The sequence below is a fragment of the Tabrizicola flagellatus genome (genome assembly GCF_008271465.1).
In the GTDB taxonomy this organism is placed as follows: domain Bacteria; phylum Pseudomonadota; class Alphaproteobacteria; order Rhodobacterales; family Rhodobacteraceae; genus Tabrizicola; species Tabrizicola flagellata.
In genome coordinates this window covers 165249-221055 of record NZ_VMDU01000005.1, presented here as the reverse complement: position 1 = coordinate 221055, position 55807 = coordinate 165249, and the positions used below count along the sequence as shown (strand labels likewise).

The window sequence follows — 55807 nt, the reverse complement described above, 5'->3', positions numbered from 1 at the left end:
GATGCGCTGGACGCCCGGCTGTTGCCGCTGGAGTTGGGGTTGCAGGACCTGCCGGAGTTCCGGGCGACCCCGGAGGGCGCGGTGCGGCTGCGGAACGGCAATCCGGGGCAGGTGATCGGGCACGCCGACTGGGGGACCGAGGGCTGGGCCTCTCTGAACGGCCTGGCGGTCGCTGTGGGGCACTATCGGGGGGGCGAGTTGCACCCGAGCAGGGTGTTTGTCCGGTAGGCCTGCGGCCAGGGCCTGCCGCCCCGGCCACAAGGTTTGGCACGGTCAGTCGAGGGTAAGCACCGCCTCGATCTCGAACAGCATGGGGTCGATGGCGAGTTTCGGGACCGGGACCAGGGTTTGCGCGGGCAGGCGGCCCCCGAACATCCGGATCACGGCTTCGGTCAGAGGGCCAAGCTTGGCCATATTGTGGTCGACGACATAGGCCGTCAGTTTCACCACCTGGTCGGGCCGGCCGCCGAGCGCCTCGATCACCGTGGAAATGTTGGCATAGGCCTGCCGGACCTGGGTAGCGAAATCGGGGGAGAGCGCGCCGGTGGGGTCCTGTCCGCCCTGGCCCGAGATGAAGGCAAGGCGCCCGGAAGCAGGGGTGATGACAGCAGTGCTGTAGCCGTTCGGGCGCGGGTCGGGCAGGTGGGGCGGGTTGACGATCTGGGGCTGGGTCATGGTCGGTGTCCTTCTGTGGGTCAGTCGGAACCGGCTAGGATGAAACGGTGACAGATTCTGGCACCATTCATGCTATACCCCCGGCATGAGCAGCCGCCTGAGACAGGAGTCCCTTCTGCGTCTGTTGCGCCGCAACGGCAGCGTGACGGTGGGTGAATTGGCGGGGCTGGTGAATGTCTCGCGCCGGACGGTGCTGCGCGACATCGGGGCGTTACGCGAGCAGGGCTATGTCATCCAGACCGACTGCGGGCGTGGTGGGGGCGTGCTGCTTGACTCTGGGACGATGCAGGGGACGGCGCGGGTCTCGGTCGCCGAACTGTTCGCGCTGGTGATCAGCGTCGCCACGATGCGGGCGGCGCGGGCGCTGCCCTTTGCCGATCTGGCGGATGCGGGTCTGGCGAAGGTCGAGCGGACGCTGCCCCCGGACAAGCTGCGCGACCTGCGGCGGCTCTTGGCCTGCCTGCATGTGGGCATTCTGTCGCCGCTGCAGGACCTGTCCGACACGGGGCGGATGGAGGAGGCGCTGCTCCCTTGTTTCGAGACGGCATTCCTGCGGCAACTATCCCTGCGCTTTCGCTACCGCGATGCCAAGGGGGCGGAGACGCGGCGCGAGGTCGAGCCACAGGCTATCCTGATCCTGCCGCCCTTGTGGTACCTGGTGGCCTGGGACCCGTCGCGGGCCGATTTCCGGCATTTCCGGATGGACCGGATCAGCGCGCCGGAGGTGGTCGAGGGGAAGCAGTTCCGGCGGCGGAATGTGCCGTTCGAGGCGGATGTCTGCCCCTATGCCGAGCTTGAGCGGCGCCTCGACGGCCAAAACAAAAAAGCCCCGCGTCGCCGCAGGGCCTTTCCTTATCCTTGAACCTGACCGATCAGGCCAGAGCGGCCTTCGCTTGCCCGGCGATGGCGTTGAACGCCTCGGGCTCGTGCACGGCGAGGTCGGCGAGGACCTTGCGGTCAACCTCGATCCCGGCCTTGTTCAGGCCGTTGATAAGGCGCGAATAGGTCATCTCGGAGTCGAACAGGCGGACGGCAGCGTTGATCCGCTGGATCCACAGCGCGCGGAACTGGCGCTTGCGGACCTTGCGGTCGCGGGTCGCATACTGGTTGGCCTTGTCGACGGCCTGTGTCGCGGTGCGGAAATTCGTGGAACGGGCGGCATAGTAGCCTTTCGCCTGCGCGATAACCTTGCGGTGGCGGGCGTGCGTGACCTTGCCGGACTTGACGCGGGACATCTGGGGCTCTCCTTACCGGTCGTAGGGCATGTATTTCTTGACGATCTTCGCATCGCTGTCGCAGAGCAGCATGGTGCCGGTCGCGTCGCGGACGAATTTCGGGGTGCGCTTGATCATGCCGTGGCGCTTGCCGGCGACGCCGGCCTTCACCCGACCGGTGGCCGTGAAGCTGAAGCGCTTCTTCGCCGCCGACTTGGTCTTCATCTTGGGCATTTCCATCTCCGTGGTTTCAGGCACGACTCGGCATGCCACCTTGGCCGGCCGTGCGGGTATCGAAGCCGCCCCTATAGGGGCAGCCGGGAAAAGGTGCAAGCGGATTGCGTCAATCGAACAGGCGCATCACCGTCTTGAGAACGACCCCGGGCACCTGCTCGAAGGCATATCCGCCGGGGCTGTAGATCAACGCCGCCGAGATCATGCCGAGCGCCGTCACCGCCATGATGGCGCCCGTGCGGGGGGCCCTGTTCTCGACCCAGGCCGACAACAGGGATGGCACCGAGAGCACCGTCAGCACGATGCCGACCGTCAGCAGCAGATCCGTGTCCATGGCGCCTCGCCCGTGACCCCGCGCGGGCAGAGCCTACTCGGGGTCCACGCGCGAGATCAAGCGTTCGTCGCAGGGCGCCACGCGCAGGATGTTCGTCGTGCCCTTGACGTTGAACGGCACGCCCGCAGTGACGACGATCTGGTCTTCTTCGGTGGCAAAACCATCCGACCGCGCCGCGCCCACGGCCGCGAGTACCGCGCCCTTGAAGCGTTCCTGCGGCGGGGTGATGACGCAATGCGTGCCCCAGGTCAGCGCCAGCCGCCGCGCGGTGGACATGAGCGGGGTGAGCGCCAGGATCGCCACATGCGGGCGTTCGCGCGCCACCAGCGCGGCCGTGGTGCCCGACTGGCTGAAGCAGCAGATCGCCTTGATGTTCGTGGCCTCGGCGATCTCGCGCGCGGCGGCGACGATGCCGTCGGCGACCGATTCGCGGCGGACGACGCGGCTGGCCTCGATGATGGACAGATAGGTCGGATCCTTCTCGACGCTCATCGCCACGTTGTTCATCGTGGTCACCGCCTCGACCGGATACTTGCCGGCCGCGGATTCGGCCGACAGCATCACCGCATCGGCGCCTTCGTAGATCGCGGTCGCCACGTCCGAGACCTCGGCCCGGGTGGGCACGGGCGATTCGATCATCGATTCGAGCATCTGGGTGGCCACGATCACCGGTTTGGCCGCCGCGCGGGCGCCGCGCACCAGACGCTTCTGGATCGGGGGCACCGAGGTCACGGGCAGTTCGACGCCAAGGTCGCCGCGCGCCACCATGATCCCGTCCGAGACCTGGAGGATGGCGTCATAGGCCTTCACGGCCGCCGGCTTCTCGATCTTGGAGAGTATCGCGGCGCGGCCCTTGGCCAGGGTGCGGGCCTCGATCACGTCCTCGGGGCGCTGCACGAAGGACAGGGCCAGCCAGTCCACGCCCAGTTCGCATACGAATTCGAGGTCGGTGCGGTCCTTCTCCGACAGCGCGGCAAGCGGCAGAACCACGTCGGGCACGTTCACGCCCTTGCGGTTCGAGATCGTGCCGCCGACTTCCACGGTGCAATCGGCGAAGTCCTTGCCGCAGGCGTTGACGCGCAGGCGGATCTTGCCGTCATTGACCAGAAGCGAAGTGCCGGGTTCCAGCGCCGCAAAGATCTCGGGATGCGGCAGGTTCACGCGCCTGGCATCGCCGGGGGCGGTGGAGAGATCCATGCGGAAGGCGGCGCCTTCGACCAGGTCCTCGGCGCCGTTGGCGAAGACGCCGACGCGGAGTTTGGGGCCCTGCAGGTCGGCGAGGATGCCGATCGGGCGACCGAGATCCTTTTCGACCTGGCGGATGATCTCGTGGCGCTTGCGGATGTCGTCGTGGGAGCCGTGGCTCATGTTCAGGCGGAACACGTCGGCCCCGGCCTCGAAGAGCGCGCGGATCATCTCGTAGCTGCTGGACGCCGGGCCAAGCGTGGCCACAATCTTCACGTTGCGGTGGCGGCGCATCGCCATCCTCCTGCTCATAGGTTCCGTTGATGTGGGCCGCGTGCCTTATGGACCAAGTCGGTCCATCCCGCAACGCCCGCTTCCGCCGGGCGGGGCCCAAAATTCTTCGGCGAAGAATTTTGGGGGCGGCGGCGCGAGGCGCGCCGGTCGCTGGCATCGGCGGGCGGTTGCGGGTAGAAGCGGGTCGGGACGGCGGGGGTGAAGCGTGGCGTTCAGGATCGAGGGCGAGGATCGCAAGGGGCGCTGGCTGGTGACCTGCGACCATGCGTCGAACCGGGTGCCGGAGTGGGTGAACGGCGGCGACCTGGGCATCCCGGCCGAGGACATGGCCCGCCACATCGCCTGGGACGTGGGTGCGGCGGGGGTGGCCTGCGAGCTTGGGCGGCTGCTGGACAGCCCGGTGATCCTGTCGGACTTCAGCCGCCTGGTGATCGACCCGAACCGGGGCGAGGACGACCCGACACTGGTGATGCAGCTTTACGACGGGACGATCATCCCGGCCAACCGGCACATCGGGGCGGAGGGGATCGAGGCGCGGCTGGACCGGCTCTATCGCCCCTATCACGCCGCCTATGCCCGGCTGGCGGCGCTGCGGCCGGACCGGGTGATCCTGGCGATCCATTCCTTCACCCCCTGCCTGCGCGGCCGCGCGCCGCGACCCTGGCATGTGGGAGTGCTGTACAGCCACCTGGATGAGCGGTTCTCGAAACCGCTGATCGCGCGGTTGCGGGCGGAGACGGACCTCTGCATAGGCGACAACGAACCCTATTCGGGCCATCTGCCGGGCGATGCGATCGATCGGCATGCCTTGCGGACCGGGAGGCACAACACACTTATAGAGGTGCGGAACGATCTGATCGCCACGCCCGCCGAGCAGGCGCACTGGGCCGGGCGGCTGGCAGGCATCCTGAGCCAAGTGCTGGAGACGATATGATGAACGACGCGACGCGGACCGAGCTGGAGGCGGCGGCCTTCCGGGCGCTGGTGCATCACCTGATGGTCAAGCGGCCGGATGTGCAGAACATCGACCTGATGAATCTTGGCGGCTTCTGCCGGAATTGCCTGAGCCGCTGGTACCAGGAAGCCGCCGCCGAGCGGGGGATACCCCTGAGCAAGGACGAGGCGCGCGAGATCGTCTATGGCATGCCCTATGCCGACTGGGTGGCCCTGCACCAGACCGAGGCGGATGACGCGAAGAAGGCGGCCTTCGACAAGGCTTTCGCCGAGAATGTCGGGCCGAAGCAGGTCTAGGGCGCGCGACCGCGCACCGGCGGATGGTGCGCTGTAGCGCACCCTACGAAATTGCAACAGGTCGCGCCCCAAGCCTCTCAGCGTGAAGGGTTTTTTGTGGACCTCACGCGCGAGGGCCGCTATCGTGCCGGAAAACGGGGCGCATAGACCCCGCGATTGAGGCAGCAATGGCGTTTCCTGAGCGGTTTTCGAACCTGCCGGATTATGCGTTTCCGCGTCTGCGGAAGCTTCTGGACGCGCACGCCCCCGGCGGCGAACCAATTACCATGACCATCGGCGAGCCGCGTCATGCCATGCCCGATTTCGTGGGGCCGATCCTTGCCGCGAACCTTTCGGGCTTTGGCGTCTATCCGCCGAACGACGGGACGCCCGAGCTGCTGGCGGCGATCTCGGGCTGGATTGCGCGGCGCTATGGCGTGACGGTGGCCGAGGACCGGCTGATGGCGCTGAACGGGACGCGCGAGGGGCTGTTCAACGCCTGCATCGCGCTCTGCCCCGAGACCAAGGCCGGGAAGACCCCGGTCGTCCTGATGCCGAACCCGTTCTACCAGGTCTATGCCGTGGCCGCGCTGACCGTGGGGGCGGAACCCGTCTATGTCCCCGCCACCGCCGCGACCGGGTTCCTGCCCGATTACGGCAGCCTGCCCAAGGACGTGCTGGACCGGGTGGCACTGGCCTATATCTGTTCGCCCGCCAACCCGCAGGGCGCGGTGGCCTCTAAGGAATATCTGGCGGACCTCCTGGCGCTGGCCGAGCGGCATGATTTCAAGGTGCTGGCCGACGAGTGCTATTCCGAGATCTGGCGCGAGGCGCCGCCGCCCGGCCTGTTGCAGGTGGCCGAGGCGCAAGGAGCCGATCCCGAGCGCGTCGTGGTGTTCCATTCGCTGTCCAAGCGGTCGAACCTGCCGGGGCTGCGGTCGGGCTTCGTGGCCGCGGGGCCGGAAAGCATGGGGCGCATCCGCAAGCTGCGTGCCTTCGCCGGTGCCCCCCTGCCCCTGCCCTTGCAGCGGGTGGCCGAGGCAGCCTGGGCGGACGAGGCGCATGTAGATGCCTCGCGCGCGCTGTATCAGGCGAAGTTCCGCGATGCGGATGTGATTTTCGCCGGAGTGCAGGGCTATCGAGCGCCGGGGGGCGGGTTCTTCCTGTGGCTGCCCGTCGAGGATGGTGAGGCGGCAGCCCTGAAGCTTTGGCGCGAGACGGGGGTGCGGGTGCTGCCCGGCGGCTACCTGTCGCGCGAGGTCGGGGGCGAGAACCCCGGCCGCGGATATATCCGGGTGGCCCTGGTGGCCCCGCAAGAAGAAACGCAGCGCGGGCTGACCAGGCTTCGCGACTGCATCTATGGGTGAGTGAGGGACGAATGGCATCCTATCAGGCACGGCAGCGCGATCCGCTTCTGGACCAGGGCACGCAGGCAATGCTGGAACGCCGGGGGCGCGAGCTTCTGGGGCTGGTCCTGGTGCTGGTCGGGCTGGCCTTCTCGCTGATGCTGTGGAGCTATTCGCCAGAGGATCCGGGCTGGATGGTCGCGACCGAGGAACCCGCGCGGAACATCTTCGGGCGCTTCGGGGCGGCGCTGTCCTCGACGCTGATCATCCTGATCGGCAAGGGCGCATGGACGATCCCGCTGATCTTCGGCGCCTGGGGCGTGCGCTTCATGATCCATCGCGGGGGCGAAAGGGCCATCGGACGGGTGGCCTTTGCGGTGATCGCGGTGGCCTTCGCGGCCGTCCACTGCGCGACCCTGGTGCCGGGGGATGGCTGGGCGCATACCTTCGGCCTGGGGGGGCTGTTCGGCGACACGGTGACAGGGTCGCTTCTGGGGATCATCCCGGGGACGGCAGGCTTCGGGCTGAAGCTTCTGTCGCTGATCACCTTTGCCGGGCTGGTCGCGATGATGCTGTTCGTGACCGGCTTCGACATGGAAGAGCTGCGCGCGATCCGGCGGTTCCTGCTTCTGGGGTCGATCCTGGGCTATTCGGCGCTGCGGCAGGCGCTGGGGGCGGGGGCGCGCGGCGCCCTGACCGGCGCGGCCGCCCTGCAGGATCGGGCCCGCGCACGGTCGGCGAATGTGACCGCTGCGCGGAACTTTGAACCGCCAGTCGCCATGGGCCGCGACGCCCCGGTGTCACGCCGGGTGGTGCCGCCGGTAACGGGGGGCGCGGCCGCGACGATGAAGCCCGAGCCGCTGCGGGCCAGTCAGGGCCGGGCGATGCCGGCCGCGCTGCGCGGCGAGACCCGGCATCCGGCACCCGAGGCGGAAATGGCACCCGCGAAGGAGAAGCTTGGCCTGCTGGACCGCCTGCGCCGCAAGCACCAGCCGGAGCCCGAGCCGGAACTGGTCGAATACGAGCCTTCCTGGGATCCCTCGATGCCCAGCGAGGACCGGATCAAGGCGCGGATTTCCGACGTGATCCGCAACCGCGTGCTGCGCACGCCCGATTTCCCGGTGGCGCCGCCGCCGCTGCCCACCGCCGCGCGGGTCGAGCCGCCGGTGATGCGGCCGAAGGGGCCGGCCGTGCTGATGGCCGACACGCGGCCCCTGCCCCGGTCGGTCCCGCCGGTGAGCGCCCCGCGGGCCTGGGAGCCAGAGGCCGAAGACGAGGAGCCGCTGACCCTGAACGAGGGCGCAGCCTCGGCGGACCGGGACGAGAGCGCCGGCTATCGGCTGGACGATCCGGAGGATGAGCTGCCGCCTGCCCGCCCGACGGGATTTGCGCCGGATCGCAAGGCCGTGGTGCAGCACTCGGTGAAGAAGCCTGCACCCTCGCGCCAGGCGATGGCGGAAAGTCAGCCGGCCCTGCGTTTCGACGACCATGCACAGACCTATGAACTGCCGCCGCTGAGCCTGTTGGCCGCGCCGGTGACGATCCAGCGCAACCAGCTGTCGGACGAGGCGCTGGAAGAGAACGCGCGGATGCTGGAATCGGTGCTGGACGACTACGGCGTGAAGGGCGAGATCGTCGCCGTCCGTCCCGGCCCGGTGGTCACCATGTACGAGCTGGAACCGGCGCCGGGCCTGAAGGCCAGCCGCGTGATCGGTCTGGCCGACGACATCGCCCGGTCGATGTCGGCGCTTTCGGCCCGTGTCTCGACCGTGCCGGGGCGCAGTGTGATCGGCATCGAACTGCCGAACGCCCACCGCGAGAAGGTGGTGCTGCGCGAGATCCTGTCGGCGCGCGACTTCGGCGACAGCCAGATGCGGCTACCGCTGGCGCTCGGCAAGGACATCGGCGGCGAGCCCGTGGTGGCGAACCTGGCGAAGATGCCCCACCTCCTGATCGCCGGGACCACGGGGTCGGGCAAGTCGGTTGCGATCAACACGATGATCCTGAGCCTCCTCTACAAGCTGACGCCCGAGGAGTGCCGGCTGATCATGATCGACCCGAAGATGCTCGAACTGTCGGTCTATGACGGCATTCCGCATCTTCTGTCCCCCGTCGTGACCGACCCGAAGAAGGCGGTCGTCGCCCTGAAATGGGTCGTGGGCGAGATGGAGGAACGCTATCGCAAGATGTCCAAGATGGGCGTGCGCAACATCGAGGGCTACAACGGGCGCGTCCGCGAGGCGCTGGCCAAGGGCGAGATGTTCAAGCGCACGATCCAGACCGGGTTCGACGAGGAAACCGGCGATCCGGTGTTCGAGACCGAAGAATTCGCGCCGCAGCCCTTCCCCTACATCGTCGTCATCGTGGACGAGATGGCCGACCTGATGATGGTGGCGGGCAAGGAGATCGAGGCCTGCATCCAGCGCCTTGCCCAGATGGCGCGGGCGTCGGGCATTCACCTGATCATGGCGACGCAGCGGCCTTCGGTCGATGTCATCACCGGCACGATCAAGGCCAACTTCCCGACGCGGATTTCCTTCCAGGTCACCTCGAAGATCGACAGCCGCACGATCCTGGGCGAACAGGGGGCCGAGCAGCTGCTGGGCGCGGGCGACATGCTCTACATGGGCAACGGCGCGAAGATCACCCGGATCCACGGGCCGTTCGTTTCGGACGAGGAAGTGGAAGAGATCGTCAACCACCTGAAGAGCTTCGGCCCGCCGGTCTACATGTCGGGCGTGGTCGAGGGGCCGGAGGACGAGGTGGCAAGCGACATCGACATGGTGCTGGGCCTCGGCTCGGGCGAGGCTTCGGACGATGCGCTGTACGATCAGGCCGTGGCGATCGTGGCGCGGGACCGGAAGTGTTCCACCAGCTACATCCAGCGGAAACTGGGCATCGGCTACAACAAGGCCGCGCGTCTGGTCGAGCAGATGGAGGAGCAGGGCATCGTCACCCGTGCGAACCACGTCGGCAAGCGCGAGATCCTGGTGGAGGAACGGTGAGCGAAGGGGGGCTTGCCCTCGCAACCGCCTCTGACGCCGCGAAGGCTCTGCGTCTTGCCTGGCCCTTGATCGTCGACGAATGCCGCGCGGTGCTCGGGGGAGAGTTGCACTATCAGGCAGTCGTCTATCATTGCCTTCGACTTGCGGGCGTTCCGCGCAGGCAGATCGGCATGAACGTGAAGCAGTGGATACCGTCCCCCGTCACCCCGTTGTTCAAGGCGATGGACCTTCGCAAGCACGAATCCTTTCGGGGCGGCTTTGAGCCGATCCCTGATGTCGTGCTGTTTCGTCCGGAGGTTGAGAGAGACTGGCGGCGCAGAAACCACGCCAGAACTCTCGGAACCGTGGCGATGGCGATCGAGATCAAGGCATCGGAACGCGCGAATGGCAGGCTTGGTCACGGGGAGATCGTCCGGGACATCGACAAGCTTGATGCACAGCTGACCGAGACCGGCCGACCGCGCGATGCGCTTTGCGGGGTGATGCTTGTCGTCGATGTGGCACCTCTGCCGCAGGAACGAATGCGGGCAGCCTCTGTGGCGGCGTGCCGCGACCATGCTCTCGCGCGCGGGATCGGCTGGCTTCATGTGTCTTTGGACGAGGAGGCATTCATAATTCCCTCCTAGGTCGCAGACATCGGATCAAGCGGTCGGGGAAACGGTCGGCAATCTGCTTCGGACTGCGGCGCGAAGTGTCGAATCCGGACCGCCCCGGCCGGGATCTTAAGCATTGCGGCGATTTCGCCATAAAGCAGCCTCAATCGCGCCCGAATCGGGACACAACTTCTGGTTGTAACTGAGGCAGACGTCTCGCCAGAGAATCGCTGCACTGGCCTGGCATCGCCTGAAGCGTCTTTTGGGGAAGGGGCTTGGCTTCGCATCATGGCACTCGATACTTCCGACCTCCTTGCACGGACCGATCTGGGCGACGAGCTTCTGCCCGGCACGACCTTGTTCCATGGCGCCTACCGGATCACCCGCTTCATCAACTCGGGCGGGTTCGGCATCACCTACCTGGCCCAGGACAGCCTGGGCCGCGAGGTGGTGATCAAGGAATGCTTTTCCTCGACCTTCTGCCGCCGGGCGCAGACCCGCGTCCGGGCGCGGTCGATGGGCTCGCGCGAGCATCTGTCGAAACTGGTGCGCAGCTTCCTGCATGAGGCGCAGAGCCTGGCCCGGTTGCGGCACCCCAACATCGTCGGCGTGCACCAGGTTTTCGAGGAGAACGACACCGCCTACATGGTGCTGGACTACATCCAGGGTCATGACCTTCTGGAGATCATCGAGGAAAGGCGCGCCGACCTGACGCCGGCGACGATCGTGCGGATGGCGGGAAAGCTGGTCGCGGCCGTGGCCTATATCCACGACAACCAGCTGCTGCATTGCGACATCGCGCCGGACAACATCTTCGTCACCCCGGCGGGAGAGCCGGTGCTGATCGACTTCGGCGCCTCGCGGCGCACGGCGGCGGGTGCGATGCCGAAATACTCGGGCCTGAGCGTGGTCAAGGACGGCTATTCGCCGCATGAGCTGTATACTGCGGGCGGCAACAGCGGGCCGTGGAGCGACATCTACGCGCTGGCGGCATCGCTGTATCACGCCGTTTCCGGCGTGGCCCCGGTGAACTGCCAGGCCAGGCTTTCGGCGCTGGCGGAAAAGCGGGGCGATCCCTGCAAGCCGCTGGCCGGCAACGTCGCGGGTTATCCGGCAGGTTTCCTGGAGGCAATCGACAAGGCGATGGCGGTGATGCCGGCGGCGCGCTTCCAGTCGGCCGCCGACTGGCTGAAGGCCATGCCCCAGCCCGAGACCAGGGCCGACCGCAAGGTGGTGCTGGTGCGCCGGGTGGTGCCTGCGCCCATTCCTGCGCCCGTTCCTGCGCCCGGTGCGGTAGCCGCTCGGGCTCCCGCGATCTCGCCGGTGGCGCCCGCCGCGGCTGTTCCGGTTGCCGCCGAACCCATCCCGCTGCGCGCGCCGATTCCGTTGCGACAGCGGCGCCCGACGACGCGGGTCGCCGCTGTCGATCTGTCCGGTCTGCGTCGGATCAGCGGCTTCCGTGGCGGCTGGCTGATCGACGGGCTGACGGGATCGGTGATGACCAGCGAAGGCGGGACCGCAGAGTCGGACGCCGCAGCGCTTGCCCTGGTGGCGGTTGCCCGGGCCAACCTGCAGGCACTGCAGGCGATTGAGCCGGGCGACGCCGTCGAGGACATCCAGATCACGCGCATGGACAAGCTGCACCTCGTGCGCCCGCTGGACAAGTCGCCGCATGTGCATGTCTGCGTGACCCTTGACCGGGAAGAGGCCAATCCGGCCCTCGCCCGCATGCAGGTGCGCCGCGTCGCCCAGGCCATCCGGCTTTAGACGACCTTCCTCTCCCCACCTTGCCGGCGCTGCCCAGGCGGCGCCGGTTTTCCTTCGGGCAGGGTGCAACATTCTGACCGCGGCCGGGACGCCGGCCCGGCGAGACCCATGGGGTGCTTCGGGCCGCAGGGGCCTGGCAAGATCACCGGTGGCTTGCCCGACAGACGGACAACCTGGCGTCGGAGTTCCGGGATATTGCCTTTTCCGGCACAAGGTGCTGGCCGGGGCCGCACCTATTTGTCCTGCCAAGTGTGATGCTTTGGGCTGCTCACAGGATTCAGATTGACTCTATTTGCCCAAAAGGATGAAATCTGGACCAACAAATGAGTCGTTCCCATGATCCCGGATCGCGAGACCTCCTTCCCCGGTGCCGCCGACGAGATTGCCCGGGCCAGCGGGTCGGCGGTCGATGCGGTGCTGGCGCAGATCCGGCAGATGATCGTCGAGGGCGGCCTGAAGGTCGGCGACAAGCTGCCCACGGAACGCGAGCTTTGCGAACGCTTCGCCTCCAGCCGCAACACGGTGCGCGAGGCGATGCGGATGCTGAAGGCCTTCGGCGTGGTCGAGGTGCGGCCCAAGGTGGGCGCGACCATCGTCGATCAGCGGATGAACCGGGCCTTCGACCTGTTCTCGTTCAACGTGACGGAGATCTCGCGCCAGACCTTCGACGACATCCAGGGCTTCCGCGAGCTGATCGAGACCGGATCGGTCACCCAGATATTCGCGGCTATCCAGCCATCCGACCTGTCGGATCTGCGCGAGATCAACCGCGAGATGGTGCGGGCGAAAAGCGTGATCGAGGCATCCGAGCACGACCTGCGCTTTCACACCAGGCTGGTGTCGATCATCGGCAACAAGTCGATCCTCGACATCTACCGGATCATGACCCCGGTGATCCTGCGGATCATGCAGCGCGGCAAGACCCGGCGCACGATCGAGGGCGAGACCTTCCGCGAACACGAGGCGATCCTTGACGCGGCCGAACGGCGCGACGCGCTGGCCTTCCAATACCTGATGCGCACGCATCTGCGGGCCGGCCTTTGGACCTTCGAGGACGGGTAACCAAACCGGGATGCCCGAAGCCGGGCCAGGCAACACCAGAAGGGCGAAGCCCCAAAGTCACTGACACGCAATGATCTGGGAGGACATCATGAAACACAAGCTTGCAGCCGTCGCCTTGCTGACATCGCTGCTGTCTACTGCCGCCTGGGCAGGACCCGAGATCGTCTCGGGCCCCGGTGCCGAGCCGGAATGCTTCGCGCCCTGGTCGGCGGACACGAAGTACATGCAATGGCCCGCCAAGGAAGGCCCCTACAAGATCGCCATCGTCAACGGTTTTGTCGGCAACACCTGGCGGATCCAGATGATCAAGACCGCCAAGGCCTATGCCGAGGATCCGGCCATCAAGGACAAGATCGCCGAGTTCAAGGTGGTCTCGACCGGCACCGATGCGCCCGCACAGCTGGGGGCCATCGAGGATTTCATCAACCAGGGCTATGACGCCATCGTCACGATCGCCGTGGCGCCCGACGGGTTCGACCGGGTGATCCGGCTGGCCGACAAGAACAACGTGGTGCTGGTGCCCTTCGACAACGTCCTGGACACCGACGCCGTGATGCAGGTGAACGAGGACCAGCTGGCCATGGGCCGGACCTGGGCCGAATTCGTCCTGAAGGAGCTGAAGGCGGCCGGTGTCACCGGCGGCAAGGTGCTGGAGGTTCGCGGCCTGCCCGGCAACTCGGTGGACCGCGACCGTTCGCAGGGGATCAACGAGGTCTTTGCCGCGGACGGCGGCAACTGGGAGATGATCTCGGTCGTCGGCAACTGGGATGACGGGACCACGCAGAAGGTGGTGGCCGACGCCATCGCCGTGCATGGCCAGTTCGTGGCCGTGGTGGCGCAGGGCGGCTCGAACGGGGTGGTGCAGGCGCTGAAGGATGCCGGGCACCCCTGGGTGCCGATCGCGGGCGAATCCGAGAACGGGTTCCGCAAGGCCATCGCCGAATACCGTGACGCGGGGCTCAAGGGCATTTCCATCGGCCAGTCGCCCGGCCTGGTTGCCATCGCCATGAAGGCCGCCATCTCGGCGCTGGAGGGCAACCCGATGCCGCAGCTGATCTCGGTCCCGCTGCCGGTGGCCGACTACACCACCCTGGAGGACGGCAAGAACTTCTGGTCCGACCTGCCGGACAACTTCTTCACGGTCAACGAGTTCCCGCCCTGCGGCGTGAACATCTCGGGCCCGGCCATCATGGCCAAGGACGAAAGCGACGTGAACTGAAGGTGCGGGCGGTCCCCGGTGCTCCCTGCTGAGGGCCGCCCCTTTCTGCCGGGACGAACCATGACCGATGCTCCGATCATCGCCCTGCGCGGTATCACGAAATCCTATGCCGGGATCCGCGCCCTGGAGGGCGTGGACTTCGCCGCGCATCGCGGGTCGGTCCATGGGATCCTGGGCGAGAACGGCGCCGGGAAATCGACGCTGATCAAGATCATCTCGGGCGTCGTCCAGCCCGATGCGGGCGAGATGCGGCTTGACGGGCAGCCGGTGCGCTTTGCCTCACCCTCGGCGGCGACGGCAGAGGGCGTGGTCTGCATGTTCCAGGAACTGTCGCTGATCCCGGACCTGTCGGTGGCCGACAACATCAGCATCGCCGCACCGCCGCGCCGGATGGGGCTGATCGACCGCAAGGCGCAGCTGCGGCGGGCCGAGGAGCTGCTGGCCAGGGTGCGGTGCGAGGATCTGGACCCGCGGATGATGGTCCGCGACCTGTCGCTGTCGCGCCGGCAGATGGTGGAAATCGCCAAGGCGCTGGGGCGCGATCCCCGGGTGCTGATCCTGGACGAGGCGACCTCGGCCCTGACCGCCGAGGATGTGCAGACGGTCTATGACCTTCTGGGCCGGCTGAAGGCCGAGGGGGTGACGGTGCTGTTCATCAGCCACCGCATGAACGAGGTCGAGGCCCTGTGCGACCGGCTGTCGGTCTTCCGCAACGGCCGCCATATCGAGACCTTCGCCAAGGGCGAACGCACGGATGCCGAGATCGTGCGCCTGATGATCGGGCGGGAAGTGACGGCGAAGTATCCGCCCAAACCCGCGCCCACCGCGCGGCCGCCGGTGCTGAAGGTGGAGGGGATGGAGTGGGAAGACGCGCTGAAGGGCGTCTCGCTGACCCTGGGCAAGGGCGAGATCCTCGGCGTCGGCGGTCTTGACGGTCAGGGGCAGAAGGAGCTGCTCTTGGCGCTGTTCGGCGTGTTGAAGGGCGTGCGCGGCCGGGTGGACCTGGGCGGGCGCCGCCTGCCGTCATCTCCCATTGCGGCCAAGTCGGGCGAGCCCCGCGTGGCGCTGATCCCCGAGGACCGCAAGACCGAAGGGCTCATGCTGCCCCTGTCCATCGCCGACAACCTGGTGACGGCCGCCTTCGACCGGATCGGGCGGTCAGGCGTGATCGACCCCGCGCGGCTGGAGGCGGCGGTCAAGGACGGGATCGCCCGGTTGCAGATCAAGTTGGGTCACCCGTCCGACCCGGTGCGCACGCTGTCGGGCGGGAACCAGCAGAAGGTGGTCATCGCCAAGTGGCTGATGACCGACCCCGACATCATCCTGATGAACGATCCGACGCGGGGCATCGACGTGGGCACCAAGCAGGAGATCTTCCGCATGATGCGCGACCTGGCCGACGGGGGGAAATCGATCCTGTTCTATTCCTCGGACTATGCCGAGCTGATCGGCTGCGCGGATCGGGTGCTGGTCCTCTATGACGGCCGGGTGGTGCGGGAGCTGGAAGGCGATGCGATCAGCGAAGAGGCCATCGTCGGCGCCTCGCTGAACATCGGGACGGCGGCATGATGGGCCGGCTGATCGCGCAGAACCGGGCCTTCGCCGGGGCGCTGGCGCTGTTCGCGGCGCTGTTCGTCACCTACAACCTTCTGCATCCGCGCGGCTTTTCCAGCGCGGTCTTCGTGCAGAACGCCAACGAGGCCGTGGCCATCGCCTTCGTCGCCATGGCCCAGACCGTGCCGGTGCTGATGCGCGGCCTCGACCTGTCGGTCGGCGCGGTGATGACGCTGTCGGCCTGCGTGGCGTCCTACCTCCTGACCGGATCGGGGCTGGAGATTTCGATGGGCATCCTTGCCGTGCTGGCCACGGGCACCGCCTTTGGCCTGATGAACGGGCTGATCGTAGTCCATGGCCGCCTGCAACCGATCATCGCAACGCTGGCGACGGGGGCCATCGCCATCGGTCTTGCACTCATTCTGCGGCCGCAGCCGGGGGGGAATGTGGATGGCGACCTCAGCTGGGCGATGACCAACACGGTCTGGGACCTGGCCGATACCTACGGGATCGCGGGCGGCGGCGAGGCCTGGTGGATCCGGCCCTTCGCCGATATCCCGATGCCGCTGGTCCTGCTGTTCGGCGTGGCCCTGCTGGTCTGGCTGCCCTTCAAGCGCACGGTCACCGGCCGCACGGTCTATGCCATCGGGTCGGCCGAGGGGGCGGCCTATGTCTCGGGCCTGCCGATCAACCGGGCGAAACTCGCTGCCTTCACGCTGGCCGGGTTCTTTTCGGCCTGCGCGGGGCTTTACCTCGCCTTGCAGACCTCGACCGGCAATGCCGACACGGTGCAGGCGGGGGCCTATACGCTGAACTCCATCGCCGCCGTGGTGCTGGGCGGGACGGCGCTGGCGGGCGGGATCGGGGGGGCCATTGCCTCCATCATCGGGGCGCTGATCCTGCGGGTGATCTCGTTCTATTTCCGCATCCTGGATATCGAGCCGCTGTTGCAGCCGCTGATCGAGGGGCTGGTGCTGCTGCTTGCCGTCAGCGCCGGGGCCTGGCGGACCTTCGCGGTGAAGAACCGGCTGGAGCTGTTCCGATGAAGACCGAGGACAAGCCGCTGGTCATCGCTGCCGGGTTCACGCTGGTGATCCTTCTGATCGGCACGGGCTACATGCTGAGCACCTCGGGCACGATGCCGTTGTTGCAGCCGACCTACCTCTTGCAACAGCTGCAGATCGGGTCGTTCCTGGGCATCTGCGCGGCGGGGCTGATGCTGGTGATCCTGACCGGCCACATCGACCTGTCGATCCCGGCCACGCTGACCGGGGCGGCGATGATCGCGACGGCGGTCGGCGGGCCCTGGGCCATTCCGGCGGCGCTGGCCTTCGGGCTGGCGGTCGGGCTGGTCAATGGGGCGGGGACGGCGGTGCTGCGCGTGCCCTCGATGATCTTCACCCTGGGGATGGACACCGTGCTGCGCGGCGTCACGGTCGCGCAGACCGGGGGCTTCGCCCCGCAGGATCAGGCGACACCGCTGATGTTGACGCTGGCCAAGGGCCGTTTCCTCGGCATCCCGCTGGCGCTGTATGCCTGGGCCGGCGTGTCGATCCTGATCGCCTTCCTGCTGGCCCGGACCACCTTCGGCCGGGCGCTTTACGCCATCGGCACGCGCGAGCGGGCGGCCTACCTGTCGGGCATCCGCATCCGGCCGGTCATCATCGGAGCCTTCGTCGCCTCGTCGCTGTGTGCGGCGCTGGCGGGGGTGCTGCTGGCGGGCTATTCCGCCAAGGCCTATCAGGGGATGGGCAACGCCTACCTCCTGCCCGCCATCGCCGCCGTGGTACTGGGCGGGACCAATGTGCTGGGCGGGTCCGGGCGCTATGCCGGCACGCTGATCGGGGTGATCCTGATCGTGCTCTTGAACTCCGTCCTGTCGATCATGCAGATGCCCGAGGCGCTGCGGCAGATCATCTATGGCGTGGTCATCATCGCCATGCTGCTGATCTATGGCCGGGGCCAACGCGAAACCGGATGACTGGGAGATACCATGCCGCTGCACCTTTCCGCCGCCGACATCCTGCCTGAGGACCCCGAGGCCCTGCTGGTTGGCCGGGTCTGGTCCGACGCGGCGGGCGGGCCCTGCCCGGTCCTCTGCCGTGAGGGCGAGCTTCACGACCTGACCGCGCTATCGCCCACCCTGTCGGGCCTGCTGGAGCGCGACGACCTGGCCGCGGCGCTGGCGGCGGACCATCCGCACATCGGCCCGCTGGACGCCTTTCTGAACCTGGGCGACGGCACCGGGCGACATGGGCGGCTTCTGGCGCCTTGCGACCTGCAGGCGATCAAGGCGGCGGGGGTGACCTTTGCGGGGTCGATGATCGAGCGGGTGATCGAGGAACGCGCCAAGGGCGACCCGGCCCGGGCCGAGGCGATCCGGAACGAACTCGCGGGCATCCTGGGCGGCAGCTTGCGCGGGGTGCAGCCCGGGTCCGAGGCCGCGGCGGCGGTGAAGGCGAGGCTGCAAGCGGCGGGCATGTGGTCGCAATATCTGGAGGTCGGCATCGGCCCGGATGCCGAGGTCTTCACCAAGGCCCCGCCGATGGCCGCCGTCGGCTGCGGGGCCGAGATCGGCGTCCATCCGAAATCCTCGTGGAACAACCCGGAGCCGGAGGTGGTGCTGGCGGTCAACAGCCGGGGCCGCATCTGCGGTGCCACGCTGGGCAACGACGTGAACCTGCGCGATGTCGAGGGACGGTCGGCCCTTCTCCTCGGCAAGGCCAAGGACAACAACGCATCGGCCGCCATCGGGCCGTTCTTCCGCCTGTTCGACGACCGCTTCACGCTGGAGACGGTCAGGACCCTGCGCGTCGATCTGGAGATCCGGGGCGAGGACGGGTTCCTGCTTCAGGACCATTCCGACATGGGCCAGATCTCGCGCCCGCCCGAGGAGATCGCGGCCCAGACGCTGAACCGCAGCCATCAGTATCCCGACGGTTTCGTCCTTTATCTCGGCACGATGTTCGCGCCGACCAAGGACCGCGATGCGCCGGGTCAGGGCTTTACCCACCATGCCGGTGACCGGGTGACCATCGGCTCTGCCCCCCTGGGCAAGCTGGTCAATACGGTGCGTCCCTGCGACGAAATCGCGCCCTGGACCTTCGGCACCCGTGCGCTGATGGAGAACCTGGCCCGGCGGGGCGTGCTGTGACCCGCCGGTTGCGCAGCCAGGACTGGTTCGACAACCCCGACCACATCGACATGGCCGCGCTCTATCTCGAGCGGTTCATGAACTACGGCCTGACGCCCGAGGAACTGCGGACGGGCCGCCCGATCATCGGCATCGCCCAGTCGGGCAGCGACCTGTCGCCCTGCAACCGGCACCATCTGGATCTGGCGGCGCGGGTGAAGGACGGCATCCGCGATGCGGGCGGCATCCCGATCGAGTTTCCCATGCACCCGATCTTCGAGAACTGCCGCCGTCCGACCGCCGCGCTGGACCGGAACCTGGCCTATCTGGGGCTGGTGGAGATCCTGTACGGCTATCCGCTTGACGGCGTGGTCCTGACCACGGGCTGCGACAAGACCACCCCTGCCGCGCTGATGGCGGCCGCGACGGTGGACCTGCCGGCCATCGTGCTGTCGGGCGGCCCGATGCTCGACAGCCATTCGCGCGGGGAACTGGCGGGGTCGGGGACGGTGATCTGGCAATGCCGGCAGAAATACGCGGCCGGAGAGATCACGCGCGAGGAGTTCCTGCAAGCCGCCCTCGACAGCGCGCCCTCGGTCGGGCACTGCAACACGATGGGCACGGCCTCGACCATGAACGCGATGGCCGAGGCGCTGGGCATGTCGCTGACCGGCTGCGCCGCGATCCCGGCGGCCTACCGCGAGCGTGGGCAGATGGCCTATCGCACCGGCCGCCGCGCGGTGGAGATCGTGCATGAGGACCTGCGGCCCTCGGCGATCCTGACCCGCGCCGCTTTCCTGAACGCGATCCGGGTGAACTCTGCCCTGGGTGGGTCCACCAACGCCCAGCCGCATCTGGCGGCCATCGCCGAGGCGGCCGGAGCGGAGCTGCACCCCGAGGACTGGCAGGTCCATGGTCATGACGTCCCGCTTCTGGCCGATGTGCAGCCGGCCGGGCGCTTCCTGGGCGAAAGGTTCCACCGGGCGGGCGGGGTGCCTGCGGTGATGCACGAACTGCTGGCCGCCGGGCGGCTGGACGGCGACTGCCTCACCGTCACCGGCCAGACGGTCGCCCGGAACCTGGAAGGCTGTGCGGCCACGGACCGCGAGGTGATCCGCTCCTGGGCGCAGCCGCTGAAGGACCGCGCAGGATTCCAGGTGCTGCGCGGCAACCTGTTCGACTTCGCCATCATGAAGACCAGCGTCATTTCGGACGAGTTCCGCGCGCGTTACCTGTCCACCCCCGGGCAGGAGGGCCGGTTCGAGGGCCGCGCCGTGGTCTTCGACGGGGCCGAGGACTACCATGCGCGGATAAACGACCCCGCGCTGGAGATCGACGAGACCTGCATCCTGGTGATCCGCGGCGCGGGGCCGGTCGGCTGGCCCGGCTCGGCCGAGGTGGTGAACATGCAGCCCCCGGACGCGCTGATCCGGCGCGGCATCACCAGCCTGCCCACCATCGGCGACGGGCGGCAGTCGGGCACTTCGGCCAGCCCCTCGATCGTCCATGCCTCGCCCGAAAGCGCGGTCGGGGGCGGGCTTGCATGGCTGCGGACCGGCGACATCCTCCGCATCGACCTGGCCGCCGGGCGCTGCGACGCGCTGGTGGACGAGGCAGAGATCGCCCGCCGCAAGGCCGAAGGCGCGCCCGCCCTGCGCGAGAGCGAGACGCCCTGGCAGCGCATCTACCGGCGCGAGGTCCGCCCGCTGTCCGAGGGGGCCGGACTGGTCTCGGCAAAGGGCTTGCACAGGGTCGCCAGCCGCTTGCCGCGCCACAACCACTGACCGATCGGCCGGCTAAGGACTGGACCTAGAACTCCAGCCGGCCCTTGCGAGACGCCTGGACGAGGGTCTCGATCACCTGGGCGAAGATGACGCTGAAGGCCAGCGAAAAGAGGCCAAGCTCGATGTAGGTGATCCGCAGGGACTGACCGACGATGATGACCAGGGGATGCGAAAGGTAGATCCAGAGCGACAGGCGCGCGCACCAGTCGGACACGGCGGTTGCCGGCAGGTGATGGGACAGCAACAGCAACGCAAGGCCGGTGCCGACCAGAATGACGATGTTGTCCGGCGACGGGGCGCCGAGGAACAGGATCAGCATGCTGAGCCCCAGCGTCGTCACAGCCAGGCGCCAGCCCCAGGAGAAGAAAGCGATGCTCGTCAGAACCGGGATCACCCCGAAGGCCCACAGCCCGAAAGGCCTCGACTCGGGCGAGCCGTTCAGCACGACCAGCGTGGCGAACAGGATCGCCGCCCCCAGCGAGGCCAGCGGGTGGCGAAGCCAAGGCGATAACGTCGTCGCAACGAAGGCGAAGGGCAGGAACCAGAGATGAACCCAGGTGCCCGACAGAACCATGTGCCAGCGCCACCAGTCGAAGGGCGGATCGTTGTTCTTGAGCGAAAGCGCGGTGTTCAGCATGGCAAAGACGAGTGACCAGGTCAGGAACGGGACCAGCAGCCTCTTTGCCTGTGTGCCCAGGCTGGAACTGGACGGCACCGACAACAGGACCAGGAAGAACGGCAGGGCGATGTAGGCGACGCGGTAGCCGGGAGCCTGGGTATGGAACCAGACGATGCCGAGCACGGCCAGAAACAGGCCGTAGTCGGTCAGTCCGTTCCGAGACGCTTCCACCCTCGCCTTCCCCGTCCATTCCCCCCGATCCTGCCACTTTGCAGGGAAACGGGGCGGCAATCCAGCGTGTCGAGCGCGACCGCGGGCATATTCTGCGGCCCGCTGTGGCTGATCGGTGCCAGAAAGGCCTGACGGCCGGAGGGCAGGTCAGGCGGGAAGGGCAGTCTTGCCAAGCCGCTGACGCGCCGCGCGCGGGGCCGGCAGATAGCGGGAATAGCCGAGGCCCGCGGTGTCGATCTCGGCCTGGCGGCCAGAGACGATGTCGGCCAGCACCCGGCCCGAACCGGCCGCCATGGTCCAGCCAAGCGTCCCGTGCCCGGTGTTCAGGAACAGGTTCGCCATCGGCGAGCGGCCGATGATCGGCGTCCCGTCGGGCGTCATCGGGCGCAGGCCGCACCAGAAGCTGGCACGGCTCTGGTCGCCCGCGCCGCCGAACAGGTCCTCGACCGAATGGGTCAGGGTTGCCTGGCGCTTCGACCGCAGACTCAGATCGAAGCCCGCGATCTCGGCCATGCCACCGACACGGATCCGGTCGCCCAGCCGGGTGATCGCGATCTTGTGGGTCTCGTCCATCACGGTGGAAACCGGCGCGCGGGCCTCGTCCACGATCGGCACGGTGATCGAATAGCCCTTGACCGGATAGACCGGCAGCCTGATCCCGAATTCCCGCACCAGCATCGGGGAATAGGAGCCCAGCGCCACCACGAAGGCATCGGCCGTCACCCGGCCTTCCGAGGTGTGGACGGCGACGATGCGGTCGCCCTCGGCCTCGAGCCGGTCGATGCTGACGCCATGGCGGAAGGTCACGCCCTGTGTCTCGGCCATCCGGGCCAGGCTCTGCGTGAACTTGAAGCAGTCGCCGGTCTCGTCCCCCGGCAGGCGCAGGCCGCCCGCAATCTTGCCGCGCGCGGCCGCAAGGCCGGGTTCGGCCTTCACGCAGGCATCGGCGTCAAGCACCTCGAAGGGCACGCCATCGGCCTTCAGTACCGCGATGTCCTTTTCGGCAGCCGCGACCTGCTTTTCGGTGCGGAAGAGCTGCAGCGTGCCCTGCGTGCGTTCGTCATAGGAAATCCCGGTTTCGGAGCGCAACTCGATCAGGCAGTCGCGGCTGTATTCGGCCAGCCGCACCATGCGCGACTTGTTGACCGCATAGGCCGAGGTGGTGCAGTTCATCAGCATCCGCGCCAGCCAGCTGATCTTGGCCCAGTCCGGCCGGGGCTGGACGATCAGCGGCGCATGTTCCTGGAACATCCACTTCAGCGCCTTGAGCGGGATGCCCGGCGCCGCCCAGGGCGAGGCATAGCCGGGGCTGATCTCGCCCGCGTTGGCGAAGGAGGTCTCGAGCGCCGCCGCGGGCTGGCGGTCGATCACGGTCACCTCATGTCCAGCCCGGGCCAGATACCAGGCCGAAGTGACCCCGATGACGCCCGCGCCAAGCACCACGATTTTCATGACCGACTCCGCCGCTTTCCGTTCGGATACAGATACTGCGGAGCCTTCGGCACTTCTTAGCGAATTTTGTCTCCTTTTGCATTTTTTGTGGCAGTTCCTTTTGCAATAGCGCAGTTTGGCAGAAGATTGTTCCGCGCCGCCGCGAAACTTCCGAAGGATTGCCCCTCACGCCGGATCACAGGCTGCCACGTGCCGGCGAGTTGCCGCCGAGGGGGGGGTGCACGCTGCCCCATTCGCGGCTATATCGGCGCCATGAACCGTCGCACCGCCCTTCTGGCCCCGCTTGCCTTCCTGCTGCCCTTCCCGGCCCTGGCCGAGAAGATTCCGCTGCGCACCCTTTCGGAGTATCTGAACGGGCTGACTACGGTCGAGGCCGACTTTACCCAGATCAACTCGGACGGGACGATCTCGACCGGCAAGATCTACATCCGGCGGCCCGGTCGGGTCCGCTTCGAATATGCCCCGCCCGACCGCAGCCTGGTGATCGCGGGCGGCCAGCAGGTCGCGATCTTCGACGCCAAGTCGAACCAGCCGCCGGAACAATACCCGCTGAAGCGCACGCCGCTGAACCTGATCCTCGCCGCGAACATCGACCTCGGTCGCGCGAAGATGGTCGTGGGCCATACCGAGGACGGCACCTCGACCAGGGTCAGGGCGCAGGATCCCGAACACCCGGAATACGGCTCGATCGAACTTGTGTTCACGTCGAACCCGGTGGAACTGCGGCAATGGGTCATCACCGACGACCTGGGCCAGCAGACCACGGTGATCCTGGGCGAGATGAAGAAGGGCGGCGAGATGCGCGCAAGCCTGTTCGACATCACCGCCGAGACGGCGAGGCGGAAGAACTGACCGGCGACCCGCCCCGCACCTAGCGGCAGGTCGCCAGCTGCATGCGGTACATCTCGGACCGTTGTCCGACCTTCTTTGCCACCTCCATCAGCCAGGGCTTGTTGAGGTAGGACTGGTTGGCATAGCCGGTCCGGCCCTCGTGGTAGGCCAGATACTGCGCCTCTGCATCGGCCTTCGAGATCCCCAGCCCGCGTTCGGACTGATCCATGTACCATCCCATGAAATCGGTCGCGTCGCGGATATCGTCGCGCCTTGCGCGCCGGTTGCCGGCGCTGCGCTGGTATTCCTCCCAGGTGGCGTTGAGGGCCTGGCTGTAGCCATATGCCGTGCTCTGCCGCCCCATCGGGATCACGCCGAGCACGAAGGTGTGCGGCGTGCGGGCATTGCCCACGAATTTCGATTCCTGGTGGATCGTCGCCATCTGCACATGGATGGGAACGCCCCAGCGCCGTTCGGTCGCGGCCATCGCACGCAGGTAGTGCGGCCGTTCGCGAATGATCGCGCACGCATCGTCCAACTGCCTCGGCGCCGAGTAGTTGCCGCCGCCCCCGCAGGACGCCAGACACAGAACCACCAGCGACGCACGGAGAAACCTGCTCATCTGCCCCTCGTGCTCTTTTCTTTTGCGCGGAGTCTAGACTATCCGGAACGCGGATGAAATGGGCAACACCCGCAACGGACATCAGAATTCCGCGAGAACGCGGCAGCGGCCGCACTGTACGGGTCAGGCCCACAGACTGTTTCCCGGCAGGCTCCGCGGCAAAGTGGACAGTCCCGGCACGACAGCGTAAACTTTTGCAAGGGGACTGACGGTGATGCAGACCACACATGCCAAGTATCACATCGGGCAGGTGCTTCGACACAGGAAGCACCCGTTCCGGGGCGTAGTGTTCGATGTCGATGCGATATTCTCGAACACCGAGGAATGGTACGACAACATTCCCGAAGACAGCCGTCCTTCGAAGGATCAGCCCTTCTATCACCTGCTCGCCGAAAACGGCCAAAGCTATTATGTGGCCTATGTTTCGGAACAGAACCTCGTCCCGGACGAGACCGGCGAACCCGTCGATCACCCGGATCTCGGCGACCTGTTCGGCGATTTCCAGGATGGTCGTTATCCGGTGACCTTCCAGCTGAACTGACCGGCGGTCGCTTACCACTTGTTCATGCTTTGCCCCTAGCCTGCGGGAAACGCAAGCAAAGGGGTGCGCCATGCAGCTTCAGACTCAGACCCGGCCGAAGGTGATTTCCGTGTCCGTCATCGACGACCGCATCGATGCGGCCACGGCGATCCAGTTCAAGGAAAAGATGCGGGATGCCACCCGCAACGGCCCGGCGCGGGTGGTGCTGGACCTGGCGCGGGTGCAATTCCTCGATTCCTCCGGGCTGGGTGCGATCGTCGCGGTGAAGAAGCTGCTCGGCCCCGACCGCATCCTGGAGCTTGCCAGCCTGACACCGACGGTGGAAAAGGTCTTTCGGCTGACGCGCATGGACAGCATCTTCACGATCCACCCGAACCTCGACGCTGCCGTGGCACATGCCGCGAGTGCCTGACCAGACCTCCGGGACACCGGAACTGCGTCTGGTGTTCGGTGCCGATCCCGTGGCGATCCGTCGCTCCCTGTCCAGGATGCTGGCCAGTCCGCCGCTGTCCGGACTGGGGGCCGAGGCGCGCGGTGCGGCGGAACTGGTCCTTGCCGAGATCCTGAACAATGTGGCCGAACATGCCTATGACGAGGCTGGGGGAACGGTCGAAGTCACCCTCAGGCCGGATGCGGGCGGGATTCTCTGCCAGATTGCCGATTCCGGTCGCTCGATGCCGGACGGGCGGTTGCCCGAAGGGAAGTTGCCCGCAAGCAGCGCGCCGCTTCAGGATCTGCCCGAAGGCGGCTTCGGTTGGCATCTGATCCGATCGCTCTGTGCCGATCTTTCCTACACCCGCAGCGAGGGCAGGAATCTCCTCGTGTTCCTCATCCCTGGCTGATCGGGTTTGCACACGGCAGGTCGGGTCGGATCCGACAATGCAGGATCCGGCCTCTGGGCCAGGTCCTTTCGGAAGGGATGCATCCCGCAATCGCACCCTGCCATGGATGCTCGTCACCGGGTCAGTCATCCGGCAAACCGGGCAAGACCCGGCCGCCGTCCGCTAGCGAAGGTCGGGCATCGGCACGGCCGGAGACCGTGCTTTCCGCGCCCGAATGCTCGAATGCATCGGATCTTCCATCCTATGGTCCTTCCTGCGCGCGGGATGGGCCACGATCTTGCGGCACATCCGAACCGCGGCCGGGAAGGCCGCACCCTGGCGTCCGGCCCCGACGTCCACCTCTCCCCGGACACCAGGCTCCCTGACCTCTTGGCTTCCTGCGACTCTCGTCCTAGCCTGCGAGGGCGCCGCTGCTCCAGCGGGTCAGCGACAGCACGGCAATCGGGACAGACGGAGGTCATCGTGGCGTTCTTCGCGGCAAACGGCCGTTTCCATCTTCATCGCCGCGAGCAGGCTGCATGATGCGCGACCTGCAGCTTCCAGGCCGCTCGGCCGTCTATGCGAGCAACGGCATGTGCGCGACCTCGCACCCGATTGCCTCGCTGGTGGCGATCGAGGTCCTGAAATCCGGCGGCAACGCGGTTGACGCCGCAATCGCGGGCGCACTGGTGCTCGGGATCGCCGAGCCGCAGATGACCGGGATCGGCGGGGACTGCTTCGTCCTGCTGAAACCTGCCGGGTCGGAAGAGATCGTGGCGCTGAACGGCTCGGGCCGGTCCCCTGCGGGACTGAACGCCGCCGAGCTGCGCGCCAGGGGCCTGACCGCCATGCCGATCCAGGCCATCGAGGCGGTGACGCTTCCCGGCGCCATCGACGCCTTCTGCCGGCTGAACGCCGACTACGGGCTGAAACCGATGGCCGAGGTGCTGGCCCCCGCGATCCACTATGCCGAGGAGGGCGTTCCCGTTGCCCCCCGCGTCGCCTTCGACTGGGCGGACGACATCGCCTGCCTCAAGGGGGCCGCGCGCGATTTCTTCACGCTGAATGGCCAAGCGCCCAGGGTCGGCCAGATCTTCCGCGCCCCCGGTCAGGCCGAGGTGCTGCGCCGCATCGCCCGCGAGGGCCGCGCCGGGTTCTACGAAGGCGAGGTGGCCGAGGACATGATCGCCTCGCTTCGGGCGCTGGGCGGAACGCATACGCTCGACGACCTTGCGGCAACGGCCTGCGATTACACCCTGCCCGTGTCGGGCAGCTATCACGGGGTGGACCTGGTCGAGCACCCGCCGAACGGCCAGGGCGCCACGGCGATCCTCATGCTGAATATCCTGAGCCATTTCGATCTGAAGTCGATGGATCCCTTCGGTAGTCAGCGCGCGCACATCGAGGCCGAGGCAACAAAGCTTGCCTACGACGCCCGCAACCGCTTCATCGCCGACCCGGACCATACCACCCGTCTCCGGCACATGCTTTCGCCCGACACGGCTGCCAGGCTTGCCGCGCTGATCGACCCCGGACGCGCCATGCCTGCTGCCGCGCCGCTGACCGAGGCGGTGCATCGCGACACGATCTACATCACCGTGGTCGATCGCGACCGGATGGCCGTCTCTCTGATCTACTCGATCTTCTGGGGTTTCGGATCCGGCCTTGCGTCCACGAAGTTCGGGATCAACTTCCAGAACCGCGGCGCGGGTTTCACCTTGCAGGAAGGCCACCCGAACGAGGCAGCCGGCGGCAAGCGGCCGATGCACACGATCATCCCCGGCATGATCCGCCAGAACGGCCGCGTCCTGATGCCCTTCGGCGTGATGGGCGGGGCTTACCAGCCCTGCGGCCATGCGCGGTTCGTGACGAACCTCGTGGACTATGGCCTCGATCTGCAAGAGGCGATGGACGCGCCCCGCTCCTTCTCCGGCCCCGACGGCATGGAGGTGGAGCGCGGCTACAGCGAAACGGTCCGTGCCGAGCTTGCCGCCATGGGCCACCAGGTGGTGATCCCGACCACGCCGCTCGGCGGGTCGCAGGCGATCCGCATCGACGGCGACATCCTGGTCGGCGCCTCTGACCCCAGGAAGGACGGTTGCGCCCTTGGCTACTGAGTTCGACCGCAGCGCAATCACCGCAAGCATCCGCGCCCTGACCCAGGGCGAGACGGACACGGTCGCCCTGATGGCCACCATCGCCTGCGAGATTCACCACGCGCATCCCTTCTGCGACTGGACCGGGTTCTACCGGGTCGTGGCCCCCGAACTCCTCAAGATCGGCCCCTACCAGGGCGGCCACGGCTGCCTGGTGATCCCGTTCTCCCGCGGGGTCTGCGGGGCCGCCGCCCGCTCCGGCCAGGTGCAGAACGTGCCGGACGTGGACGCCTTCCCCGGCCACATCGCCTGTTCCTCCACCACGCGGTCGGAACTGGTGCTGCCGGTCTGGAATGGCGAGGGACGGCTGCTTGGCGTGCTCGACCTCGACAGCAACACCCCGGCGGCCTTCACGCGGGAAGACGAGGACTGGCTCGTTCCCCTCCTCGCCGAGGTCTTCCGCGACGCGTCCTAGATGCGGCGGCTTGGCACGAAGGCATAGCCCGAGGGCGACAGGATGACGGCTTCCCGCAACCCATGCGCGGTCTTGTCGGTGGCGGGTTGCAGCAGCACGCCGCCTGCCGCCCCGGCCCGCTCAGCGGCCCGGTCGGGGTCGGCCTCATGCAGCCTGATTTCCACGCCCGCCCCCCGTGGCCCCGCCTCGGGAAGCAGTGCCGGCAGGGGATGGTTCGCGTAGGTCCCGTCCGAGTGCAACTGCAAGGGCTGACCGGCGTGCAGAAGGATGGCGAAGTCACGGCTGACCCGATGCGCCGTCATGCCGAAGACCTCCGTCAGGAAGGCCACTTCAACGGCCACATCCCGGCACAGGAGGTTCACCGATATCGCGCGCAAGGCATGACCGAATTCGGGCGGCGGAACGGTTTCATAGTCCATCAGGTCCCCTCCTGCCCGGCCGAGCATCTCGCCGGCCGCAAGCAAAGTCAAACGCGGCGCCTTGATCTTCCCCGGCACGCATCGGATGGTCGGATGGCAGCAGCGAGGCGCAGATGACCGAAATCACCCTTCTCGACGGCGGCATGGGCCAGGAGCTGATCGCCCGCGCGGGTTCCGACCCCGGCCCGCTCTGGGCGACGCGGGTGATGCTTGACAACCCCGGCCTCGTCCGCACCATCCACGAGGACTATTTCGCCGCCGGCGCCAGCCTGGCGACGACCAACACCTACAACATCCTGCACGACCGGCTGATCCCGCACGGTCTCGACGCGCTCTACCATGCGCTGCATCTGCGCGCGCTGGCCGAGGCGCACGAGGCGCGTGCCGCCGCCGGGCGAGGTCTGATCGCAGGCTCCATGGGGCCGCTCGGCGAAAGCTACCGGCCCGATCTGACACCGCCGGTGGAAGTCGCAGCCGCGCTTTACGCCGAGAAGGCCCGGATCCTCGCCGCCCATGTGGACCTGATCCTGATCGAGACGATCTCCTCGCTCGACCTCGCCCGCGGGGCGCTGAAAGGCGCGCGGACGACCGACCGGCCGGTCTGGCTGAGCGTCTCCGTCCAGGACCGCGACGGCACGAAGTTGCGCTCTGGCGAGCCGGTCGCGGCCCTGGCCGAAGTCCTCGCCGAGACACCGGCCGATGCCGTCCTTGCCAACTGCTCGATGCCCGAGGCGATGTCCGCCGCCCTCGACGCGCTGAAGCCGCTTGGCCTGCCCTTCGGGGCCTATGCGAACGGCTTTTCCGAGATAATCCCGCACACGCACGGCACCGAGGCCCCGGCCTATTGCGCCCGCCACGACCTGTCGCCCGAACGCTATGCCGACTTCGCGCTTGGCTGGGTGGCGCAGGGCGCAACGCTGATCGGCGGCTGCTGCGAGGTCGGACCCACCCATATCCGACACCTCCATGCCCGCCTCCTGGCCGAAGGCCATACGATTGCATAGACCCTCGCTCATCCCCGATTTCGACTACGATCCGCCGGACACGCCGCTGTCCATCCTGCACGAGGACGCGGCAATCATCGTGGTGGACAAGCCTGCGGGCCTCCTGACCGTGCCGGGCAAGCTGGCGGACCGGCAGGACTGCCTGGTCACCCGTCTGCAGGCCGCGCGCTGGGACGCGCTGACGGTGCATCGCCTTGACTGCGACACCAGCGGGGTCATCATCTTCGCCCGCACCAAGCAGGCCCAGGGCTTCCTCGGCCAGGAATTCGAACAACGCCGCGCGCAGAAGACCTACATCGCCCGGCTGAAGGGCCGTCTCGAACCGGACGCGGGCACGGTGAACCTGCCCATCGGCAGCGACTGGGACTACCGGCCGCGGCAGAAGGTGGATCCCGTCCACGGCCGCCCAGCGGTTACCGACTGGCAGGTGATCGACCGATCGGACGGCGAAACCCGCGTGCGCCTGACGCCGCACACCGGGCGCAGCCATCAGCTGCGCGTCCACATGCTGGCGCTGGGCCACCCGATCCTCGGCGACCAGATCTATGCCCCCGAAACCCGGGCCGAATATGGCCGTCTGATGCTGCATGCCGAGACTCTGGCGCTCCATCACCCGACCAGCCGGGACTGGGTCAGCTTCACGGCGCCGGTCCCGTTCTGAGGTTTGCAGATCCTTCACACTTCTGGTGTTTCGATGGTGAGAAAGCCTTTCCGGGGGTCCGGTGCTGTCCACCATCTTCAACCTGCGCTATGCGCTGATCACCTGGCCCGCGATCCTGATCGCGGTGGCGATCGGGCTGATGCTGGCCTTCCCGGGCCAGACCTGGTGGCTCCTGCCGCTGGCGCTGGTCTGCCTGGCCTCGGTCCTGACCGGCCTGCACGACCTGCGCCAAACCCGCCATGCCGTGCTGCGCAACTATCCGGTTGCCGCCCACCTCCGGTTCCTGCTGGAATCGATCCGGCCCGAGATGCGGCAGTATTTCTTCGAGGGCGACAAGGACGGCACGCCCTTCCCGCGCGACAAGCGCGCCATCGTCTATCAGCGCGCCAAGCGCGACCTCGACAAGCGGCCCTTCGGCACCCAGTATGACGTGTACGAGGAGCAGTACGAATGGCTGCACCATTCGATCGTCCCCAACACGCCCTTGCCGCACGAGGCGCTGCGCACCCTGGTCGGCGGCGGGACGGCGCAGCCCTATTCCGCCAGCCTGCTGAACATCTCGGCGATGAGCTACGGCTCGCTTTCGGCCAATGCGATCCGAGCACTGAACAAGGGGGCAAAGGCGGGCGACTTCTTCCACGACACGGGCGAGGGCGGGGTGTCGCCCTACCACCGCGAACATGGCGGCGACCTCGTGTGGGAATTGGGCTCGGGCTATTTCTGCGCGCGGTCGCCGGACGGACGCTTCGACCCGGCGCGTTTTGCCGAGGTCGCGGCCGATCCGCAGATCAGGATGGTGGAGCTGAAGCTCAGCCAGGGCGCCAAGCCCGGCCATGGCGGGGTGCTGCCTGCCGCGAAGGTCACACCGGAAATCGCCGCGATCCGGGGCATCCCGATGGGCCAGGACTGCATCTCTCCCGCCCGGCATTCGGCCTTCTCGACGCCCGTCGGCCTGCTGGAATTCATCGCGCAGATGCGAGAGCTGTCGGGCGGCAAGCCGGCCGGCTTCAAGCTCTGCATCGGCCACCCGTGGGAGTTCATGGCCATCTGCAAGGCGATGCTGGCGACCGGGATCACGCCGGATTTCATCGTGGTGGACGGGAAAGAGGGCGGCACCGGCGCGGCGCCGCTGGAATTCATGGACCATGTGGGCCAGCCGCTACGCGACGGACTTTCCTTCGTCCACAACGCGCTGGTCGGAATCGGCCTGCGCGACCGGGTGCGCATCGGCGCCTCGGGCAAGATCACCTCGGCCTTCGACATGGCTCGGGTCATGGCGCTGGGGGCCGACTGGTGCAACGCCGCCCGCGGTTTCATGTTCGCGGTCGGCTGCATCCAGGCGCAAAGCTGCCATACCGGCGCCTGTCCGACCGGCGTCGCCACGCAGGACCCCTTGCGCCAGCGCGCGATCCATGTGCCGGACAAGGCGGAAAGGGTGGCAGGTTTCCACCGCAACACGCTGCATGCGCTGGCCGAACTGGTGGCCGCGGCCGGCCTGGCGCACCCTTCGGAGCTGCGCCCGCACCACTTCCTGCGCCGTGCCTCGTCGGACAGGGTGATCTCGCTGGCCGACCAGTACGAACAGCTTGCTCCCGGTCAGCTTGCGGCCGATCCTGCCTCTTCGCCGCGCTTTGCCGAGGCCTGGGCGCTGTCGCGGGCCGACAGCTTCAGCCGCGCGGGATAGGAGTCGCGCCGCGCTCGTCCCGGATCCAAAGCGTCAGGACCATGGACGCGCCGCAGAAATACAGCCCGAAGATCCCGAAAGCCGACACCAGGTAAAGCTGGAAGAAGAAGAGTGGCCCCGCAAGCAGGGTCGAGGCCAGCGAGATCACTGTCGTACCAACCGCGAGGATGGCGCCGGCGATGGCCGAAAGGGCCACGGCGGCAGCCAGCTCTGCGGCGCTGCGGCAGAACAGCAGGGTAAGCAGGCAATGCGTGAGGATCAGCAGCACGAAGTTCGTGGCAAAAATCGGGACCAGGGTCAGCGGCACTGTCTCGATCCGGCTCGGGTCAAGCAGGGTGACCAGCAGGCAGAAGATGATGAGGAAGAGGTGCACGAGAACGGTCGGAAAGAGCACCGATCGGCGCATTCTGAAGAACAGGAAACCGAGGATCAGGAAATGCCCGACGGGCAGCACGAGGCGCAGAAGGATCGGGTCAACTTCCAGGTTTAGCGCCACAGTGTCCGCCTGCAGCAGCGCCGGGCGCAGCTTTCCAAGTAGGCCGGACGCGCCCAGCGCGACAGCGCCGAGGACGAGGCAGCCTAGGATGATCGCCAAGATCTGCCAGGGCAGCTGCGGCGCGTTGCGCCACTCGGCAACGGTGCGGTTCTGCACCGATACCGGGTCGCCACCCACCGGGCCGGCCTGGGCAATCGGCAACCGGGTATCCACGCCGCGCACAACCCTCCAGCACAGGATGAACAAGAGCGCGGTCACACATTCGTAGACCAGGACGACGATGACGATGTTCAGCACCGATGCGTCCTCAAACCGCGCCCCGGAACCGCTGGGTCTTGTCCCATTGGGTCGTGGCGCCCCGGATCTTGTCCTTCAGAAGCTGGATCACCCCGACATTGCAGGCCAGGAGGCTGGTGAAAGACGACACGAACAGGAACGGGACGGCTGCGAAGGCCTGCCTCTGCTGGTCTGAAACGCAGCCGGCCGCAATCTGGTAGTAGGGTGCGAAATTGCCGATGCCGGTGAACAGCGTCAGCGAGACGGTCAGGATCGACAGGCTGGCCCAGGTCTCGCCGACCTGCGCGGGCATCGACAGGGCGATGATGAGGTTCAGAAGGACGAGGCTGGGAACAGTATAGACCAGCAGCACCAGCGCGGCATCGAGGCGAGCCATCAGAGGCTGTCGCGTTGCCCGCAGGGTCGGAATGAAATAGCGCAGCAGGCAGTCGTTGTGCCCGATGGCCCAACGCTTCACCTGCCGGTAGCGGACTTGCCAGGTTTCGGGGCTTTCCTCGTAGCACTCGGCGCCGGCGACATAGGCGACGCGCATGCCCGCGATGAACAGCCGATAGGTCAGGTCGGTATCCTCGGCCAGCGAGATCGTGTTCCACCCACCCACCGCCTCAAGCGCCGACCGACGCACCGCCCCGGTGGTGCCGCCGAACTGCGGCAGAAGCCCCATGCGATGCCGGACTTCCTGATCGACGACGTAACCGCCGCGCCGCTCGAGGTCGAGCATCTTGGTCAGCATGTTGGCATTGGCGTTGTAGGGCACCACGCGACCCATCGTTGCGCCAACCAGAGGGTCGCGGAAGGGGGCCACCAGGCGCCGGATGATCTGCGGTGGCGGCAGGTAGTCGGCGTCGAAGAATACCAGGATCTCGGACGTCGAGCTGTCGATCGCATCCAGCAGGGCCGCCGGCTTGCCGGGCGGGGCATCGTCGGGGCGGTGGATCACGCGCAGGAAGGGATGCCGCGCCGCGAAGTCATCAGCGATCGCGCCGGTCCCGTCGCGCGAGCGGTCGTTGATCACGATCACCTCGTAGCGGTCGGACGGGTAGTCCATCCGGGTCAGACAGTCGAGACAGCCGTGAAGGACTCTTTCCTCATTATGGGCCGGGACAATCACGGTCACGCGCGGCAACGGGTCATCCGCTGCCGGCTCGCTTGTCGTGCCGCGGGGGCCGAAATGGAACAGCAGCGTCACGACGACCTGCCGGATCAGCACGACCAGAGCCAGCAGTGTTGTCGAGACATTCCAGGCAACGATCAGGGCGATTGCCGCCCCGGTCATAGCCCGATTTTGATGCCGATGGATGCGCCTTGAAGGTCGTAGAGCTCGGTATCGATATACTCACCGCGCAGGATCACCTCCGCGTTCCCGCTGAACCGGTAGGACACGAAGGGCCTGAAGGCAGTGTAGTCGTTGTTCACCGGCGCGAGCGGCGCGAGGTCGTAGGCGATCTTGCCGAAGGCCAGCTCGGCCCCGACGTTCAGGCCGCCTGCCGTCACCAGGGTGGCAACACCCGCGATATCATACCCCAGATCGGCGGCACCCGAGGAATCGGTGACCGACGCGCTGAGCTGAGTGACGAGATAGGACCCGTTGGCGTTGGCAGGGAAATACTTGACCATTTCGCCGCGCAGCGATGTTGCGTCGATGTCGCCTTCGTAATTTGCGCGGCTCACCTCGAAGTCATAGATCAGGCCACGGTCCGCGCCAGCGTTGTAGCGGTAGCCCAGCGCATATTTCCAGTCAGGCGCAGTGCCGAGGTCCGAGTTCGAGGACTCCACCATGAACCGCAGGGCGCCCGCACCGGCCGCAAATTCGGCGCCAACGCCGACCGAGGTGACGTTCTCCTCGCGGTCCTGCTGGCTGAGGTCGAAAAGGATGGACAGGCCGGAACTGACGGCGAACCGGGAGTTGAGGCCGATGTAGTCCCGATCGGAATAGCCGTTGCTGGCGTTCAGCGCGCCGTAGGTCAGCTGGACGAAGCCGCCATCCTGGGCCTGCGCCGCAAAGCCGACTGGCAGAAGAGCTGCCACCAGGAGTGACTTCTTGAATTTCCTGCTCATGATCCACTCCACTCGGGAACTCTCCGGTTTGCCGTGACACTTACTCCATTCGCGTTCCGGATGAAAGGCTTATCAAGACTTGCAACCATTTGCGCGCCGCTCTTATGGCTTTCTTGCACCAAGTCCGGCTCTGGTGCGGCCGGTGCGGGTTCGGGACTTCGTCCCCAGCCGGCAAGGAGGTTTCAGACCAGCATCCCGCCGTCGCTATCGTCGCCGGCCTCTTCCATGAGCCGGTCGATGTCGGCAATCGTGACCCTGCGATTGCCTTCCAGGCTGATCACCCCATCACGCTTCAGCGCGCTGATCTGGCGGCTGACCGTTTCGAGCGTGAGGCCCAGGTAATCGGCCATCTCCTCGCGGGTCAACGGCAGATCCACCGCCAGCGCGCCCGCTGGCCGGCGCAGGTGCAGCGCGGCATCGCGCCGGGCGATGATCGCGATCAGCGAGGCGATCTTCTCGCGCGCGGTCTTGCGGCCGAGCAGCAGCATCCATTCCCGCGCGGCGTCCAGTTCGTCCAGCGTCATCTCCAGCAGCCGCTGGGCGATGTGCGGCGTCGCGGCCATCAGATCCTCGAACGGCTTCTTGCGGAAACAGCACATCACGAGGTCGGTCGTCGCGGTGACATCGAAGGCGGCCGTGGCGCGGCCGGGGCGGCCCACGAAATCCGACGGCAAGAGAAGCCCGACCATCTGCCGCCGTCCGTCCTCCATGGTCTGGGTCAGGGTTGCAATCCCGCTGACCACCGAGCCCACGAACTCCATCCGGTCGCCCGACCAGATGATCGTCTGGCCGGCCTGGAAGCTGCGGTAATACTTGATCTGTTCCAGCCGCGTCAGTTCGTCGGTATCGCATCGGGCACAGACGGCGCGGTGGCGGATCGGACAGTCTCCGCACTGAACGTGGACGGAATGGTCCTGCAACATGAGTGCCTCTTGTTGATCTGGGTCAAGGAGCCATGGCCACCCCACGTCTAACCTAGTCCGATGAGCCACGATCCGCAACTTGCCCGCCTTGGGTTATTCGACGCACGCGTGCCCCGCTACACGTCGTACCCGACCGCACCGCATTTCGGGCCGGAGGTCGGCCCCGGCGACATGGCCCGCTGGATCGAGGCGGTGCCGGAATTCAGCGATGTCTCGCTGTATGTCCATGTGCCGTTCTGCCGCCGGTTGTGCTGGTTCTGCGCCTGCCGCACACAGGGCACCACCTCGGACGAGCCGGTGCGGGCCTATGTGCAGATGCTGAAGGCGGAACTGGCCCTGCTGCGTGCGCACCTGCCGCGCGGGGTGACGCTCAGCCGCCTGCACTGGGGCGGCGGCACGCCGACGCTGCTTGGCCCCGACCTGATCCGGGAGCTGGCCGACGCGATCCAGGCGGTGGCGCCCATGGCAGAGGATGGCGAGTTCTCGGTCGAGATCGACCCGAACGAGATCGACGATGCGCGCCTGGATGCGCTGGCGGCGGCAGGAATGAACCGGGCCTCGATCGGGGTGCAGGACTTCGACCCGATGATCCAGAAGGCGATCGGTCGCGACCAGGCCTACGAGTTGACCCGGAATGTGGCCATGCGGATCCGCGACCGCGGCGTTGCCAGTCTGAACACCGACATCCTTTACGGCCTGCCGTTCCAGACCGGACCGCGAATCGCCGATTCGGTCCAGAAGCTGCTGACCCTCTCGCCGGACCGCGTCGCGCTTTACGGCTATGCCCATGTGCCGTGGATGAGCCGCCGGCAGCAGATGATCCCCTCGGATGCGATGCCCACCCCGGAAGAACGCCTCGCCCTGTTCGAGACGGCGTGTCAGCTGTTCCTGTGGGATGGGTATGTCGAGGTCGGCATCGACCACTTCGCCAAACCCGAGGACGGCCTGGCCCGTGCCTTGCAGACCGGGGCCCTGCGGCGGAACTTTCAGGGCTATACCGACGACCCCGCCAAGGTGCTGATCGGGCTTGGCGCCTCGTCGATCAGCCGGTTCCCGCAGGGCTATGCCCAGAATGCCTCGGGCACGGCCGATCACACGAAGGCAATCCGCGAAGGCCGGTTCTCGACCCACCGCGGCCATGCCTTCCGCGGCGAGGATCTCTTGCGCGCCCGGATCATCGAGGCGCTGATGTGCGAATTCCGGGTGCTGAAGGAAGAGCTGCTGCGGGAGTTCGACACCAGTGCCGCTCGGGTGGATGCCCTGTTCCGCGCGGCTGCCGCCGGCTTCGGCGACATGGTGCAGGTGACCGGCGAAGGCTTCTTCATCCCCGAACGCGCCCGCCCGCTGACCCGGATGATCGCCCGCGCCTTCGACGCCTACGACAGCGAGAAGGCCCGACATTCCGCCGCGATCTGACGCGGATCAGCCACGCGCCAGTCGGGTCAGCAGGTCCACCTGCCGAGGCAGGCAGACCGAGCGCAGGTCGTAACGTTCGCGCACCATGGCGCGGGCGGCTTCGCGCAGGGGTAGGTAGGCCTCGGGCCGGGCCAGTGCGTCGATCAGTGCGTCCGACCACCCCGCCACATCGAAGAAATCGACCAGCCGCCCGGTCACGCCGTCCTCGATGACTTCGGCCACCGGCGCCGTGGCCGAGCCGACGACCATCGCCCCGGCGGCGAGCGCCTCGACCATCGACCATGAGAGGACGAAGGGATAGGTCAGATAGGCGTGCACCCGGCTGACATGGATCAGATCGACCAGCCGGTCGTAGGGCAGCTTGCCGGTGAAATGCACCCGCGACAGATCCAGCCGGTCGCCCAGTTCCTCCAGCAGGACATCCTTCCAGCTCCCGCCCTGTTTCGGCAGCTGGCCATAGCTGGCCTCGTTTCCGCCGACGATGACCACCCGGGCCTCGGGCCGCGCTTTCAGCACAGCCGGCAGGGCGCGCAAGAAGATGTGGAAGCCGCGATAGGGTTCGAGGTTCCGGGCGACATAGGTCAGAACCTCGTCCCCGCGCCGCAGTTCGCGCCCGTCCGGCAGCGCGAACCGCGCCGCCGGATCGGGCGCAAGACGGTCGCAATCGACCCCGTCGAAGATCACCTCCAGCCGTTCCCGCAAGATCGGCGGATGCGTGCTGGCCTGCCATTCGGTCGGCGTGACGGCCGCATCGGCATGGATCAGCGCCTGAGCCAGATAGGCGGCGCGCGACTGGGCGATCATCACCTGGTCGAAGCCGCTGGCCTGGAATTCGGGGTCGAAGCCGACATCGGCGCCAAGGCCACGATAGTAGAACTCGGCAAAGACCAGAAGCTTCGCCTCGGGCCAGACCTCCTTGAGGAACAGCGTCTCGCCCCAACCGGAATGACCATAGATCACGTCGGGCACATAGCCCTCGGCACGCAGCTTCCGCGCCAGGCGCGCCACGACCACGCCGCGATCGCTCATCATGGTGAAGGTCCGACCAAGGCGGGTGGCCGCCGGGTCGAGCGGCGGCGCCCTGTAGGTGTAGCGCAGCGTCGGGACGTCCGACGACTTGGTGTTCGCCGCATCGGTGATCGCCCGCACATCATGGCCGCGCCGCTGCATCTCGGGCGCGAGATGCAGGAACTGGCCGGGAAAGTTCTGGTGGACGAAGAGAAGTTTCACCCGTCAGGCTCCGAAGGCGGCGGCCATCAGAGCTTTGGTATAGGGGGTTTGCGGATCGGTAAACACGGCCTCGCAATCGCCGGCCTCGACGACATCGCCGGCCTGCATCACCATGACCTTGTGCGCCATCGCCCGGATGACCCGCAGGTCGTGGCTGATGAAGATGTAGGCCAGCCCCCATTTCCGCTGCAACTCGCGCAGCAGATCGGCGATCTGCACCTGCACCGTCATGTCCAGCGCCGAGGTCGGTTCGTCCAGCACCACAAGCTTTGGCCGCAGGATCATCGCGCGCGCTATGGCGATGCGCTGGCGCTGGCCGCCGGAAAACTCGTGCGGATAGCGCGCCATGGTGGCGGGGTCGAGGCCGACCTCGCGCATGATGCCGGCCACCATCTCGGTCCGGTTGTGTCCGGGATCGACGCCGTGGACACCCAGGCCCTCGGCGATGATCTCCTCGACCGTCATCCGGGGCGAGAGGCTGCCGTAGGGGTCCTGGAACACGATCTGCACTTCGCGCCGCAGGCTGCGGAGTTCGGTCCGGCCGAGACCCTGAAGATCGCGCCCCAGGAAGGTGATCCCGCCCGTCGAGGGGATGAGGCGCAGGATCGCCAGCGCCAGCGTCGTCTTGCCCGAGCCGCTTTCGCCGACGATGCCCAGGGTTTCCCCCGCGCGGACCGACAGGGTCGCCTCGTTCACCGCCTTCACATGGCCGAACGTGCGGCGCAACAGGCCCTTCTGGATCGGAAACCAGACCCGCAGCGCCTCGGTGCGCACCACTTCAGCCGCGCCCTCGGGCACCGGGGGCGGACCGCCCTTCTGCTCGGCCGCCAGCAGCTTTTGCGTGTAGGGATGCTGCGGATCGGCGAAGATCCGTGCGGCGGGGCCCTGTTCGACGATCTCGCCGCCCTGCATCACGCAGACCCGGTCGGCGATGCGACGGACGATACCGAGGTCATGGGTGATGAACAGGAGGCTCAGCCCCTCTGACCGCTTGAGGTCGGCCAGCAGGTCCAGGATCTGCGCCTGGATCGTCACGTCCAGCGCGGTAGTCGGTTCGTCGGCAACCAGCAGGTCCGGCCCGTTCGCCAGTGCCATGGCGATCATCACCCGCTGCCGCTGTCCGCCCGACAACTGGTGCGGATAGGCACCCAGCCGGCTTTCCGCGTCCCGGATGCCGACCTTGTTCAGAAGTTCCACGATCCGGGCGCGGGCCTTGTCACCCGTCAGGCCCTGGTGCAGGGCCAGGCTTTCGCCCAGCTGCTTCTGGATCGTGTGCAGGGGGTTCAGGCTGGTCATCGGCTCCTGGAAGATGAAGCTGATGTCATTGCCGCGGATCCGCCGCAACTCGCGCTCGGAGGCGCCGACCATCTGGGTGCCGCCATAGGTGATGGAACCCGTGATCGCGGCATTGTCACCCAGAAGGCCCACGGTGGACAGCGCGGTCACGGACTTGCCCGACCCGCTTTCGCCGACCAGCGCCACCGTCTCGCCCTTGCCGATGGAGAACGAGACACCCTTCACCGCCTGGATCAACCGCCCGTCCTGCCGGAAGGTGACGGACAGGTCCCTGACCTCGAGAACGCTCATCTGAAGGTTTTCCGCGGGTCGAAGGCGTCGCGCACGCCCTCGAAGATGAAGACCAGAAGCGACAGCATGATCGCGAAGGTGAAGAAGGCCACGAAGGCCAGATGCGGCGCCTGCAGGTTCTGCTGCGCCTGGCGGGTCAGCTGGCCCAGCGAGGGCAGGTCGGCGGGCAGGCCGAAGCCCAGGTAGTCCAGGCTGGCCAGCGTGCCGATCACCCCGGTGATGCCGAAGGGCAGAAGGGTCAGCGTGGCGACCATCGCGTTCGGCAGGACATGGCGGAACATGATCTGCGTGTCGCTGACGCCCAGCGCCTTGGCCGCCCGGACATATTCGAAGTTCCGCGCCCGCAGGAATTCCGCCCGCACCACGCCGACCAGCGCCGTCCAGCCGAAGGCGACCATCAGACCCACCAGGAGCCAGAAGCTTTTCGACCAGACCGCCGTCAGGATGATGATGACATACAGCGTCGGGACCGAGGACCAGAGCTCGATGAACCGCTGGAACAGAAGGTCGGTCAACCCGCCGAAATAGCCCTGCACGGCGCCGGCGGCGATACCGATGACGGTGGTCAGCGCGGTCACGATCAGCGCAAAGGTGACGGACAGACGGAAGCCGTAGATCACCCGCGCCAGCACGTCGCGGCTGGTGTCGTCGGTGCCGAGCCAGTTCTGCGCCGAGGGCGGCCCCGGCGCGACGCCGCCTGTGTTGACGATGGTGTTGTAGCGGTAGGGGATCAGAGGCCAGAGCATCCAGCCCCGGTTGACCTCGACCCCCGCGGCCTTGCCGGTGCTTTCCACCTCTGCCCGGACGCCGTCGGGGTCATCCCAGCAGGCCTCGGACCCGGCGGCGACGATCAGGCATTTCACCTCGGGCGTGGTGTAGTCGGCCTCGGTGCGCAGGTCGCCACCGAAGGCGGTTTCCGGATAGAACTTGAAGACCGGCATGTAGTAGCCGCCGTCATACTTCACCAGCACGGGGCGGTCGTTCGCGATCAGTTCTGCAAACAGGGAGATGCCATACAGCACCAGCAGGATCCACAGGGACCAGTAGGCCCGCCGGTTGGCCTTGAAATTGCGCCAGCGGCGCCGGTTGAGAGCCGAGAGCGCCATCAGCCGCGGCTCTCGAAGTCGATCCGGGGATCGACGAAGACATACATCAGGTCCGACAGGATCCCGACCACGAGGCCGATCAGCCCGAAGGCGAAGAGCGTGCCGAAGATCACCGGGTAATCCCGCTCCACCGCCGACTTGAACCCCAGCTGACCGAGACCATCCAGCGAGAAGATCACCTCGATCAGCAGGCTCGATCCGAAGAAGACCGACAGGAACAGCCCCGGAAAGCCCGCGATCACGATCAGCATGGCGTTGCGGAAGACATGGCCGTAAAGCACCCTGGCTTCCGTCAGGCCCTTGGCACGGGCGGTCATCACATACTGCTTCTTGATCTCGTCGAGGAAGCTGTTCTTGGTCAGGAGCGTCAGCACCGCAAAGGACGAGATGAGCTGCGCCGTCACCGGCAGGGTGATGTGCCACAGGTAATCGGTGATCTTGCCCCAGAGCGACAGTTCCGACCAGTTGTCGCTGGTCAGCCCGCGCAGGGGGAACCACTGGAAGTAGGACCCGCCGGCAAAGACCACCATCAGCATGATTGCGAACAGGAAACCCGGGATCGCATAGGCCGCGATGATGATGCCGCTGGTCCACGTGTCGAAGCGCGTCCCGTCATGCACCGCCTTGCGTATGCCCAGCGGGATCGAGACCAGGTAGGCGATCAGCGTGGACCACAGGCCCAGCGTGATCGACACCGGCATCTTTTCCAGCACCAGATCCACGACCGAGATCGAGCGGAAGTAGCTTTCGCCGAAATCCAGCGTCAGATACTTGCCCATCATGATCAGGAAGCGTTCGGCGGCGGGGATCGCCTCTTTCCGGCATTCCTCGGCCTTCAGCGAGGGCGTGCCGGTGAAGCCCTCGTCGCAGACGATGCGGGCGAAGCCGAACTGCACCTCAAGTCGGGCGAGGAATTCCGGCGGCAGGCCGCGGGCACCGACGTAACCGCCGTCCTCTTCCTTCACGCCGCCGTCCGCGGCGCCCGAAATGTTGCCGATCGCGTCACCCTCGCCCTCGAAGCGGGCCTGGATCTGTTCGATCGGCCCGCCCGGAACGAACTGGGTCAGGGCGAAGTTGATCAGCATCACCCCGAACAGCGTCGGGATGACCAGAAACAGCCTGCGAAGGATATAGGCGCCCAAGATCCCTGCCCGGTCCCGTTACTTCAACGCACCCTTGGCCTTCAGGGCCTCGGCCTTCTCGGCGTTGTACCACCAGATCGACAATTCGCCTACCGCATAAGGCGGCAGGGTCTCGGGATGCTCATACATGTTGTAGTAGGCCACCCAGTTGTCGCGCTTGTAATAGCGCGGAACGATCACGTATTCCGACCGCAGCACCCGGTCCAGAGCCTTGATGACAGAGGTCAGCTCTGCCCGGCTTTCGGCAGCCTCGACCAGGTCCAAGAGCTTGTCCACCGCCGGATTGGCGTATCCCATCCGGTTGCGGCTGGAATTGTCCTTCGCCACCGAGGCCCAGGCCTGTTTCAGGATGCCGCCCGGCTCCGGCCCGCCATTCACCACCGTGGTGGGCAGCGCGTCGAAGTCGAAGTTCGGCGGGCTGGCGCGTTCCTGCAGCTGCGGATCGTCGATGATGTCGAAGCTGGCATCCACGCCCAGCGCGCGCAGGTTCTCCACATAGGCGTTCATCACCGGCAGAAGGTCGGTGCGCGAGTGGACCATCTGCATGCGCAGCTTCTGGCCCTGCGCGTTGCGGCGGATGCCGTCGTCGCCCACCGTCCAGCCCGCCTCGTCCAGAAGGGCCGAGGCGCGGCGCAGGTTCTTGCGGTCAAGGTTGTTCGCCTCGGACGAGACCGAGCCCATCGGCACCTCGTCGGTCAGGATGCTGGCCGGCAGGAGGCCCTCGTCCACGAGCGGCTTCAGAAGCGCCAATTCCTCGGGCGTGGGCGTGCCGGTCGCCGCCATCTCCGAGTTCTCCCAGATCGAATTGATCCGCTGGAACAGCCCGTAGAACAGCGCCTTGTTCGACCATTCGAAGTTGAACATCAGCCCCAGCGCCTGACGCACGCGCGGATCCTGGAACTGCGGCCGGCGCAGGTTGAAGATGATCGACTGGCCGCCGGCGATGTTGCCGGAGGGGATCACCTCCTTGACGATGTCGCCGGACTGGACGGCGGGGAAATCGTAATCGGTGGCCCAGCGTTTCGGAAGGCTCTCGTTGCGGAAAGTATAGACCCCCGCCTTGAACGCCTCCATCGCGGCGTTGTCGTCGCCGAAGTATTCGATGCGGATGCGGTCGAAGTTGTTCTGGCCCACGTTCAGCGGGTGCTTCTCGCCCCAGTAGTCGGGATCGCGGGCGTAGATCACCTGCTGGCCGGGCTTGAAGCTTTCCAGAACGTAGGGCCCGGTGCCCAGGAAGGGTTCGAGGCTCGACTTCTCCAGATCGCGGTTGTTCTCGATGTAGTGCTTCTTCGAGAAGATCGGGGTCGAACCTGCCTGGGCGGGCATGTCGCGGAAAGGCGTTCCGGGCGTGAAGGTGAACTTGATGCGGTAGGGGTCCAAAACCTCGACCGACTGGAACTTGCCGTTCGCCACCGCCCGGAATTCCGGGATGCCCTTGTCGCGGAACAGCTCGTAACTGAACAGGACGTCCTCGGCGGTGAAGGGCGTGCCGTCCGAGAATTTCACGTCCTTGCGCAGGTTGAAGATCACCCAGGACCGGTCCTCGGGGTATTCCATCGTCTCGCAGAGCAGGCAGTAGGCCGCGCTGACATCGTCCAGCGTGCCCGACAGGATGGATTCGTAGAAGATCGAGGACAGCGCGGCCGAGTTGCCGGCGATGGCATAGGGGTTGAAACTGTCGAAGCTGCCCGGAGCCCACTGGCTGATCTCGCCGCCCTTGGGCGCGTCGGGGTTCACATAGGGCAAGTGGGTGAAGTCGGCCGGCAGGGCGAGGTCGCCGAAAGTGGAAATGCCGTGCGACTTGATGATCGTCTCGGCCCGGGCCGGCAAGGCCAGTGCGCCCAGCGCCGCGACAAGCGCCCCGGCCAACAGCGGGCCGTAATCCAGCCGGACCGACCTTGCCCCTGCTGCCACCTGCTTGTCTGTCCGCATCCCTCGGCCTCCCCGCTTGGTCCTGGTTGCAATACATTTATCCAATTCCGCGCTTTGTCGAGGCAACAAGCCGCGATTGCGCGCGCGATTGCGTGAGCGGAAATGAAAAAGCCGCCCCGGAGGGCGGCACTTTGGCTGTGGGCTATGGCCCGGATCAGGGATTCGCGGCCAGATAGGCAATCACGTTGGCGCGGTCCTCGGATTTGGGCAGGCCGGCGAAAGCCATCTTGGTGCCCGGAATGGCCTTCTTCGGGTTCTCAAGGAACGCATACAGGGCCTCGGGCGTCCAGGGCTCGGCCGACTTGGCGGCCATCGCCTCGGAATAGGCGAAGCCCGGCACTGCCGCATGGTTGCGCCCCACGACACCGTTCAGATGCGGGCCAACGCCATCGGACCCGTCAAGCTTGTGGCACGACCCGCATTTCTTGAACACGGCTTCGCCCGCAGCCGCATCGCCTGCCGCCAGGACCGCGGCGAGATCCACCGGCTCGCCTTCGCCCTCGGCCGGCGCAGCCTCTTCTCCGGTGTCGATGGTGTAGGCCTGGGCGATCTCTCCTTCGCCATGCCCGCCATGCCCGCCGCCGACCGTGTAAAGCGAGTCAGATGCCCAGTTCAGCAGCATCAGGACCAGAAGCGAGCCGCATACCGCGCCCACCGCCTTGGTCATCGTCATCGTGTCGAACATGGGTCTCACCTATCTGCGGTCTCGTGTCGCGCGGTATCTATCCGCTTCCCCCGCCCGGTTTCAAGGTGTAGACGCGCGACCAATCGCCCCAAAGGGCAGGTTTTCGACGGGGGAAGGTTCGGATGGCCGGTCGCATCGCCTTTCAGGGAGAACTTGGTGCCTATTCGCACCAGGCATGCCAGCAGTCGCGCCCGGAGATGGAGCCGGTTCCCAGCACCACATTCGAGGAAGTCGTGGACAAGGTCGCCCGCGGCGAGGTCGATCTGGGCATGCTGGCAGTCGAGAATTCGACCTACGGCCGGGTGGCCGATGTCCATTCCCTGCTGCCGCGCGCGGGCCTGCACATCATCGACGAAGCCTTCGTGCGCGTGCATGTGAACCTGCTGGGCGTCAGGGGCGCGGCCCTGTCTGACGTGAAGGAGGCGCATGGCCATGTGGTGATCCTGCCGCAATGCGCGGCCTTCCTGAAGGCACATGGCATCCGCGGCAAGGTCAGCAGCGACAACGCCCGCGCCGCGCGCGAGGTGGCCGAGGCCGGCGACCCCTCCAGAGCCGCGCTGGCCAGCGAGCTGGCGGCCGAGATCTACGGGCTGGATGTCCTTGCCCGCCACATCGAGGACCAGTCGAACAACACCACCCGGTTCCTCGTCATGGCGCGCGAGCCGGACTACAACCGGCGCGGATCGGGAAAGATGATCACCACCTTCACCTTCCGCGTCCGCAACATCCCAGCCGCGCTCTACAAGGCCCTGGGCGGCTTTGCGACCAATGGCGTGAACATGACCAAGCTGGAAAGCTACATGGTCGGCGACAGCTTCACCGCGACCGAGTTCTACGCCGACATCGAGGGCCACCCCGACGACCCGAACGTCGCCCTGGCGCTGGAAGAGCTGCGCTATTTCACCTCGGAGATGCGTATCCTGGGCGTTTACCCGGCCGACCGCGAGCGCGGCTAGGCCGAGGCAAGGCTGCGGTCGTAGCGGTCCTTGATCCGGCTGCCCAGCTGGCCAAGTCGCCCCTCGAACCGGGCAGTCACCCGCCCCTTGGCCAGCCGCAGCGTGTTGATGAACAGCCGCGCCGCCAGCGTCTTGGGCTTTATCTCAAGATCGACCCTGATCCGGCTGCGGCGCGGCGACAGCACCATGACCTCGACCCGGCTGGTGCCTTCGATCGAGGGGCTTTCGATGCCGAGCATCAGCCGCTGGCCCGGCGTCATCTCGGTGATGCGGACCTGAACCTTGCGCGCCTTGCCGCGGTAATGCCCGCGCACGCGCCATTCGGCGCCGACACCCGTCAGCGGAGAGCCCGGCGGGCGTTCGATCTCGACGCCATTGCGGATCGCCTCGCGTTCCCAGGACGCATGGTCGGTCAGAACGGCGAAGACCGCAGCCGCGGGGACTTCCAGATCGGTCTTGGCCGTCAGCTTCATTCACACTCCACAGGCAGAAGGTTCCGGGCGGCACCCGCAGGTCGCGATGATCGGGTCAATCCAGCCGATCCGCAAGCCAGTTGCGCAGGATGAAATGCGCGATGGCGCCCTTGCGGCTGGGCCGGATCTTCGGGTGAATCCCGGCAAACACCTGGACAAGCTCTTCCCGGCTGACCCAGACGGCGGCCTCGAGCTCTTCGGGGTCGAGGCGGATCTCGTCGCTCAGCGCTTCGGTCCGTGTGCCGATCATCAGTGAGGCCGGGAAGGGCCAGGGCTGGCTGGCCAGATAACCCACCGGCCCGCAGGCGATGCCGGTTTCCTCCATCACCTCGCGGCGCACGGCGGCCTCGATGGTCTCGCCCGGCTCGACGAAGCCCGCCAGCAGCGAGAACATCCCCTCGGGCCAGCCGGGACTGCGGCCCAGGAGCACCGAGTTCCCCCGCGTGACCAGCATGATGACCACCGGGTCGGTGCGCGGAAAATGCTGGGCGCCGCAGGCCGGGCAGGTCCGCTGCCAGCCGCCCTGCGCCATTTCGGACCGCGCGCCGCAGGTCGAGCAGAAGCCATGGCTGCGATGCCATTGCACCAGCGCCTTGGCGGTCGCCACCAGCTCTGCCTCGCGCGGGTCGAGCAGGGTCATCACCCCGCGCAGCTCGGTGAAACCGGCCTCCTCTGCGACGGCTGGGTGCCGTTGCACCGAGGGGTCGAAGAAACCGGCCTGCACCGCTTCGGCCCCCGCCTCGGGCGACCAGTCGGACAGGTCGGCGGCAAAGCGGGGTGTCCCCGCGTCATTTCCCAGAAAGACAGGCGGGCCGGCAAGCGCCAGAACGGGGTGACCGGCGGGCACCCAATGCGGTCGGCCGTCCCGGAAAAGCGGCTTGCCGCGCCAGAACGGCAGCACGGCGCCCCGGCTCAGGGACCGCGAAAGCCCCTCGGCATCGCGGCGCAACGGCGCCTGTCTGTCGAGGCCCGATCCACCGAAGGTAACCGTTTCCGCGATCCGCATGCCGACCCTGCTTTCTGCATCTTTCGTGCCGTCCGAAAGCTCTGCCGCTTTCTGTGCCGGTTGCAATCCACAGCAGGCCGCATTCGCACAACCTCCGCTTGAATAACGACAATTTGCCACAACATTGACACAACCCTCGCAATAGTTCACTCGCGTAAAGGGTGTGTTTTCTTCAGAATTGGGCTCGTGTCAGGTTACCGGACAATCGATGTTCCACGTTCCCGCAATGAGGGCCAGGATGCCCCAGGCTTCGGATCCGGCCAGGGATCACGCCGAGGCATCCGCGGAAGTGGCGGTCGATCGGACGGCATCGCAACGCCCGATTGCGCATTTGCGGCTGATCGCCACCAGCGACCTGCACGCCAGTCTGATGCCCTACGACTACCGCGCGAACCGGCCGAATGCCCGGCTTGGCCTCGGCGCGGTCTCGCAGCAGATCGCCGAGGCCCGGGGCGAGGTTCAGAACTCGCTTCTGTTCGACAACGGCGACTTCCTGCAAGGCAGCCCGATCGCCGACTATGCCGCCTCGGCCCGCAGACGGCGGGCGCATCCGGTGATCACGGCGTTCAACACGCTGGGCTACGACGCCGTGACCCTTGGCAACCACGAGTTCGACTATGGACTCGGTTTCCTGTCGCAGGCCCTGGCCGAGGCGCGGTTCCCCGTCGTATCCGCCAACGTCGCGGTGCGGCTGGGCAAGAGCCCGGCGCGGGACGAGACCTTCGTCCCCCCCTTCGCGATCCTGCGGCGCCAGATCATCGACCGCGAGGGTCAGGCGCATCTGATCCGGGTCGGCGTGATCGGTTTTGCACCGCCGCAGATCGAGGAATGGGACCGCAATGCCCCGGACGGCGGCGTGCGCACCCGCGACATCCTGGCCGCCGCCCGCGCCTGGTTGCCGAGGCTCCGTGCGCGGGGGGCCGACATCATCGTGGCGCTGGCCCATACCGGGATCGGCCCGCTGGACCCCGAACACGGGACCGAACATGCGGCGACCGCGCTTGCCGCCCTGCCCGAGATCGACGCCGTGATCGCCGGGCACAGCCATCAGGTCTTTCCCGGCCCCGATTTCGCGCCGTCTCCGGCGGTCGATCCGGTGGCCGGGCGGCTGGCCGGCAAGCCGGCCGTGATGCCCGGTCATTCCGCAAGCCATGTCGGCATCATCGACCTCCAGCTTGAACGCTGCCGCATCGGCGCGCGGCGCTGGCAGGTCGTCGGGGCATCCTCGAGGGTCGGACCGCGCAGTCCCTGTCCGGCGCCGGCCACCCCGGCGCTGCACCGGGCGCTTGTCCCCGACCACCGGGCTGCGCTGGCCTGGTCGCGCCGCCACCTGGGCGAGACGCGGGTTCCGCTGCACAGTCATTTCGCCACCGTCGCCCCGTCGGCAGCCCTGGCACTGGTCGCCGAGGCCAAGGCGGATCATGTCCGCCGGCAGCTTGCCGGGACCAGCTGGGAAGGCGTACCCCTGTTGTCCTCCGCCTCGCCCTACCGGACCGGCGGGCGCAGCGGGCCGGGCAACTTCACCGACATTCCGACGGGACCGCTGCGCCAGCGCAACCTGTCGGACCTCTACCCGTTCCCCAATACGCTGGTGACGCTTCTGGTGACCGGGGCAGAGATTGCCACCTGGCTGGAGCGCGCGGCGACCGTGTTCCGCCAGATTGCTCCGGGCGAGAGCGACGCGCCCCTCCTCGACCCCGATCTTCCCGGCTTTGCCTTCGAGACCATCCCGCAGCTCGACTATGCCTTCGATCTCAGCCAGCCCGCCCGCTTCGATCCGCAAGGACGCCTGGCGCATCCAGAGTCGCACCGGGTCGTCGGCCTGCGTCATCAGGGCCGGCTGGTCCGGGCAACGGACGAATTCCTTCTGGTGACCAACAGCCACCGCCTGGGCCGCGCGCGCCTGCAGGACCCCGCATCCGTGCCGGAGATCGCCTTCACCGATGCCGAGCGTGTCCAGTCCGTCATCGCGGCCTATCTTCGGCGTCAGGGGTCGGTGGACGCCACCCATCGCCGCAACTGGCACTTCCTGCCGATGCCCGGCACCACCGTGACCGTTGCCGCCGGGGATCGGGCCGAGCGGCACCTTGAGGACATCGCCCCGCTGCGCCCGGTTCCCCTGGGCACCGGCGCGGACGGTTTTGCCCACTTCCGGCTGCACCTGTGATGGGCTAAGGCATCTCCGTCCCCCTGAGAGCCACGCCCGTGACCCTGACCTACGACGCCATCCTCTTCGATCTCGACGGTACGCTGATCGACACCGAAAGCATCGCGCTGGTCACCGGCATGGCCGCCTTCGCCGCGCATGGGCATGAGGTGGACGAATCCTTCATGCACGGGCTGGTCGGCAAGGACGAACCCACGGCCGCGCGGATCATCCGGCAGGCCATGCCGGGCGTGGACCTCGAGGCCGTCAACCGGCACTGGCGCAAGGGGTTCAACGACGGGGTCGAGTCGGGTCTGACCCTGAAGCCCGGCGCGCGCGACCTGCTGCCGGCCTTGCAGGCACCGAAGGCCATCGTCACCTCCACGGGCCGCGCGGGCGCGCACCGGAAACTCGGGATCGCCGGGATCGCCGAGGTCTTCACCCATGTCGTCACGCTGGACGACGTGAGCGCGCCGAAGCCCGACCCCGAACCCTACCTGCTCGCAGCCTCGCTCTTCGGCGTGCCGCCCTCGCGCTGCCTGGTGTTCGAGGACAGCGAGACGGGGGCCGAGGCTGCGCATCGCGCCGGCTGCACCGTGGTGCAGGTTCCCGACATCGTGCCGAGCCAGGGCCGCTGGGCGCATCACCTTGCCCCGGACCTCGTGACCGGGGCGCGGATGGCGGGGCTTCTGTGACCTCCTCCTCGTGCGGCTCCGCCTTCTCGTCGGGACGCAGCGAGGAGTGACGCAGTCATCGACGAGCGTCAGGCCTTGCGCGCATGCAGTTCGCACAGGCAGCTGACCGGCTCGCCGTGGTTGCGCTCGATCTCGGTATCGGGGGCCAGCCGGTCCATCGCCTGGGCAAGGTCTATGTCCAGCCGCGTCAGACCCTTCGCCGAATGGGTGGTCAGCGTCACGTCCACCACGTTGTAGCGGTTGGTCCAGTCCGGGTGATGGTTCAGCTTCTCGGCCACCAGCGCCGCGCGGGACATGAAACCCCAGGCCTCGCTGAAATTCGGGAACTTCCAGACCTTGCGGATCGCGTCCTTGCCCGGCACGGCGGCCCAGCCGGTTTCGGCCAGGGGCGCCAGGGCAGTACGGCGGTCGTCCTCGGGCAGAAGCGGGGTCATGTCGTGGCCTCCGGGATCAGGGCATTGTCCTTGGCGTTGGCGGCCTTGAGGCCGGGGCGGTCCTTCAGGCGCGCCCAGTAGGCCTCGAGCACCGGGTTCGTCGGAATGGTCCTGAACTGCAGGCCCCAGCCGACCTGGCTGCCGACATAGACATCCGCCGCGGTGAACCGCCCGTCGGCGATGTAGTCATGTTTCTCCAGATGACCGGTCAGGGCGCGCACCACCTCTTCGAGGCTGCCGTAGCCAGTGCGGCCCGCGGCCTGCGGGCCCTCGGGCACCCAGCCGAAAGAGGTGTTGACGACCGCCTGTTCCAGCGGCCCCGCGCCGAAGAACAGCCAGCGGAAGAAGGCGGCCTTGTCCTCGGCCATCAGGCCCGCCTCGGGGAAGGTCATCGCCAGATAGGCACAGATCGCGGCGACCTCGGTCACGACCTTGCCGTCATGCACCAGGGCCGGGACCTTGCCCATCGGGTTGACCGCCAGATAGTCCGGCGCCTTCATCGGCGGGCCGTAGCCCAGCACCACCGTCTCGTAGGGCTGGCCGATCTCCTCCAGCATCCAGCGGGCGATCCGGCCGCGCGACATCGGGTTTGTGTAGAAGGTCAGCATCGGCGGGTCTCCCTTGCCTGCCCAGCCTACTCCCGCCCCTCGCATTTGCGGAAGGGGCCATAGGCGGTCAGCACCTCGATCTCTTCGCCGACTGCGCGGCGTTCCGCCTGCAGGTAGCGGTCCACCGCCGCGCGGAAGCTGCGGTCGGCGATCCAGTGGACCGAATGGGTCTCGACCGGAAGGTAGCCGCGCGCCAGCTTGTGTTCGCCCTGCGCGCCCGCCTCGACCCGTTGCAGACCCTGGGCGATGGCCCAGTCGATCGCCTGATAATAGCACAGTTCGAAATGCAGGCAGGGGTGGTCCTCGATGCAGCCCCAGTAGCGGCCGAAAAGCGTGTCGCGGCCGATGAAGTTCAGCGCCCCCGCCACCGGCCGGTCGCCGTTGAAGGCCAGTACCAGAAGCATGTCGTCGCGCATCGTCTCGTGGAACCGCGTGAAGGCCTCGCGGGTCAGGTAGGGCCGGCCCCATTTCCGGCTGCCGGTGTCCTGGTAGAAGGCCCAGAAGGCATCCCAGTGCCGGAGCTCGATCGCGTCCCCGCTCAGCGCGCGGATCGTCAGGCCCGAGGCCCGCGCCGTCTCGCGTTCCTTGCGGATCATCTTGCGCTTGCGGCTGGCGAGATCGGCGAGGAAGTCGTCGAAGGTGGAGTAACCCCGGTTCTCCCAGTGGAACTGCTGGGTGACACGGTGCAGGGTGCCCTCGACTCCCGCCAGCGCCTCGGCCTCCTCGGCGGTGCAGAATGTCGCGTGGACAGAGGAGAGCCGGTTCTGCGCCGCAACCGCGATGGCGCCCTGCCAGAGCGTCTCGCGGTGGGCCGTATCGCCAAGGAAGCGCCGCCCGGTGGCCGGGGTGAAGGGCACGGCGATCTGGAGTTTCGGATAGTAGCGCCCCCCGGCGCGGTCCAGCGCGTCGGCCCAGCCGTGATCGAAGATGTATTCGCCCTGGCTGTGGGACTTCACATAGAGGGGCGTGGCGGCCCGAATCCGTCCGTCCTCGCGCAGCACGAGGGGGCGCGCCTGCCAGCCGGTTCCGGGGCCGGTGGAGCCAGAGGCCTCCAGCGCCGCGAGGAAACGGTGGGTTGTGAACGGGTCGCGGGGCCGGCCCTCGGCCTGTTCGGGCGCGGCCACTGCATCCCAGTCGGCGGCGGCGATCTCGGACAGGCTGTCATGCAGGGTCAGGTCGGACATCGGCGCTTTCGGGACAGGCGGCGTCCGGGGGTTTTGCACCCCCGGACCCCCGCAGAGTATTTGTCAAAGGGCAAGCTGTGTTGCCGCAGGAAGAGGTCAAGCCGGAAGGGCGGCGAGATAGCCCTCGAAGGTCACGTTGTCGGCGCGAAGGCGGGCCTGCGCCTCTTCCTCGGGCGAACGGATCGTCCAGCAGAGGATCGCCGCGCCCTGCGCCTTCAGCTCGGCCACCCGCGGGCGGGCGAGGTCGCGTGCCTCATGGCTGATGAAGCTGGATCCGGTGGCGTCGTAATCGGGAATGTCGCGCAGCCGGTCGCAGGTTGCGGGCGAGAGGGGCGCCCAGTCCTCGGGGTCGTAGGCCGAGGTGGTCAGGCCGCGCGGCAGGTCCGGGGCAAGCCGGGCCATGTGCGCGACCGATGCCGGGTTGAAGGACATCAGCGCGACCTCGCCACGGTAGCCCTTGAGCGCCGCCGCCGTCGCGGCCTCGAGCCGGCCGTCGGTTGGCCCCATGGTGAGGGACTGGTCCTTGATCTCGATGAGAAGCGGCACGCGGCCGGCGATGAGGTCCAGAACCTCGGACAAGGTCGGGATGCGGTCATCGCCCCCGGTCAGGCGGATCCGGGACAGTTCCGCCGCCGTGCGGGCGTTCAGCGGGCCGGTCTCGGCGGTCAGGCGGTCGAGGTCCTCGTCGTGGAAGACCATCGGCACGCCGTCCGCGGAGATCTGGAGGTCGATCTCGATGGCATAGCCTGCCTCGACCGCGGCCCGGATCGCGGCAGGCGAATTCTCGATCCGCCCCGCCGCCCGGTCGTGCAGGGCGCGGTGGGCGACAGGCAGGCGCAGCAGGCCGGGAGGCAGCGGGACGCGGGTCATTTCAGGGCGAAGATCGCTTCGATCTCGACGGCGACGCCAAGGGGCAGCGAGGCGGCGGAGACGGCCGAGCGGGCATGGCGCCCGGCATCGCCGAGGACCGCGACCAGGAAATCCGAGGCGCCGTTGATGACCTTGGGCTGGTCGGTGAAATCGGGGGTGGAGTTCACGAAGCCAACCAGCTTCACCGCCCGGTCCAGCCGGTCCCAGTCGCCGCCCACGGCCTTCTTAAGCTGGGCAAGGAGCGAGATCGCGCAGCGTTTCGCGGCCTCGGCACCCTGTTCGAAGCTGAGGTCCTCGCCCAGCTTGCCCTTGATGAGACCAGCCTCGTTCTGGCTGATCTGGCCTGAGATGTGGACGAGGTTGCCCACCTGGACGAAGGGGACGTAGTTCGCCGCCGGGGCGGGCGCATCGGGCAGGGTGACGCCGAGGTCGGCGAGGCGCTTCTCGATCGGGTGCATGGGGGTCTCCACTCTGGATCGGGGCGAGGGTAACGCGCGGGCAGCGGGTGGGCAAGGGTGGGGTGTCCACGGTGGACAAGACGGATAAAGCCTTCAGATTCAATATTTTGGCCGCGGACGGTAACGAATTGGCAACCTATCCATGACAGGCGGCCCGGCCCGGCGCGCAGGATCGAACCGCGATACCCCGGTCTGGCGCGACCCGCGTGAAAAATGCGCAAGGCTCGGGGGCACGACGCCCCTTCCGGTTGACCGACTCATGCCGCGCCGCCAGCCTGAGTTTGCTCCGGGCGCGCAGGCTTTTCCGACCGCCAGCGTTCTTGCCGACCGGGGCGACGCATTCCTTCCGACCATCGCCAGAAAGGACCATTTCATGAAGAAACCAGATCTCGATATTCCCGGCGACCTGATCGAACACCTCACCGCCCGCGCAGCCGTCCTGTCCGACCTGTACCGCCAGCTGAGCGACTCCGGCATTGCGGCTTCGGTCATAACCGCGCTTGTCACCGATGATGCGAAGGCGCACCAGCGCTTTCTCGACGACCTGAAACCCGACCGCTGGCCGCTGGGCAGGCTCGACCTCTGCATCCGCATCCTCGATTACGTCAAGCGCGAGATTGCCGGCCCGCCCAGGAACCTGGACGTGTGGGTCATCCGCGAGCCGCTGACCCTGGCAGAGCAATGGCAGCTGTTCTTCATCACCTGGCGTGCCCAGCGGCGGGGAGAGGACACCACGACCCGGCAGGCCCCTGTCTGGGGCGGAGTGCCTCCGGCCCTGCCGATGGGCACCCGGACCATCGTGCCGGACGGTCCCTACCGCGATGCCCTGGAAGCCGCAGGCCTTCTGGAGAAGGCCGTCGAACAGGTGCGCGACATCTACGAGGTCGACTGGCCCACGGGCGGCAGGGTGACGCTCTGCCTTCCCTGAGGCGCCCGCGACGGCGGCAGGGTGCCGCCGCAGGTCACGCCCAGGGGCGCAAGGTCGCCGCCTTCTTCTCGTAGCTGTCGATGGCGGCGGCCTTTTCCAGCGTCAGGCCGATGTCGTCCAGACCGTTCAGGAGGCAATGCTTCTTGAACGGGTCCACGTCGAAGCGGAACACGGTGCCGTCCGAGGCGGTGACGGTCTGGCTTTCCAGATCCACGGTGATGCGGGCGTTTGCGCCCTTGCGGGCGTCATCCATCAGGTGATCCACCGCCTCCTGCGGCAGGACCACGGGCAGGATGCCGTTCTTGAAGCAGTTGTTGTAGAAGATGTCGGCGAAGCTGGTCGAGATCACGCAGCGGATGCCGAAGTCGAGCAGCGCCCAGGGCGCGTGTTCGCGCGAGGAGCCGCAGCCGAAGTTGTCGCCCGCGACGAGGATCTGCGCGTTGCGGTAGGCCGGCTGGTTCAGCACGAAATCGGGGATCTCCTTGCCGTCGGGCGTGTAGCGCATCTCGTCGAACAGGTTCTTGCCCAGCCCCGACCGCTGGATGGTCTTGAGGAACTGCTTGGGAATGATCATGTCGGTGTCGATGTTCACGAGCGGCATGGGGGCCGCGACGCCGGTGAGGGTGGTGAACTTTTCCATGTCAGCTTCCTGTCATTCGCCCGAGAGGGGCACGGGTTGCGGGATCGGTCCCTTGGGATCAAGGACCCAGTCGTAGATCTTGCCGATCTGGCGGGCCTTTCGGTCCCAGGTGAAATGCTCGTTGACGCGGGCCAGCGCGGCAACGGCCAGAGCGGGTATGGTCTGGGGCGCCGCGATCAGCGCGGCCAGGGCCTTGCGGAACCCGGCGACGACCTCGGCGCGGCTGCCCATCGGGACCTTGATCCCGGTCCCGGGGGTGACGAGTTCGCCCGGCCCGGCGTAGTCGGCGATCATCGGGACGACGCCCAGCGCCATCGCCTCGAGCACCACGCCGCCGCCGAATTCACGGACCGAGGGGAAGGTCAGGAGCTGGGACCGGGCAAGGAGGGATTGCACATCCTTGTGGTCGATCCAGCCGTGCAGGGTGACGGCCTCTGTCAGTCCCCTTGCGG

General features: G+C 67.1%; 57 protein-coding genes (2 of these 57 only partly in view). 29 read left to right on the top strand and 28 right to left on the bottom strand.

Annotated elements, in window-relative coordinates; all coding sequences use genetic code 11:
* Positions 1-228, top strand: partial view of a tRNA pseudouridine(55) synthase TruB gene (gene truB, locus FL625_RS10170; protein WP_149588552.1) — the end only. It extends 675 nt beyond the left edge of the window; 228 of the gene's 903 nt are visible here — the last part of the coding sequence; its start codon lies beyond the left edge, outside the window; the stop codon is at positions 226-228.
* Between the two features lie 45 nt (positions 229-273).
* Here the strand turns inward: truB and FL625_RS10165 are convergent, their stop codons facing one another.
* On the bottom strand, positions 274-675 hold the full coding sequence (locus FL625_RS10165) for a RidA family protein (protein WP_149588551.1): 402 nt from the start codon (positions 673-675) through the stop codon (positions 274-276).
* Positions 676-760: 85 nt separating this feature from the next.
* On the opposite strand from FL625_RS10165, the gene FL625_RS10160 reads away from it, so the two are divergent.
* Positions 761-1537, top strand: coding sequence for a helix-turn-helix transcriptional regulator (locus FL625_RS10160; RefSeq protein ID WP_149588550.1), 777 nt, complete (start codon positions 761-763; stop codon positions 1535-1537).
* Positions 1538-1547: 10 nt separating this feature from the next.
* Here the strand turns inward: FL625_RS10160 and rplT are convergent, their stop codons facing one another.
* From rplT to pyk, 4 genes are all read right to left on the bottom strand, one after another.
* The gene (gene rplT, locus FL625_RS10155) at positions 1548-1910 is read right to left on the bottom strand and encodes a 50S ribosomal protein L20 (protein ID WP_149588549.1); all 363 of its coding nucleotides are present in this window, start codon (positions 1908-1910) and stop codon (positions 1548-1550) included.
* Between the two features lie 12 nt (positions 1911-1922).
* Positions 1923-2123 (bottom strand): 50S ribosomal protein L35, encoded by a 201-nt coding sequence (gene rpmI, locus FL625_RS10150; RefSeq protein WP_135449392.1) that lies wholly within the window; start codon positions 2121-2123, stop codon positions 1923-1925.
* A gap of 109 nt (positions 2124-2232) precedes the next feature.
* Positions 2233-2457, bottom strand: a complete 225-nt coding sequence (locus FL625_RS10145; RefSeq protein ID WP_149588548.1) for a hypothetical protein — start codon at positions 2455-2457, stop codon at positions 2233-2235.
* A 33-nt stretch (positions 2458-2490) separates the two neighbouring features.
* Positions 2491-3936 carry a pyruvate kinase gene (gene pyk / locus FL625_RS10140; RefSeq protein WP_149588547.1) on the bottom strand — a complete coding sequence of 482 codons (1446 nt, stop codon included), beginning with the start codon at positions 3934-3936 and terminating at the stop codon, positions 2491-2493.
* 205 nt (positions 3937-4141) lie between these two features.
* Between pyk and FL625_RS10135 the strand changes: the two genes are divergently transcribed.
* The 13 genes from FL625_RS10135 (at position 4142) to FL625_RS10075 (ending at position 20629) form a co-directional block, all read left to right on the top strand.
* On the top strand, positions 4142-4870 hold the full coding sequence (locus FL625_RS10135; RefSeq protein ID WP_149588546.1) for an N-formylglutamate amidohydrolase: 729 nt from the start codon (positions 4142-4144) through the stop codon (positions 4868-4870).
* A complete protein-coding gene (locus tag FL625_RS10130) occupies positions 4870-5187 on the top strand; it encodes a DUF1244 domain-containing protein (RefSeq protein WP_149588545.1) in 318 nt (105 codons plus the stop codon). Before FL625_RS10135 ends, FL625_RS10130 begins: the two co-directional genes overlap by 1 nt.
* Positions 5188-5354: 167 nt before the next feature.
* Entirely contained in the window at positions 5355-6533 is a 1179-nt protein-coding gene (locus FL625_RS10125; protein WP_149588544.1) for an aminotransferase class I/II-fold pyridoxal phosphate-dependent enzyme, read from the top strand.
* Positions 6534-6544: 11 nt separating this feature from the next.
* The gene (locus tag FL625_RS10120) at positions 6545-9517 is read left to right on the top strand and encodes a DNA translocase FtsK (protein WP_149588543.1); all 2973 of its coding nucleotides are present in this window, start codon (positions 6545-6547) and stop codon (positions 9515-9517) included.
* A gap of 65 nt (positions 9518-9582) precedes the next feature.
* Positions 9583-10143 (top strand): hypothetical protein, encoded by a 561-nt coding sequence (locus FL625_RS10115; protein ID WP_149588542.1) that lies wholly within the window; start codon positions 9583-9585, stop codon positions 10141-10143.
* 255 nt (positions 10144-10398) lie between these two features.
* Positions 10399-11877 (top strand): serine/threonine-protein kinase, encoded by a 1479-nt coding sequence (locus FL625_RS10110; RefSeq protein ID WP_149588541.1) that lies wholly within the window; start codon positions 10399-10401, stop codon positions 11875-11877.
* A gap of 336 nt (positions 11878-12213) precedes the next feature.
* Positions 12214-12939 (top strand): FadR/GntR family transcriptional regulator, encoded by a 726-nt coding sequence (locus tag FL625_RS10105; RefSeq protein ID WP_149588540.1) that lies wholly within the window; start codon positions 12214-12216, stop codon positions 12937-12939.
* Positions 12940-13027: 88 nt separating this feature from the next.
* Positions 13028-14158 carry a sugar ABC transporter substrate-binding protein gene (locus tag FL625_RS10100; RefSeq protein ID WP_149588539.1) on the top strand — a complete coding sequence of 377 codons (1131 nt, stop codon included), beginning with the start codon at positions 13028-13030 and terminating at the stop codon, positions 14156-14158.
* 60 nt (positions 14159-14218) lie between these two features.
* Positions 14219-15727, top strand: coding sequence for a sugar ABC transporter ATP-binding protein (locus tag FL625_RS10095; protein WP_149588538.1), 1509 nt, complete (start codon positions 14219-14221; stop codon positions 15725-15727).
* Positions 15724-16758, top strand: coding sequence for an ABC transporter permease (locus tag FL625_RS10090; protein ID WP_149588537.1), 1035 nt, complete (start codon positions 15724-15726; stop codon positions 16756-16758). The genes FL625_RS10095 and FL625_RS10090 overlap by 4 nt, the downstream gene beginning before the upstream one ends.
* Positions 16755-17693 carry an ABC transporter permease gene (locus FL625_RS10085; RefSeq protein ID WP_149588536.1) on the top strand — a complete coding sequence of 313 codons (939 nt, stop codon included), beginning with the start codon at positions 16755-16757 and terminating at the stop codon, positions 17691-17693. The genes FL625_RS10090 and FL625_RS10085 overlap by 4 nt, the downstream gene beginning before the upstream one ends.
* Before the next feature lie 12 nt (positions 17694-17705).
* Entirely contained in the window at positions 17706-18866 is a 1161-nt protein-coding gene (locus FL625_RS10080) for a fumarylacetoacetate hydrolase family protein (protein WP_149588535.1), read from the top strand.
* Positions 18863-20629 (top strand): IlvD/Edd family dehydratase, encoded by a 1767-nt coding sequence (locus FL625_RS10075; protein WP_149588534.1) that lies wholly within the window; start codon positions 18863-18865, stop codon positions 20627-20629. Before FL625_RS10080 ends, FL625_RS10075 begins: the two co-directional genes overlap by 4 nt.
* Before the next feature lie 25 nt (positions 20630-20654).
* Here FL625_RS10075 and FL625_RS10070 read toward each other — a convergent pair whose 3' ends face one another.
* Together FL625_RS10070 and FL625_RS10065 are read right to left on the bottom strand one after the other, a co-directional pair.
* The gene (locus FL625_RS10070) at positions 20655-21479 is read right to left on the bottom strand and encodes an acyltransferase family protein (RefSeq protein WP_149588533.1); all 825 of its coding nucleotides are present in this window, start codon (positions 21477-21479) and stop codon (positions 20655-20657) included.
* 147 nt (positions 21480-21626) lie between these two features.
* The gene (locus FL625_RS10065; protein ID WP_268815773.1) at positions 21627-23045 is read right to left on the bottom strand and encodes a D-amino acid dehydrogenase; all 1419 of its coding nucleotides are present in this window, start codon (positions 23043-23045) and stop codon (positions 21627-21629) included.
* A 138-nt stretch (positions 23046-23183) separates the two neighbouring features.
* Here FL625_RS10065 and FL625_RS10060 point away from each other — a divergent pair, with 138 nt between their 5' ends.
* On the top strand, positions 23184-23783 hold the full coding sequence (locus tag FL625_RS10060; RefSeq protein WP_149588531.1) for a LolA family protein: 600 nt from the start codon (positions 23184-23186) through the stop codon (positions 23781-23783).
* A 19-nt stretch (positions 23784-23802) separates the two neighbouring features.
* On the opposite strand, the gene FL625_RS10055 is transcribed toward FL625_RS10060, so the two are convergent.
* A complete protein-coding gene (locus FL625_RS10055) occupies positions 23803-24384 on the bottom strand; it encodes a transglycosylase SLT domain-containing protein (protein WP_149588530.1) in 582 nt (193 codons plus the stop codon).
* 214 nt (positions 24385-24598) lie between these two features.
* Here FL625_RS10055 and hspQ point away from each other — a divergent pair, with 214 nt between their 5' ends.
* From hspQ to FL625_RS10030, 5 genes are all read left to right on the top strand, one after another.
* Positions 24599-24925 carry a heat shock protein HspQ gene (gene hspQ, locus FL625_RS10050; protein WP_149588529.1) on the top strand — a complete coding sequence of 109 codons (327 nt, stop codon included), beginning with the start codon at positions 24599-24601 and terminating at the stop codon, positions 24923-24925.
* A gap of 70 nt (positions 24926-24995) precedes the next feature.
* Positions 24996-25337: an STAS domain-containing protein gene (locus FL625_RS10045; RefSeq protein ID WP_149588528.1), complete on the top strand. Its 342-nt coding sequence runs from the start codon at positions 24996-24998 to the stop codon at positions 25335-25337.
* Positions 25330-25767, top strand: coding sequence for an ATP-binding protein (locus FL625_RS10040; protein ID WP_160147765.1), 438 nt, complete (start codon positions 25330-25332; stop codon positions 25765-25767). The genes FL625_RS10045 and FL625_RS10040 overlap by 8 nt, the downstream gene beginning before the upstream one ends.
* 521 nt (positions 25768-26288) lie before the next feature.
* Positions 26289-27863: a gamma-glutamyltransferase family protein gene (locus tag FL625_RS10035; RefSeq protein ID WP_149588610.1), complete on the top strand. Its 1575-nt coding sequence runs from the start codon at positions 26289-26291 to the stop codon at positions 27861-27863.
* A complete protein-coding gene (locus FL625_RS10030; protein ID WP_235019372.1) occupies positions 27853-28317 on the top strand; it encodes a GAF domain-containing protein in 465 nt (154 codons plus the stop codon). Before FL625_RS10035 ends, FL625_RS10030 begins: the two co-directional genes overlap by 11 nt.
* On the opposite strand, the gene FL625_RS10025 is transcribed toward FL625_RS10030, so the two are convergent.
* Positions 28314-28736: a VOC family protein gene (locus FL625_RS10025; protein WP_149588526.1), complete on the bottom strand. Its 423-nt coding sequence runs from the start codon at positions 28734-28736 to the stop codon at positions 28314-28316. The two genes, FL625_RS10030 and FL625_RS10025, sit on opposite strands and share 4 nt — an antisense overlap.
* Positions 28737-28849: 113 nt before the next feature.
* Here FL625_RS10025 and FL625_RS10020 point away from each other — a divergent pair, with 113 nt between their 5' ends.
* The 3 genes from FL625_RS10020 to FL625_RS10010 all read left to right on the top strand — a co-directional run bounded on the left by FL625_RS10020 (position 28850) and on the right by FL625_RS10010 (position 32085).
* On the top strand, positions 28850-29740 hold the full coding sequence (locus tag FL625_RS10020) for a homocysteine S-methyltransferase family protein (RefSeq protein ID WP_149588525.1): 891 nt from the start codon (positions 28850-28852) through the stop codon (positions 29738-29740).
* Positions 29733-30401: an RluA family pseudouridine synthase gene (locus FL625_RS10015; protein ID WP_235019371.1), complete on the top strand. Its 669-nt coding sequence runs from the start codon at positions 29733-29735 to the stop codon at positions 30399-30401. The genes FL625_RS10020 and FL625_RS10015 overlap by 8 nt, the downstream gene beginning before the upstream one ends.
* Positions 30402-30540: 139 nt before the next feature.
* Positions 30541-32085, top strand: a complete 1545-nt coding sequence (locus tag FL625_RS10010) for an FMN-binding glutamate synthase family protein (protein WP_149588608.1) — start codon at positions 30541-30543, stop codon at positions 32083-32085.
* Here the strand turns inward: FL625_RS10010 and FL625_RS10005 are convergent.
* The 4 genes from FL625_RS10005 to fnrL all read right to left on the bottom strand — a co-directional run bounded on the left by FL625_RS10005 (position 32069) and on the right by fnrL (position 35859).
* On the bottom strand, positions 32069-32878 hold the full coding sequence (locus tag FL625_RS10005) for a hypothetical protein (protein WP_149588523.1): 810 nt from the start codon (positions 32876-32878) through the stop codon (positions 32069-32071). The genes FL625_RS10010 and FL625_RS10005 overlap by 17 nt on opposite strands.
* A gap of 10 nt (positions 32879-32888) precedes the next feature.
* Complete coding sequence (locus FL625_RS10000) at positions 32889-34154, bottom strand: glycosyltransferase family 2 protein (RefSeq protein ID WP_149588522.1); 1266 nt, start codon at positions 34152-34154, stop codon at positions 32889-32891.
* Positions 34151-34936, bottom strand: coding sequence for a hypothetical protein (locus tag FL625_RS09995; RefSeq protein WP_149588521.1), 786 nt, complete (start codon positions 34934-34936; stop codon positions 34151-34153). The genes FL625_RS10000 and FL625_RS09995 overlap by 4 nt, the downstream gene beginning before the upstream one ends.
* A 182-nt stretch (positions 34937-35118) precedes the next feature.
* Entirely contained in the window at positions 35119-35859 is a 741-nt protein-coding gene (fnrL, locus tag FL625_RS09990) for a transcriptional regulator FnrL (RefSeq protein WP_149588520.1), read from the bottom strand.
* 60 nt (positions 35860-35919) lie between these two features.
* Between fnrL and hemN the strand changes: the two genes are divergently transcribed.
* Entirely contained in the window at positions 35920-37275 is a 1356-nt protein-coding gene (hemN, locus tag FL625_RS09985) for an oxygen-independent coproporphyrinogen III oxidase (protein WP_149588519.1), read from the top strand.
* A 6-nt stretch (positions 37276-37281) separates the two neighbouring features.
* On the opposite strand, the gene FL625_RS09980 is transcribed toward hemN, so the two are convergent.
* The 6 genes from FL625_RS09980 to FL625_RS09955 all read right to left on the bottom strand — a co-directional run bounded on the left by FL625_RS09980 (position 37282) and on the right by FL625_RS09955 (position 44957).
* Entirely contained in the window at positions 37282-38505 is a 1224-nt protein-coding gene (locus tag FL625_RS09980) for a glycosyltransferase (protein ID WP_149588518.1), read from the bottom strand.
* A 3-nt stretch (positions 38506-38508) separates the two neighbouring features.
* A complete protein-coding gene (locus tag FL625_RS09975) occupies positions 38509-40092 on the bottom strand; it encodes an ABC transporter ATP-binding protein (protein ID WP_149588517.1) in 1584 nt (527 codons plus the stop codon).
* Positions 40089-41198, bottom strand: coding sequence for an ABC transporter permease (locus FL625_RS09970; protein WP_149588516.1), 1110 nt, complete (start codon positions 41196-41198; stop codon positions 40089-40091). The genes FL625_RS09975 and FL625_RS09970 overlap by 4 nt, the downstream gene beginning before the upstream one ends.
* A complete protein-coding gene (locus FL625_RS09965) occupies positions 41198-42340 on the bottom strand; it encodes a microcin C ABC transporter permease YejB (RefSeq protein ID WP_149588515.1) in 1143 nt (380 codons plus the stop codon). The genes FL625_RS09970 and FL625_RS09965 overlap by 1 nt, the downstream gene beginning before the upstream one ends.
* 18 nt (positions 42341-42358) lie before the next feature.
* Entirely contained in the window at positions 42359-44272 is a 1914-nt protein-coding gene (locus FL625_RS09960) for an extracellular solute-binding protein (protein WP_149588514.1), read from the bottom strand.
* A 154-nt stretch (positions 44273-44426) separates the two neighbouring features.
* On the bottom strand, positions 44427-44957 hold the full coding sequence (locus FL625_RS09955) for a c-type cytochrome (protein WP_149588513.1): 531 nt from the start codon (positions 44955-44957) through the stop codon (positions 44427-44429).
* 122 nt (positions 44958-45079) lie between these two features.
* Between FL625_RS09955 and FL625_RS09950 the strand changes: the two genes are divergently transcribed.
* Positions 45080-45913 carry a prephenate dehydratase gene (locus FL625_RS09950; RefSeq protein WP_149588512.1) on the top strand — a complete coding sequence of 278 codons (834 nt, stop codon included), beginning with the start codon at positions 45080-45082 and terminating at the stop codon, positions 45911-45913.
* On the opposite strand, the gene FL625_RS09945 is transcribed toward FL625_RS09950, so the two are convergent.
* Both FL625_RS09945 and nudC read right to left on the bottom strand, forming a co-directional pair.
* Positions 45910-46386, bottom strand: coding sequence for an SRPBCC family protein (locus FL625_RS09945; protein WP_149588511.1), 477 nt, complete (start codon positions 46384-46386; stop codon positions 45910-45912). The genes FL625_RS09950 and FL625_RS09945 overlap by 4 nt on opposite strands.
* A 55-nt stretch (positions 46387-46441) precedes the next feature.
* Complete coding sequence (nudC, locus tag FL625_RS09940) at positions 46442-47392, bottom strand: NAD(+) diphosphatase (protein WP_149588510.1); 951 nt, start codon at positions 47390-47392, stop codon at positions 46442-46444.
* Between the two features lie 238 nt (positions 47393-47630).
* On the opposite strand from nudC, the gene FL625_RS09935 reads away from it, so the two are divergent.
* Together FL625_RS09935 and FL625_RS09930 are read left to right on the top strand one after the other, a co-directional pair.
* Complete coding sequence (locus FL625_RS09935; RefSeq protein ID WP_160147764.1) at positions 47631-49559, top strand: bifunctional 2',3'-cyclic-nucleotide 2'-phosphodiesterase/3'-nucleotidase; 1929 nt, start codon at positions 47631-47633, stop codon at positions 49557-49559.
* Between the two features lie 38 nt (positions 49560-49597).
* Entirely contained in the window at positions 49598-50233 is a 636-nt protein-coding gene (locus FL625_RS09930) for an HAD family hydrolase (protein WP_160147763.1), read from the top strand.
* A 68-nt stretch (positions 50234-50301) separates the two neighbouring features.
* Here FL625_RS09930 and FL625_RS09925 read toward each other — a convergent pair whose 3' ends face one another.
* From FL625_RS09925 to FL625_RS09905, 5 genes are all read right to left on the bottom strand, one after another.
* Positions 50302-50667, bottom strand: a complete 366-nt coding sequence (locus FL625_RS09925) for a 4a-hydroxytetrahydrobiopterin dehydratase (RefSeq protein WP_149588507.1) — start codon at positions 50665-50667, stop codon at positions 50302-50304.
* The gene (locus FL625_RS09920; RefSeq protein ID WP_149588506.1) at positions 50664-51275 is read right to left on the bottom strand and encodes a glutathione S-transferase family protein; all 612 of its coding nucleotides are present in this window, start codon (positions 51273-51275) and stop codon (positions 50664-50666) included. Before FL625_RS09920 ends, FL625_RS09925 begins: the two co-directional genes overlap by 4 nt.
* 26 nt (positions 51276-51301) lie before the next feature.
* Positions 51302-52459 (bottom strand): GNAT family N-acetyltransferase, encoded by a 1158-nt coding sequence (locus FL625_RS09915; protein WP_149588505.1) that lies wholly within the window; start codon positions 52457-52459, stop codon positions 51302-51304.
* 96 nt (positions 52460-52555) lie between these two features.
* Positions 52556-53329: a glycerophosphodiester phosphodiesterase family protein gene (locus tag FL625_RS09910; protein WP_149588504.1), complete on the bottom strand. Its 774-nt coding sequence runs from the start codon at positions 53327-53329 to the stop codon at positions 52556-52558.
* Positions 53326-53787, bottom strand: coding sequence for a RidA family protein (locus FL625_RS09905; protein WP_149588503.1), 462 nt, complete (start codon positions 53785-53787; stop codon positions 53326-53328). The genes FL625_RS09910 and FL625_RS09905 overlap by 4 nt, the downstream gene beginning before the upstream one ends.
* Before the next feature lie 373 nt (positions 53788-54160).
* On the opposite strand from FL625_RS09905, the gene FL625_RS09900 reads away from it, so the two are divergent.
* Positions 54161-54715: a hypothetical protein gene (locus tag FL625_RS09900; protein WP_149588502.1), complete on the top strand. Its 555-nt coding sequence runs from the start codon at positions 54161-54163 to the stop codon at positions 54713-54715.
* 34 nt (positions 54716-54749) lie between these two features.
* Here the strand turns inward: FL625_RS09900 and leuD are convergent, their stop codons facing one another.
* Complete coding sequence (gene leuD / locus FL625_RS09895; protein ID WP_149588501.1) at positions 54750-55355, bottom strand: 3-isopropylmalate dehydratase small subunit; 606 nt, start codon at positions 55353-55355, stop codon at positions 54750-54752.
* Between the two features lie 12 nt (positions 55356-55367).
* A protein-coding gene (locus FL625_RS09890) for a glycosyltransferase family 4 protein (RefSeq protein ID WP_149588500.1) crosses the window boundary here: on the bottom strand, positions 55368-55807 show its end. 898 nt of this gene lie beyond the right edge of the window; the window shows 440 of its 1338 coding nt (coding positions 899-1338); its start codon lies beyond the right edge, outside the window; it ends in the stop codon at positions 55368-55370.

Excerpts from the sequence above, each read along its gene's own strand:
- FL625_RS10165 (WP_149588551.1), bottom strand. The coding sequence starts at position 675 with ATGACCCAGCCCCAGATCGTCAACCCGCCCCACCTGCCCGACCCGCGC.
- FL625_RS10160 (WP_149588550.1), top strand. The coding sequence starts at position 761 with ATGAGCAGCCGCCTGAGACAGGAGTCCCTTCTGCGTCTGTTGCGCCGC.
- rplT (WP_149588549.1), bottom strand. The coding sequence starts at position 1,910 with ATGTCCCGCGTCAAGTCCGGCAAGGTCACGCACGCCCGCCACCGCAAG.
- rpmI (WP_135449392.1), bottom strand. The coding sequence starts at position 2,123 with ATGCCCAAGATGAAGACCAAGTCGGCGGCGAAGAAGCGCTTCAGCTTC.
- FL625_RS10145 (WP_149588548.1), bottom strand. The coding sequence starts at position 2,457 with ATGGACACGGATCTGCTGCTGACGGTCGGCATCGTGCTGACGGTGCTC.
- pyk (WP_149588547.1), bottom strand. The coding sequence starts at position 3,936 with ATGCGCCGCCACCGCAACGTGAAGATTGTGGCCACGCTTGGCCCGGCG.
- FL625_RS10130 (WP_149588545.1), top strand. The coding sequence starts at position 4,870 with ATGAACGACGCGACGCGGACCGAGCTGGAGGCGGCGGCCTTCCGGGCG.
- FL625_RS10125 (WP_149588544.1), top strand. The coding sequence starts at position 5,355 with ATGGCGTTTCCTGAGCGGTTTTCGAACCTGCCGGATTATGCGTTTCCG.
- FL625_RS10120 (WP_149588543.1), top strand. The coding sequence starts at position 6,545 with ATGGCATCCTATCAGGCACGGCAGCGCGATCCGCTTCTGGACCAGGGC.
- FL625_RS10110 (WP_149588541.1), top strand. The coding sequence starts at position 10,399 with ATGGCACTCGATACTTCCGACCTCCTTGCACGGACCGATCTGGGCGAC.
- FL625_RS10105 (WP_149588540.1), top strand. The coding sequence starts at position 12,214 with ATGATCCCGGATCGCGAGACCTCCTTCCCCGGTGCCGCCGACGAGATT.
- FL625_RS10100 (WP_149588539.1), top strand. The coding sequence starts at position 13,028 with ATGAAACACAAGCTTGCAGCCGTCGCCTTGCTGACATCGCTGCTGTCT.
- FL625_RS10095 (WP_149588538.1), top strand. The coding sequence starts at position 14,219 with ATGACCGATGCTCCGATCATCGCCCTGCGCGGTATCACGAAATCCTAT.
- FL625_RS10090 (WP_149588537.1), top strand. The coding sequence starts at position 15,724 with ATGATGGGCCGGCTGATCGCGCAGAACCGGGCCTTCGCCGGGGCGCTG.
- FL625_RS10085 (WP_149588536.1), top strand. The coding sequence starts at position 16,755 with ATGAAGACCGAGGACAAGCCGCTGGTCATCGCTGCCGGGTTCACGCTG.
- FL625_RS10080 (WP_149588535.1), top strand. The coding sequence starts at position 17,706 with ATGCCGCTGCACCTTTCCGCCGCCGACATCCTGCCTGAGGACCCCGAG.
- FL625_RS10060 (WP_149588531.1), top strand. The coding sequence starts at position 23,184 with ATGAACCGTCGCACCGCCCTTCTGGCCCCGCTTGCCTTCCTGCTGCCC.
- FL625_RS10055 (WP_149588530.1), bottom strand. The coding sequence starts at position 24,384 with ATGAGCAGGTTTCTCCGTGCGTCGCTGGTGGTTCTGTGTCTGGCGTCC.
- hspQ (WP_149588529.1), top strand. The coding sequence starts at position 24,599 with ATGCAGACCACACATGCCAAGTATCACATCGGGCAGGTGCTTCGACAC.
- FL625_RS10045 (WP_149588528.1), top strand. The coding sequence starts at position 24,996 with ATGCAGCTTCAGACTCAGACCCGGCCGAAGGTGATTTCCGTGTCCGTC.
- FL625_RS10035 (WP_149588610.1), top strand. The coding sequence starts at position 26,289 with ATGCGCGACCTGCAGCTTCCAGGCCGCTCGGCCGTCTATGCGAGCAAC.
- FL625_RS10025 (WP_149588526.1), bottom strand. The coding sequence starts at position 28,736 with ATGGACTATGAAACCGTTCCGCCGCCCGAATTCGGTCATGCCTTGCGC.
- FL625_RS10020 (WP_149588525.1), top strand. The coding sequence starts at position 28,850 with ATGACCGAAATCACCCTTCTCGACGGCGGCATGGGCCAGGAGCTGATC.
- FL625_RS10010 (WP_149588608.1), top strand. The coding sequence starts at position 30,541 with ATGCTGGCCTTCCCGGGCCAGACCTGGTGGCTCCTGCCGCTGGCGCTG.
- FL625_RS10000 (WP_149588522.1), bottom strand. The coding sequence starts at position 34,154 with ATGACCGGGGCGGCAATCGCCCTGATCGTTGCCTGGAATGTCTCGACA.
- FL625_RS09995 (WP_149588521.1), bottom strand. The coding sequence starts at position 34,936 with ATGAGCAGGAAATTCAAGAAGTCACTCCTGGTGGCAGCTCTTCTGCCA.
- fnrL (WP_149588520.1), bottom strand. The coding sequence starts at position 35,859 with ATGTTGCAGGACCATTCCGTCCACGTTCAGTGCGGAGACTGTCCGATC.
- hemN (WP_149588519.1), top strand. The coding sequence starts at position 35,920 with ATGAGCCACGATCCGCAACTTGCCCGCCTTGGGTTATTCGACGCACGC.
- FL625_RS09975 (WP_149588517.1), bottom strand. The coding sequence starts at position 40,092 with ATGAGCGTTCTCGAGGTCAGGGACCTGTCCGTCACCTTCCGGCAGGAC.
- FL625_RS09970 (WP_149588516.1), bottom strand. The coding sequence starts at position 41,198 with ATGGCGCTCTCGGCTCTCAACCGGCGCCGCTGGCGCAATTTCAAGGCC.
- FL625_RS09960 (WP_149588514.1), bottom strand. The coding sequence starts at position 44,272 with ATGCGGACAGACAAGCAGGTGGCAGCAGGGGCAAGGTCGGTCCGGCTG.
- FL625_RS09955 (WP_149588513.1), bottom strand. The coding sequence starts at position 44,957 with ATGTTCGACACGATGACGATGACCAAGGCGGTGGGCGCGGTATGCGGC.
- FL625_RS09950 (WP_149588512.1), top strand. The coding sequence starts at position 45,080 with ATGGCCGGTCGCATCGCCTTTCAGGGAGAACTTGGTGCCTATTCGCAC.
- FL625_RS09945 (WP_149588511.1), bottom strand. The coding sequence starts at position 46,386 with ATGAAGCTGACGGCCAAGACCGATCTGGAAGTCCCCGCGGCTGCGGTC.
- nudC (WP_149588510.1), bottom strand. The coding sequence starts at position 47,392 with ATGCGGATCGCGGAAACGGTTACCTTCGGTGGATCGGGCCTCGACAGA.
- FL625_RS09935 (WP_160147764.1), top strand. The coding sequence starts at position 47,631 with ATGCCCCAGGCTTCGGATCCGGCCAGGGATCACGCCGAGGCATCCGCG.
- FL625_RS09925 (WP_149588507.1), bottom strand. The coding sequence starts at position 50,667 with ATGACCCCGCTTCTGCCCGAGGACGACCGCCGTACTGCCCTGGCGCCC.
- FL625_RS09920 (WP_149588506.1), bottom strand. The coding sequence starts at position 51,275 with ATGCTGACCTTCTACACAAACCCGATGTCGCGCGGCCGGATCGCCCGC.
- FL625_RS09915 (WP_149588505.1), bottom strand. The coding sequence starts at position 52,459 with ATGTCCGACCTGACCCTGCATGACAGCCTGTCCGAGATCGCCGCCGCC.
- FL625_RS09910 (WP_149588504.1), bottom strand. The coding sequence starts at position 53,329 with ATGACCCGCGTCCCGCTGCCTCCCGGCCTGCTGCGCCTGCCTGTCGCC.
- FL625_RS09905 (WP_149588503.1), bottom strand. The coding sequence starts at position 53,787 with ATGCACCCGATCGAGAAGCGCCTCGCCGACCTCGGCGTCACCCTGCCC.
- FL625_RS09900 (WP_149588502.1), top strand. The coding sequence starts at position 54,161 with ATGAAGAAACCAGATCTCGATATTCCCGGCGACCTGATCGAACACCTC.
- leuD (WP_149588501.1), bottom strand. The coding sequence starts at position 55,355 with ATGGAAAAGTTCACCACCCTCACCGGCGTCGCGGCCCCCATGCCGCTC.